41 protein-coding genes, 2 tRNA genes and 1 pseudogene (1 of these 44 running past the window's edge) are annotated in these 57,671 nt (G+C 69.2%); 11 read left to right on the top strand and 33 right to left on the bottom strand.

Translation table 11 applies throughout. The annotated features are described in order from the left end of the window. A protein-coding gene (gene galE, locus ABZ434_RS28820) for a UDP-glucose 4-epimerase GalE (protein WP_359142684.1) crosses the window boundary here: on the bottom strand, positions 1-917 show its 5' portion. Its footprint begins 55 nt before the window's first position; the window shows 917 of its 972 coding nt (coding positions 1-917); the start codon lies at positions 915-917; the stop codon falls past the left edge of the window. Positions 918-1,224: 307 nt separating this feature from the next. Here galE and ABZ434_RS28815 point away from each other — a divergent pair, with 307 nt between their 5' ends. Together ABZ434_RS28815 and ABZ434_RS28810 are read left to right on the top strand one after the other, a co-directional pair. After that, the gene (locus ABZ434_RS28815) at positions 1,225-3,456 is read left to right on the top strand and encodes a bifunctional glycosyltransferase family 2 protein/CDP-glycerol:glycerophosphate glycerophosphotransferase (RefSeq protein ID WP_359142682.1); all 2,232 of its coding nucleotides are present in this window, start codon (positions 1,225-1,227) and stop codon (positions 3,454-3,456) included. Between the two features lie 22 nt (positions 3,457-3,478). Further along, a complete protein-coding gene (locus ABZ434_RS28810) occupies positions 3,479-7,063 on the top strand; it encodes a CDP-glycerol glycerophosphotransferase family protein (protein ID WP_359142680.1) in 3,585 nt (1,194 codons plus the stop codon). A 73-nt stretch (positions 7,064-7,136) separates the two neighbouring features. Here the strand turns inward: ABZ434_RS28810 and ABZ434_RS28805 are convergent, their stop codons facing one another. From ABZ434_RS28805 to ABZ434_RS28705, 21 genes are all read right to left on the bottom strand, one after another. Next, positions 7,137-9,170 carry a glycosyltransferase family 4 protein gene (locus ABZ434_RS28805; protein ID WP_359142678.1) on the bottom strand — a complete coding sequence of 678 codons (2,034 nt, stop codon included), beginning with the start codon at positions 9,168-9,170 and terminating at the stop codon, positions 7,137-7,139. A 340-nt stretch (positions 9,171-9,510) separates the two neighbouring features. Then, positions 9,511-10,950, bottom strand: a complete 1,440-nt coding sequence (gene obgE / locus ABZ434_RS28800; RefSeq protein WP_359142676.1) for a GTPase ObgE — start codon at positions 10,948-10,950, stop codon at positions 9,511-9,513. Positions 10,951-11,091: 141 nt separating this feature from the next. Continuing rightward, positions 11,092-11,349 (bottom strand): 50S ribosomal protein L27, encoded by a 258-nt coding sequence (gene rpmA, locus ABZ434_RS28795; protein WP_018103204.1) that lies wholly within the window; start codon positions 11,347-11,349, stop codon positions 11,092-11,094. 14 nt (positions 11,350-11,363) lie between these two features. Beyond that, a complete protein-coding gene (gene rplU / locus ABZ434_RS28790) occupies positions 11,364-11,684 on the bottom strand; it encodes a 50S ribosomal protein L21 (RefSeq protein WP_018551604.1) in 321 nt (106 codons plus the stop codon). Positions 11,685-11,892: 208 nt separating this feature from the next. After that, positions 11,893-12,954: an iron-containing alcohol dehydrogenase family protein gene (locus ABZ434_RS28785; protein WP_359142674.1), complete on the bottom strand. Its 1,062-nt coding sequence runs from the start codon at positions 12,952-12,954 to the stop codon at positions 11,893-11,895. Beyond that, positions 12,942-13,694 carry a phosphocholine cytidylyltransferase family protein gene (locus tag ABZ434_RS28780; RefSeq protein WP_359142673.1) on the bottom strand — a complete coding sequence of 251 codons (753 nt, stop codon included), beginning with the start codon at positions 13,692-13,694 and terminating at the stop codon, positions 12,942-12,944. Before ABZ434_RS28780 ends, ABZ434_RS28785 begins: the two co-directional genes overlap by 13 nt. 63 nt (positions 13,695-13,757) lie before the next feature. Then, complete coding sequence (gene galU / locus ABZ434_RS28775; protein ID WP_359142671.1) at positions 13,758-14,648, bottom strand: UTP--glucose-1-phosphate uridylyltransferase GalU; 891 nt, start codon at positions 14,646-14,648, stop codon at positions 13,758-13,760. A gap of 164 nt (positions 14,649-14,812) precedes the next feature. Next, positions 14,813-18,844 carry an Rne/Rng family ribonuclease gene (locus ABZ434_RS28770; RefSeq protein WP_359142669.1) on the bottom strand — a complete coding sequence of 1,344 codons (4,032 nt, stop codon included), beginning with the start codon at positions 18,842-18,844 and terminating at the stop codon, positions 14,813-14,815. A 232-nt stretch (positions 18,845-19,076) separates the two neighbouring features. Further along, positions 19,077-19,859, bottom strand: a complete 783-nt coding sequence (locus tag ABZ434_RS28765; RefSeq protein WP_359142667.1) for a TIGR03936 family radical SAM-associated protein — start codon at positions 19,857-19,859, stop codon at positions 19,077-19,079. Positions 19,860-19,982: 123 nt separating this feature from the next. Next, on the bottom strand, positions 19,983-21,173 hold the full coding sequence (locus ABZ434_RS28760) for a hypothetical protein (RefSeq protein ID WP_359142665.1): 1,191 nt from the start codon (positions 21,171-21,173) through the stop codon (positions 19,983-19,985). Between the two features lie 105 nt (positions 21,174-21,278). Further along, positions 21,279-23,204: a TIGR03960 family B12-binding radical SAM protein gene (locus ABZ434_RS28755; RefSeq protein WP_359142663.1), complete on the bottom strand. Its 1,926-nt coding sequence runs from the start codon at positions 23,202-23,204 to the stop codon at positions 21,279-21,281. A 50-nt stretch (positions 23,205-23,254) separates the two neighbouring features. Further along, positions 23,255-24,775 (bottom strand): CYTH and CHAD domain-containing protein, encoded by a 1,521-nt coding sequence (locus ABZ434_RS28750; protein WP_359142661.1) that lies wholly within the window; start codon positions 24,773-24,775, stop codon positions 23,255-23,257. Positions 24,776-24,826: 51 nt separating this feature from the next. Continuing rightward, positions 24,827-26,017 (bottom strand): rod shape-determining protein RodA, encoded by a 1,191-nt coding sequence (gene rodA / locus ABZ434_RS28745; protein ID WP_359142659.1) that lies wholly within the window; start codon positions 26,015-26,017, stop codon positions 24,827-24,829. Next, a complete protein-coding gene (mrdA, locus tag ABZ434_RS28740) occupies positions 26,017-28,182 on the bottom strand; it encodes a penicillin-binding protein 2 (protein ID WP_359142657.1) in 2,166 nt (721 codons plus the stop codon). Before mrdA ends, rodA begins: the two co-directional genes overlap by 1 nt. A gap of 58 nt (positions 28,183-28,240) precedes the next feature. After that, on the bottom strand, positions 28,241-28,906 hold the full coding sequence (gene mreD / locus ABZ434_RS28735; protein WP_359142655.1) for a rod shape-determining protein MreD: 666 nt from the start codon (positions 28,904-28,906) through the stop codon (positions 28,241-28,243). A gap of 11 nt (positions 28,907-28,917) precedes the next feature. After that, positions 28,918-29,970 (bottom strand): rod shape-determining protein MreC, encoded by a 1,053-nt coding sequence (mreC, locus tag ABZ434_RS28730; RefSeq protein ID WP_359142653.1) that lies wholly within the window; start codon positions 29,968-29,970, stop codon positions 28,918-28,920. 99 nt (positions 29,971-30,069) lie between these two features. Beyond that, positions 30,070-31,089, bottom strand: a complete 1,020-nt coding sequence (locus tag ABZ434_RS28725) for a rod shape-determining protein (RefSeq protein WP_148018678.1) — start codon at positions 31,087-31,089, stop codon at positions 30,070-30,072. A 290-nt stretch (positions 31,090-31,379) separates the two neighbouring features. Next, positions 31,380-31,793, bottom strand: a complete 414-nt coding sequence (ndk, locus tag ABZ434_RS28720; protein WP_359142651.1) for a nucleoside-diphosphate kinase — start codon at positions 31,791-31,793, stop codon at positions 31,380-31,382. Between the two features lie 86 nt (positions 31,794-31,879). Next, positions 31,880-32,236: a DUF4233 domain-containing protein gene (locus ABZ434_RS28715; protein ID WP_359142649.1), complete on the bottom strand. Its 357-nt coding sequence runs from the start codon at positions 32,234-32,236 to the stop codon at positions 31,880-31,882. A gap of 5 nt (positions 32,237-32,241) precedes the next feature. Continuing rightward, positions 32,242-33,765 carry a folylpolyglutamate synthase/dihydrofolate synthase family protein gene (locus ABZ434_RS28710; RefSeq protein ID WP_359142647.1) on the bottom strand — a complete coding sequence of 508 codons (1,524 nt, stop codon included), beginning with the start codon at positions 33,763-33,765 and terminating at the stop codon, positions 32,242-32,244. A gap of 144 nt (positions 33,766-33,909) precedes the next feature. Then, positions 33,910-36,531 (bottom strand): valine--tRNA ligase, encoded by a 2,622-nt coding sequence (locus ABZ434_RS28705; RefSeq protein ID WP_359142645.1) that lies wholly within the window; start codon positions 36,529-36,531, stop codon positions 33,910-33,912. Positions 36,532-36,671: 140 nt separating this feature from the next. On the opposite strand from ABZ434_RS28705, the gene ABZ434_RS28700 reads away from it, so the two are divergent. After that, positions 36,672-37,670, top strand: a complete 999-nt coding sequence (locus ABZ434_RS28700) for a hypothetical protein (protein WP_359142643.1) — start codon at positions 36,672-36,674, stop codon at positions 37,668-37,670. A gap of 1,436 nt (positions 37,671-39,106) precedes the next feature. Here ABZ434_RS28700 and clpX read toward each other — a convergent pair. The 5 genes from clpX to ABZ434_RS28675 form a co-directional block, all read right to left on the bottom strand. Continuing rightward, positions 39,107-40,405, bottom strand: coding sequence for an ATP-dependent Clp protease ATP-binding subunit ClpX (gene clpX / locus ABZ434_RS28695; RefSeq protein ID WP_359142641.1), 1,299 nt, complete (start codon positions 40,403-40,405; stop codon positions 39,107-39,109). 157 nt (positions 40,406-40,562) lie between these two features. Beyond that, on the bottom strand, positions 40,563-41,246 hold the full coding sequence (locus tag ABZ434_RS28690; protein ID WP_356323499.1) for an ATP-dependent Clp protease proteolytic subunit: 684 nt from the start codon (positions 41,244-41,246) through the stop codon (positions 40,563-40,565). Positions 41,247-41,325: 79 nt separating this feature from the next. Beyond that, complete coding sequence (locus ABZ434_RS28685; protein WP_018551584.1) at positions 41,326-41,931, bottom strand: ATP-dependent Clp protease proteolytic subunit; 606 nt, start codon at positions 41,929-41,931, stop codon at positions 41,326-41,328. A gap of 265 nt (positions 41,932-42,196) precedes the next feature. Beyond that, the gene (tig, locus tag ABZ434_RS28680; protein ID WP_359142638.1) at positions 42,197-43,591 is read right to left on the bottom strand and encodes a trigger factor; all 1,395 of its coding nucleotides are present in this window, start codon (positions 43,589-43,591) and stop codon (positions 42,197-42,199) included. Between the two features lie 151 nt (positions 43,592-43,742). Further along, positions 43,743-43,819: transfer RNA gene (locus ABZ434_RS28675), tRNA-Pro, on the bottom strand. Between the two features lie 165 nt (positions 43,820-43,984). Here ABZ434_RS28675 and ABZ434_RS28670 point away from each other — a divergent pair. Next, positions 43,985-44,058: transfer RNA gene (locus tag ABZ434_RS28670), tRNA-Gly, on the top strand. Positions 44,059-44,304: 246 nt separating this feature from the next. Here the strand turns inward: ABZ434_RS28670 and ABZ434_RS28665 are convergent. After that, a complete protein-coding gene (locus tag ABZ434_RS28665) occupies positions 44,305-44,499 on the bottom strand; it encodes a hypothetical protein (protein WP_326662244.1) in 195 nt (64 codons plus the stop codon). A 489-nt stretch (positions 44,500-44,988) separates the two neighbouring features. Between ABZ434_RS28665 and ABZ434_RS28660 the strand changes: the two genes are divergently transcribed. Next, positions 44,989-46,140: an acyltransferase family protein gene (locus ABZ434_RS28660; RefSeq protein WP_359142636.1), complete on the top strand. Its 1,152-nt coding sequence runs from the start codon at positions 44,989-44,991 to the stop codon at positions 46,138-46,140. A 143-nt stretch (positions 46,141-46,283) separates the two neighbouring features. Here the strand turns inward: ABZ434_RS28660 and ABZ434_RS28655 are convergent, their stop codons facing one another. Continuing rightward, positions 46,284-46,769, bottom strand: a complete 486-nt coding sequence (locus tag ABZ434_RS28655; protein WP_359142634.1) for an HD domain-containing protein — start codon at positions 46,767-46,769, stop codon at positions 46,284-46,286. Positions 46,770-46,973: 204 nt separating this feature from the next. On the opposite strand from ABZ434_RS28655, the gene ABZ434_RS28650 reads away from it, so the two are divergent. Then, positions 46,974-48,137, top strand: a complete 1,164-nt coding sequence (locus ABZ434_RS28650) for a cation:proton antiporter (RefSeq protein WP_359142714.1) — start codon at positions 46,974-46,976, stop codon at positions 48,135-48,137. 57 nt (positions 48,138-48,194) lie between these two features. On the opposite strand, the gene ABZ434_RS28645 is transcribed toward ABZ434_RS28650, so the two are convergent. Continuing rightward, on the bottom strand, positions 48,195-49,340 hold the full coding sequence (locus tag ABZ434_RS28645; RefSeq protein ID WP_359142632.1) for a PP2C family protein-serine/threonine phosphatase: 1,146 nt from the start codon (positions 49,338-49,340) through the stop codon (positions 48,195-48,197). A 105-nt stretch (positions 49,341-49,445) separates the two neighbouring features. On the opposite strand from ABZ434_RS28645, the gene ABZ434_RS28640 reads away from it, so the two are divergent. Continuing rightward, the gene (locus tag ABZ434_RS28640; RefSeq protein WP_359142630.1) at positions 49,446-50,678 is read left to right on the top strand and encodes a GNAT family N-acetyltransferase; all 1,233 of its coding nucleotides are present in this window, start codon (positions 49,446-49,448) and stop codon (positions 50,676-50,678) included. Between the two features lie 148 nt (positions 50,679-50,826). Here the strand turns inward: ABZ434_RS28640 and ABZ434_RS28635 are convergent, their stop codons facing one another. Both ABZ434_RS28635 and ABZ434_RS28630 read right to left on the bottom strand, forming a co-directional pair. After that, positions 50,827-51,636, bottom strand: a complete 810-nt coding sequence (locus ABZ434_RS28635; protein ID WP_359142628.1) for a DNA-formamidopyrimidine glycosylase family protein — start codon at positions 51,634-51,636, stop codon at positions 50,827-50,829. Positions 51,637-51,720: 84 nt separating this feature from the next. Then, complete coding sequence (locus ABZ434_RS28630) at positions 51,721-52,209, bottom strand: ribose-5-phosphate isomerase (protein WP_359142626.1); 489 nt, start codon at positions 52,207-52,209, stop codon at positions 51,721-51,723. Between the two features lie 230 nt (positions 52,210-52,439). Here ABZ434_RS28630 and ABZ434_RS28625 point away from each other — a divergent pair, with 230 nt between their 5' ends. Next, a complete protein-coding gene (locus ABZ434_RS28625; RefSeq protein ID WP_359142625.1) occupies positions 52,440-53,900 on the top strand; it encodes an amino acid permease in 1,461 nt (486 codons plus the stop codon). An 87-nt stretch (positions 53,901-53,987) separates the two neighbouring features. Next, positions 53,988-54,206 (top strand): annotated as a pseudogene (locus ABZ434_RS28620) (FAD-binding protein); the annotation flags it as partial. 1 nt (position 54,207) lies between these two features. Here ABZ434_RS28620 and ABZ434_RS28615 read toward each other — a convergent pair. After that, a complete protein-coding gene (locus ABZ434_RS28615) occupies positions 54,208-54,804 on the bottom strand; it encodes a biotin transporter BioY (RefSeq protein ID WP_359142623.1) in 597 nt (198 codons plus the stop codon). Positions 54,805-55,194: 390 nt separating this feature from the next. On the opposite strand from ABZ434_RS28615, the gene ABZ434_RS28610 reads away from it, so the two are divergent. Together ABZ434_RS28610 and ABZ434_RS28605 are read left to right on the top strand one after the other, a co-directional pair. Beyond that, entirely contained in the window at positions 55,195-56,616 is a 1,422-nt protein-coding gene (locus ABZ434_RS28610; protein WP_359142621.1) for an amino acid permease, read from the top strand. A 186-nt stretch (positions 56,617-56,802) separates the two neighbouring features. Next, positions 56,803-57,444, top strand: coding sequence for a superoxide dismutase (locus ABZ434_RS28605; RefSeq protein WP_359142619.1), 642 nt, complete (start codon positions 56,803-56,805; stop codon positions 57,442-57,444). Positions 57,445-57,671 lie beyond the last annotated feature (227 nt).

The following is a 57,671-nucleotide window of genomic DNA, read 5'->3' as shown; positions in this document are numbered from 1 at the left end:
CCGTACCGGGCCGACCAGCCCAGCTCCGCGCGGATCCGGTCCGCCCCCGCGACCACGCGTGCCGGGTCACCGGCGCGGCGGGCGGTCACCTCGGGGGCGATGTCCTGGTGACCGGTCGCCTTGAGGATGCGGTCGACCATCTCCCGCACGGAGCTGCCCTCGCCCCGGCCGATGTTCAGCGTGAGGTCCGTACCGGGCTCGGCTCCCTCCAGCCGGCGTGCGGCCGCGAGGTGTGCGGAGGCGATGTCCTCCACATGGATGTAGTCGCGGATGCAGGTGCCGTCGGGCGTCGCGTAGTCGTCGCCGAAGATCCGCGGGCCCGCACCGGCCTCGAGTCGCTCGAAGACCATCGGGATGAGGTTGAACACGCCGGCGTCCGCGAGCTCGGGCGAGGCCGCACCGGCGACGTTGAAGTAGCGCAGGGACGCGCAGCGCAGTCCGTGGGCCCGGGCGGCGGCGTGGATCAGCCATTCACCGACGAGCTTGGTCTCCCCGTAGGGGCTCATCGGCGCGCAGGGGGTGTCCTCCGTGACGAGGTCCACGTCGGGCATGCCGTAGACGGCGGCCGACGAGGAGAACACCAGCCGGTCGATTCCCGCCGCGACCATGCTCTCCAGCAGCACCTCCAGGCCGGTCACGTTCTCCCGGTAGTAGTGGAGGGGGCGCTCGACGGACTCGCCGACCTGCTTCTTGCCTGCGACATGCACCACACCCGTCACGGTGTGGTCACGGATCGCCGCGTCCAGGGCCTGCCGGTCCAGCACACTGCCGGTGATCAGGGGCACACCGTCGGGCACGCTCCCCGCGTTCCCCGTGGAGAGGTCGTCGTACACGACCACCCGCAGTCCGCCGGCGAGCATCGCCCGCACGACGTGCGCACCTATGTATCCGGCCCCGCCCGTAACCATCCAGGTCATTCTGTGCGTCTCTCCCTCTGCGCGTGGTCCTGCCGACAGGTTCACCCTACGTGCACGGAAAATCGAATCAGACAAACAGGACTCAACCGTATTATCGTGCGATATGAAGCCGTGGAGGGATGACAGCCGGAGAACACCACGGGCGAAGCCGGACAGCCCCGGATGAAGCCGGGGCAAACACAAGGCCACGGCGGGCGGATGTCAATCAATTACGCTGTTCAGGTGCTCAGGCGCTCCCCCATGATTCCGCGGTGCGAATCGGTGCCTCCGCACAGACCCTGCAGACAGCTCTCTGGACTGGTGAAGGATGCCTCGACTGACACTCATCGTGCCTGCGTACAACGTGCAGGGGTATGTTCGGGAGTGCCTCGACTCCGTCCTGCAGCAGGACTTCACCGACTTCGAGGTCGTCGCCGTGGACGACTGCTCGCCGGACGCCTCCGGCGCCATCCTTGACGAGTACGCGGAGCGCGACAGTCGGGTTCGGGTGCTCCACCTGAGCGAGAACGTGGGGCTCGGCCACGCCCGTAACGCCGGGATGAAACAGGCGACCGGCGACTATCTGCTCTTCCTCGACAGTGACGACACCCTGACGCCCGGATCGCTCAGCGGCATCGTCGGGCGTCTCGACGCGACCGACGACCCCGACATCCTGATCTTCGACTACGCGCGCAGCTACTGGGACGGCCGACTGCTGCCCAACCAGCGCGCGGACCTCCTCGGCACGGCCGGGCCCGCGGTCTTCCCCCTGTCGGAGCGGCCCGGGCTGCTCGACCTGCTGCAGATCGTCTGGAACAAGGCCTACCGCCGCGATTTCGTCGAAGCGCACGGATTCCGGTTCCCGTCCGGGTACTACGAGGACGCCCCCTGGACGTACACCTCCCTGGTCTCGGCGGAAAGCATCGCGGTGCTCGACCGCATCTGCGTGCTCTACCGGCAGCGACGCGAGGGCGGAAACATACTTCGCACCGTCAGCCGCAAACACTTCGACGTATTCGACCAGTACGACCGCGTATTCACCTATCTGGACGAGCATCCGGAATTCAATTCCTGGCGCCCTGCGCTGTTCCGCAAAATGGTCGACCACTACCTCACGGTGATGGAGAAGCCGGGCCGCCTCCCCAAGGACGCGCGGTCCGAATTCTTTCACCGCGCGGCTGCCGACTACAGCCGACGAATGCCGGAAGGGTTCGAGCGTCCGGGTGGCGGCCGCGGTTACAAGTACGCGCTGCTCGGCATGGATTCCTATTCGGCGCTGAACAGCGTCACGCGGGCCAACCGGGTGCGCAACCGGACACGGGCGCGCAACAGTGAGCGCATCGGCCGGGCCAAGCGCGCCGCGATGCGGATGATCTACCAGTCCCAGCTGCGGCTGCCGGTGGACGAGAACCTCGCGGTCTTCTCCGCCTACTGGAGCCGGGGCTACTCGTGCAACCCCGCGGCCATCGACGCCGAGCTGGCCCGGCTGGCCCCCCACATCCGCCGGGTCTGGGCGGTGCGCGCGGAGCACGTGAGCCGGGTGCCCAAGGGCGTCGAGGTGGCCGTCGTCGGCTCCCGGGAGTACTGGACGGCACTGGCCCGCGGCAAGTACTTCATCAACAACGTGAACTTCGCGGACGCCCTGGTCAAGCGCGAGGGCCAGATCCACCTGCAGACCCATCACGGCACCCCGCTGAAGACGATGGGCCTCGACCAGGCCAACTACCCCGCCTCCACGAACATGGACATGGAGGACCTGCTCCGGCGCTGCGACCGCTGGGACTACAGCATCTCCTCCAACCGCTTCTCCACCTCGGTGTGGGAGCGGGTCTATCCGTGTTCCTACACCTCGCTGGAGACCGGATACCCGCGCAACGACGTACTGATCAACTCCGGTGCCCGTGAGGTCGCTCAGGCCCGCCGCGAACTCGGAGCGCCGGACGGCTCCAAGGTCTTCCTGTACATGCCGACCCACCGTGAGTACCAGAAGGAGTTCGCCCCGCGGATCGACCTGGCGAAGCTGGCCGAGGAACTGGGCCCGGACGTCACCCTCCTGGTGCGGGGCCACTACTTCTACAAGCCCACCGGCCGGCTCGCGGAACTCCAGGCCAGCGGCCGGGTGATCGACGTCTCCGCGCACCAGTGCGTGGAGCAGCTCTACCTGGCGGCCGACGCGCTGATCACCGACTACTCGTCGGCGATGTTCGACTACGCCAACCTCGACCGGCCGATCGTGATCTTCGCCGACGACTGGGACACGTACAAGGTCGTCAGGGGCAGCTACTTCGACCTGATGGCCGAACCTCCCGGCGTCGTCGCCACCACCCAGGCGCAGCTCACCGAGGTCCTCCGCTCCGACGAATGGCGGAGCGAGGAGTCCGCGGCCTTCCGGGCCGCGTTCCGTGAGCGCTTCTGCGACTTCGACGACGGCCATGCGGCCGAGCGCGTCGTCCGTACCGTCTTCCTGAACGAGGAAGACGTCCTTCCCGTCGTCCCGCTTGCCGCACGCAAGCCGGCACCATCCCCTGCCCAGGCGCTCGAACTGGTCGAGCGGGTCTGACCCGAAAGGAATGCCGAAAAACATGACCCCCCGGCTCAGTGTCATCGTGCCCGTGTACAACGTCGAGGCGTATCTCGAAGCCTGCCTCGACTCGGTGGCGGCGCAGACCTTCACCGACCTCGAAGTCGTCATGGTCGACGACGGCTCCACCGACGGCTCGGCAGCGATAGCCGGCGCCTTCGCCGAGCGCGACCCGCGCTTCCGGCTGGTGACGAAGGAGAACGGCGGCCTCGGCTCGGCCCGTAACGCGGGTCTGGCCAACATGGCACCGGAGAGCGAGTACTTCGCCTTCCTCGACAGCGACGACGTCATCCCGCCGGACGGCTACCGCATGATGGTCGCCAGCCTCGACGACACCGGCTCCGACTTCGCCACCGGCAATGTGTTCCACGTCAAGGGCGAGCGGTCCTGGCAGGTGCCGCTCATGAAGATGCTGGCCGGCGAGGCCCGCAAGCGCACCCACATCTCCGAGTACCCCAAGCTCGTCGCGGACCGCATCTCCTGCAACAAGGTCTGGCGCCGCACCTTCTGGGAGAAGAACGCCTTCACCTTCCCCGAGGGTGTGCTCTACGAGGACAGCGCCGTGGTGCTGCGCGCGCACTACCTGGCCGACGCCATCGACCTGATCGGCGAGCCGGTCTACTACTGGCGGCTTCGCGAGGGCGAGTCCGCCCCGTCGATCACCCAGCGCCGCACGGACCCGCAGGGTGTCCGCGACCGGGTCGCCGCCTGTGAGTCCGTGGCCCAGTTCCTCGCCGCCCGCCCCGGCGCCAAGTGGGCCCAGTTCAAGCGGGAGTACGACGCCCGCGTACTCCGGGACGACCTGCGCATCTTCCTCAATGTCGTGCCGGACGGCGACGAGGCGTACCGCGAGGCCTTCCACGTGGCCGCCAACCGCTACCTCGACCAGGTCGAGCCGCGGGTCCTGGACGAGCTGCCCGCCGTGCTGCGCGTGCAGTACGCGCTGGTGCGCCGCGGCGCGATCGCCGAGCTGATCGACCTCCTCGCCGACCAGCGGCGCCGTGAGCCGGTCGAGGTCAGCGGTTTCCTGCGCAAGTACGCCGGGTTCAAGGCGCTGGACCGCAGCGGTGTCTCGCTCTCCCGCAAGACCCTGCGCATCGACAAGGACCTGGAGCTCAGGACCCCGCTGGTCGGTGTGGAGTGGCAGAAGGGCAAGCTGCTGCTGACCGGCGACGCCTGGATAGACAAGATCGACATCCCGAACCGGCGCAGCACCGCCAAGTTCATCCAGATCAAGAAGGGCGGCTCACGCCGTCGCCTGATATTCCCCGCGAAGAACGTCTACCGTCCGGGCCGCACGTCCGACACCTGGCAGAAGCGCTACAACTACGACTGGTCCGGCTGGGAGTTCTCCTTCGACCCCGCCAAGCTCCGCCACAACGGGCAGTGGGAGGAGGGCATCTGGCACATCGGCGTGATCGTCACGAGCTCGGGTCTGCTGCGCCGCCGGGGTATCCAGTCGAACGGCGGCAGCGCCGCCAACTTCCCGCCCTACCAGTGGCTCGACAAGAACTTCCGGATGCTTCCGAGCGTCGAGGGAGCCGCCCTCAAGCTGCGCATCGAGCGGGTCAACGCGCTGGTGACCGGCCGGGAACTGGAGGGCGACCTGATCGTGATCCGGGGCGAGATCCGTACGGCAGTGGCGAGCGACGAGTCCGTCACCCTTCAGGTCTCCAACCAGTCCAGCGGTGAGATCCGGCGCTACCCGGCCACCGTCGACGCCGAGCAGAACGGCACCCACGCCTTCCGCGTCGAGGTGCCGCTCGCCGACGTCGCCCTGGTCACCGCCGAGAGCACCGAAGGTCACGCCCAGCCGCGGGTCCGTAACTGGTCCACGGCCCTGATGGTCTCCGGTCCCGACGAGAACGCGGAACCGCGCCGGCTGAGCCCCGTCGTCCAGGAGGGTCTCGAGGACGCCCGCTTCCAGCTGCCCGCGAACATGGGCCGGCAGGCGGGCCGCCACGAGCTGGCGGTCATCGCCGGGCACAACGGCTACCTCAAGTTCCGCGGCCAGACCGAGCGTGCCGTGATGACGCGGGTGAGCGAGCGGGACGGCAAGCTCGTCCTGTCCGGTCACGCCCCGGTGCACCTGGTCGGTTCCGAGCTGCTGCTGAAGGCCAAGGGCAGGTTCGACGAGCGTCTGGTCCCGATCAGCTGGACCGCGGACGGCTCGTACGAGACGGCCTTCGACCCGTCGACGCTGGGCGGTGGCGCCCAGGGCACCATCCCGCTCAAGGCCGGCCGGTGGAACTTCTTCCTCCGCCAGGCCGACGGTCCGGACGTCGAGTTCGTCATCGACCGGCTCGCCTCCGATCAGTTCCCGCTGCACACCACGCTGAAGGGCCGCCGGTACTGGCTCGAGGCCCGCTGGCACGACTTCCCTCAGCTCAACTGCCGCTCGGAGCTGGCCGATGTGGAGCGCGGCCCGTTCCGCCAGGCCCAGCTTCGCCGTGACGTGTACGAGGCCAAGTGCCTGGAACCGCTGCGTGACCAGGTGTTCTACCTGAGCTACAACGGCAAGCAGTACTCGGACAGCCCGCGCGCCATGCACGAGGAGCTGGTACGCCGGGGTGCCGACCTCAAGCACCTGTGGGCGGTCCGGGACGGTCAGGTGGAGCTGCCGCCGACGGCCGAGAAGGTCCGGATGTGGGGCACCGAGTGGTTCGACGCGCTGGCCTCCAGCAAGTACATCGTGACCAACGCGCACCTTCCCGAGTGGGTCGTCCGGCGTCCCGGACAGGTCATCGTCCAGACCTGGCACGGCACGATGCTGAAGAAGATCGGCCATGACATCGACACGCTCCACTTCGACAAGGAGTACCAGAAGCGTCTGGAACTCGAAGCGAAGAACTGGAGCATGCTCGTCTCCTCCAACCGTTTCAGCACGCCGATCCTGAAGCGGGCCTTCTCCTACGACGGAGAGATCCTGGAGGCCGGTTACCCGCGCAACGACTACCTGTACTCCGACGAGCGGGTCAAGCTCGCCGAGGAGATCAGGAAGCGGATCGGACTGCCCGAGGGCAAGAAGGTCGTTCTGTACGCACCGACGTGGCGCGACGACCAGTCGCACCGGGCCGGTCAGTACTCCTTCGACCTGCGCCTCGACCTGGAGGACGCCCGCCGCCGCCTCGGCGACGACCACGTCCTGCTGATCCGGCGTCACTCCAACGTCGTCGACCAGGTGCCGGGCGCCGGCAACGGGTTCGTCTGGGACGTCTCCGAGTACCCGGACATCGCCGATCTGTATCTCGCGTCCGACATCATGATCACCGACTACTCGTCCGTGATGTTCGACTACGCGCACCTCAAGCGGCCGATGCTCTTCTTCACGTACGACCTGGAGCACTACCGCGACACCCTGCGCGGGTTCTACTTCGACTTCGAGAAGGACTCGCCCGGCCCGCTGGTCCGTACGTCCTCCGACCTGATCGACTCGATCCGCGACATCGACGCCGTGTGGCCCGAGTACAGCGAGCGCTTCGATCGCTTCCACCACCTGTTCTGCGACCTGGACGACGGCCGGGCATCGCAGCGCGTCGTGGACCGCATGATCGAGCAGGCGACGGAACTCACCGAGGAGAAGTAGCCGCCCACGCCGAAGGGGGCGGGCCCGGAGATCAGTTCTCCGGGCCCGCCCCCTTCGTGCTGTCCGCGCCGCTCTACGGCTCGACGTCCACCGTCTTGAAGGCGAGCTGCGACAGAGCCGTGTAGTACGGCCGGATCTCGATCTTCGAGACCGGTCGCGGCGCCGGCTTGCCGCCGTTCAGCGTCCGGGTCACCCGGCGTCCCACCTTCGCCAGCAGCGTCCTGCTGGGCTCGGGCAGGATCCGGATCACCGGCCGCGGGAAGGTGAACACCCCTATGGGGGCCAGGACATCGGTGGCGAGCTTGCCGACCTGGACGCGGTCCGCGCCCGGGGCCGGGCGCAGCCACACATCCCAGATCTGCTCGGGGCCCTCGTGCTCGGCCACCAGCGTGGCGCAGTCGACGGGGGCGGTGATCCGGTGGCCTTCGAGCGCCGCTGCCGGGAACGACAGCACCCGGTCCTTGTCCTTGCGGTGCACGGCCTCCAGGACCGCTCCCGGGCCCAGGGCCACGCCCCAGGCAGAGGCTTCCACGTCGATGGTTCCGGTGTCGACCGCGAGTGCGTCGATCTCCACGTGGGCGTTCCGCACCACGCTGCGGATCCGCAGCCGGTCCATCTCGCCCCGGTGCGGGAGCAGCAGCTCCAGTGCGGGGGCGCCGTTCTCCCGGGGCAGCGGGACGTTGAGCAGATCGCGTACGTCGCAGCCGTAGCCGTCCACCGTGAGGGGGACCTCGTTGCCGTCCGGGGTGCACACGGACAGCTCCCAGGTTCCCTCGGGCAGCCCGCCGTGCCAGGGCACGACCGTGCTTCCGTCGGGGTCGATCACGAACCGCTCCTCGGCCGGGTTGCGCCCGACCCGGCGGCAGGCGATCTCGGCGCCGTGGGCTTCCGCGGGCAGCGCGCCGACCTCGATGCGGACCGAGCCCTGCGGGTCCACCTGTGCGGTGGCGGTCCTGGGCAGCGCCCGCCGGGCGGACGCGTCGTGCAGGATCGCCTCGAAGCGCGCGCAGCTGGCCGGTTCGTGGAAGCGCACGGCGTTGCGCACCGCCGCCTCGCCCATGCGCTTGCGGCGCTCGTCGTCCTCGACAAGTTCGAGGATGGCGTCGGCCATGGCGGCGGTGTCGCCGCGCGGGACGATGAGCCCGTCCTCGCCATGGGTGATGATGTTGCGCGGGCCGTGGTCGGCGTCGGTGCTGACGACGGGCAGCCCGGCGGCCATCGCCTCGACGATCACGTTGCCGAACGCCTCCCGCTTCGAGGGGAGTACGAAGATCGAGCCCTTGCTGAACTCCGGCGCGACCGGGGCGGCCGGTCCCATCAGCGTCACGGTGTTGTGCAGGCCGAGCTTCTCGATCTGCTTGCGCAGACTGGCCTTCTCGGTGCCTCCGCCGTAGATCCGGAGCCGCCAGTCGGGACGCTTGGCGACCACGGTGGCGAAGGCGTCGACGACCGCCGCGAAGTTCTTGTTCTCCTTGAGGAGGCCCGCCGCGATGATCACCTTGTTGGTGCTCTTGGACTGCACGGGAGCGGCGGGAACGCAGTTCGGCATGACGGCCAGGCGGTTGCGCACCCCGGGCACCTGCTTGCCGATGCTCACGACCTCTTCCGGCGTGAGCGCGGTGAGTGCGTCCAGCGAGTGGTACGCCTTGAACAGCCGGCCCTGGTAGTACTTCGCGTAGATCGAGGGCATCGAATGCTCCTGCGTGACCCGCAGGTAGTCACCCTCGGCGTACGACAGCATGATCGTGTTCCGCGGGCTGGAGCTCACCACCACGTCGGAGTCCGTGGTCGCGAGGAATTCGAGCAGCCGCAGCTCGGCCAGCCTGCTGACGACCGGCTTCTTCTCGGCCGGGTCGACGGGGTAGACCTTGGGGAAGACCTCGATCAGCGGATCGTCCAGATCCGATGTCGGCGAGTGCTTGCGCAGATCGGTCAGAGCACGCACGGAAACCCGCGGGTCGAGCGGGAAGTAGGACTCGTCCCGTACCTTGCGGAGCGCGATGATCTCTACCTCGTGCCGGGCGGCGAGCGCACCCGCCAGATTCTGCGTCGCGCTGACCACTCCGCCCATGTGGCAGAGGTCGCGCACCAGAAATGAAATCTTCACTTGCGTCTTTCGGCTGGGCCGCTGTTCGCGGCAATCCCCGGGCGGCCTCGCGTGAATGTCTCCACGCTCCCCCTGCCCCCTCGACTGTGCGAGGGCAGGCCCTGTCCTCGCACAAGAGAGACGGACAGCGGGGGCACAGGGTTGTGCACGGAGTGAAAGTTTATCGAATTTTTGAACATAGCGTACCGGGCACGAAGATCGCATCCGGAATGCCCGCACATGCGCACACACATAAGCGACGAGAGACCCGAAACCGGATGGAGCAGGACTCGCCTGCGGCAAAGGGGCGTGTCCCCGTGCCGGTCTCCCGGCACGGGGACACGCCCCTTGCACATCCGTCCTACGCGAACGGATCGAACTCCTGGTACTCCTTGCTGACGTCGTCGCGCTCCGTCTCACGGTCCCGACGACGCTGCGCGGCCGGACGCGGCTCCTCCAGACGGTGGTCCTCGCCGCGGCGGCCGAGCATCTCCGCACCGGCCGTCACCGTCGGCTCCCAGTCGAAGACGACGGCGTTGTCCTCGGCGCCGATGGCCACGCCGTCGCCGGCCTTGGCACCGGCCTTGCGCAGTTCGTCCTCGACGCCCAGCCGGTTCAGCCGGTCCGCCAGGTATCCGACGGCCTCGTCGTTGTTGAAGTCGGTCTGACGCACCCAGCGCTCCGGCTTCTCGCCGCGCACCCGGTAGATGCCGTCGTCCTCCAGCTTCACCGTGAAGCCGGCATCGTCCACGGCCTTGGGCCGGATGACGATACGGGTGGCCTCCTCCACCGGCTTGGCCGCACGCGCCTCGGCGATGACGCCGGCCAGCGCGAACGACAGCTCCTTGAGGCCGGTACGGGCGACCGCCGACGCCTCGAAGACGCGGTAGCCGCGGGCCTCCAGCTCAGGACGGATCATGTCCGCGAGGTCCTGGCCGTCCGGGATGTCGATCTTGTTCAGGACGACGATGCGGGGCCGGTCGTCCAGCCCCCCGTAGAGCTTGAGCTCCTCCTCGATCATGTCGAGGTCGGAGACCGGGTCACGGTCGGACTCGAGGGTCGCCGTGTCCAGCACGTGCACGAGCACCGAGCAGCGCTCGACGTGCCGCAGGAACTCCAGGCCGAGGCCCTTGCCCTGGCTGGCGCCCGGGATCAGGCCCGGTACGTCGGCGATGGTGTAGACGGTGCTGCCCGCGGTGACCACGCCCAGGTTCGGGACGAGGGTCGTGAACGGGTAGTCGGCGATCTTCGGCTTGGCGGCCGACAGGACCGAGATCAGCGAGGACTTGCCCGCGCTCGGATAGCCGACGAGCGCGACGTCGGCGACGGTCTTCAGCTCCAGGACGACGTCCCGGGCCTCACCGGGCTCACCGAGCAGCGCGAAGCCGGGGGCCTTGCGCCGGGCGGAGGCCAGCGCGCCGTTGCCGAGGCCACCGCGGCCGCCCTGGCCGGCGATGAACATCGTGCCGTGGCCGACGAGGTCGGCCAGTACGTTGCCCTCGCTGTCGAGGACGACGGTGCCGTCCGGCACGGGCAGGACCAGGTCCTGGCCCTCCTTGCCGGTGCGGTTGTCGCCTGCGCCGGGCTGGCCGTTGGTGGCCTTGCGGTGGGGGTGGTGGTGGTAGTCGAGGAGCGTGGTGACCGCCTGATCGACGATCAGGGTCACGTCGCCGCCACGGCCGCCGTTGCCGCCGTCCGGGCCGCCGAGCGGCTTGAACTTCTCACGGTGAACGGAGGCACAGCCGTGGCCTCCGTTACCCGCGGCGACATGCAGTTCGACGCGGTCCACGAAGGTGGTCATGGGTGAAACCTCCAGTTACATACATGCAGAAATGTCTCGCTCGTGCGCCCCTGTAGGAGCAACACGCGAAAGGCGGACCCACTTCCCGTAACAGGAAGTGAGGTCCGCCTCCACGTCATACCGCTCGACGAGCGCCGAAAATCAGCCGGCGATCGGAACGATGTTCACGACCTTGCGGCCACGGTGCGTGCCGAACTCGACCGCACCGGCGGCGAGGGCGAACAGCGTGTCGTCGCCGCCACGGCCGACGCCCGTGCCCGGGTGGAAGTGGGTGCCGCGCTGGCGGACCAGGATCTCACCGGCGTTGACGGCCTGACCGCCGAAGCGCTTCACGCCGAGCCGCTGAGCATTGGAATCGCGCCCGTTCCGGGTGGACGATGCGCCCTTCTTGTGTGCCATGTCTCCTCAGTCCCTTACTTCGCAGCCGCGGGGATACCGGTGACCTTGATCGCCGTGTACTGCTGGCGGTGACCCTGGCGACGGCGGTAGCCGGTCTTGTTCTTGTAGCGAAGGATGTCGATCTTCGCGCCCTTGTGGTGGTCCACAATCTCGGCCTGGACCTTGATGCCGTCAAGCACCCACGGGTCGCTGGTCACGGCGTCGCCGTCGACAACGAGCAGGGTAGAGAGCTCTACCGTGTCGCCAACCTTGGCGGTGGGAATCTTGTCAACCTCAACGATGTCGCCGACAGCAACCTTGTGCTGGCGACCACCGCTGCGCACGATGGCGTACACGCGGATCTCACTCTCACTCGAAGCGGAAACCTCTGATGCCAGCCGCTCACACGGGTCCGGGGACCCGTGATGATCCGGATTGGACGAGCGGCCTCTCCCGTACGAGCGGGAGGTCAGTGCTCAGAGGTGTGGCGAACAAACGCCGACGGTCAAGATTACGGGGACCTGTACAGCCCGGTCAAACCGGCTCCATTTCCGGGGTCCGGCCTCAGGCCCCGGTGGCTCTGACGTAGTCGGCGTAGGCATCGCGGATCGCATCCGGGGACAGGCCCAGATGCTCCAGGATCGTGTAGCGGCCCGGCCTGGTCCGGGGGGCGAAGTCGACCACCTGGACGAACTCGTCCGCGCTGAACCCGATCTCCTCCGCCGTGACCGGCAGGCCGTGGCGCCGCAGCGCCTCGGCCATCCGCACGGACTCCTGGTGCGCGCCCCGCAGGTGCATCGCGAACGCCGCGCCCAGACCGCACTGCTCACCATGGCTCGCCGAGCGCTTGGGGAAGAGCAGGTCGAAGGCGTGGTTGATCTCGTGGCAGGCGCCGGAGGCGGGACGGCTGTCCCCCGCCACCGACATCGAGATGCCGGTCAGCACCAGCCCCTCGGCCAGCACCTGGAGGAAGCCGTCGTCCCCCAGGGCCCCGGGGTGGCGCAGCACGGCCTCGCCGGCCTGCCGGGCCATCGCGGCGGCCAGGCCGTCGATGTCCTCCCCGTTGACGCGGTGGGCGAGCTCCCAGTCCGCGACGGCGGAGATGTTCGAGAGCGCGTCACCGATGCCGGACCGCACGAAGCGGACCGGGGCCTCACGGATGATGTCGAGGTCGATGACGACGGCGATCGGATTCGGGACACCGTACGAGCCGCGGCCCGCGTCGTTGTCCAGCGTGGCCACCGGTGAGCACAGACCGTCGTGGGAGAGGTTCGTCGCCACGGCGACCAGCGGCAGCCCGACGCGCGACGCGGCGAACTTCGCACAGTCGATGATCTTGCCGCCGCCGAGCCCGACGACGGCGTCGTACCTGCCGGACTTCATGGCCTCCGCGAGCTTGACGGCATCATCCAGCGTGCCGCCGCCCACCTCGAACCAGGAAGCGCCCGGCAGGCTGTCCGAGAGCCGCTCGCGCAGCGCCCGGCCCGAACCCCCGCTGATCGCTATCGCCAGCTTGCCCGAGCCGGAGATCCGCTGATCGGCGAGCACACCCGCCAGATCGGCCAGAGCGCCGGCCCGGATGTCGACGACGACCGGCGCGGGTATCAGCCGGGTCAGTACTGGCACGCGATGGTCCTGCCCTTGGCCAGGTCCTCGTGGTTGTCGATCTCGACCCACTTGACGTCGCCGATCGGCTCCACGTCGACCTTGAATCCGCGGTTGACGAGCTCCTGGTAGCCGTCCTCGTAGTAGAGGTCCGGGTCGCGCTCGAACGTCGTCTTCAGGGCGTCGGCCAGCTCCTCGGCCGCGTCGCCCTCGATGAGGGTGACACCGATGTACTCACCGGTGGCCTCGGCCGGGTCCATCAGCTTGGTGATCCGCTGGACGCCCTTCGCCGGGTCGACGACGACCTTCATCTCCTCGTCGGCGAGCTGCTTCACCGTGTCGAGGGCGAGGATGATCTTCTTGCCATCGCCGCGGGCGGCGAGCAGCGTCTTCTCGACGGAGACGGGGTGCACGGTGTCGCCGTTGGCGAGGATCACGCCGTCCTTCAGGGCGTCACGGCCGCACCAGAGGGAGTAGGCGTTGTTCCACTCCTCGGCCTTGTCGTTGTCGATCAGCGTGAGGGTGACGCCGTACTTCGCCTCGAGAGCGGCCTTGCGCTCGTACAGGGCCTCCTTGCGGTAGCCCACGATGATCGCGACGTCGGTCAGGCCGACCTCGGCGAAGTTGCCGAGCGTCAGGTCGACGACGGTCAGGCTCTCCTCGTTCCCCTCGGGGCCGACCGGCACCAGGGCCTTGGGAAGCGTGTCGGTGTAGGGGCGCAGACGTCGGCCTGCGCCGGCCGCCAGAATCATGCCGATCATGAGGGTTCTCCTTGGTCCTTGGTGCGGTACGGGTGTCTCGGATGGGTGTGCGGGGGCGCTCGCTCAGAGCTCGGTGGCGACGAAGTCGCGCAGCCAGGCACGGAAGTCCGGCCCCAGGTCCTCGCGCTCGGAGGCGAGCCGGACGATGGCCCGCAGGTAGTCGCCCCGGTCACCGGTGTCGTAGCGGCGGCCGCGGAAGACGACACCGTGCACGGGACCGCCGAGCTTCTCGTCGGCGGCCAGCTGCTGCAGCGCGTCGGTCAGCTGGATCTCGCCGCCCCGGCCCGGCTCGGTGTCCCGCAGCACTCCGAAGACGGCCGGGTCCAGGACATAGCGTCCGATGACCGCCAGATTGCTGGGGGCGTCGCCGGTCTCCGGCTTCTCGACCAGTCCGGTGACCCGGACGACGTCGTCCTCCGGCGTGGACTCCACCGCGGCGCATCCGTACAGGTGGACCTGCTCGGGCGCGACCTCCATCAGCGCGACGACGCTGCCGCCCTCACGCTCCTGGATCTCGGCCATGCGGGCCAGCAGCGGATCACGCGGGTCGATCAGGTCGTCGCCGAGCAGAACCGCGAAGGGCTCGGCACCGACATGCGGTTCCGCGCACAGGACGGCGTGGCCGAGGCCCCTCGGGTCGCCCTGCCGGACGTAGTGCATGGTCGCCAGATCGCTGGACTCCTGGACCCGGACCAGCCGTTCGTCGTCGCCCTTGCGGGTCAGCGCCGACTCCAGCTCGTAGTTCCGGTCGAAGTGGTCCTCCAGGGCACGCTTGTTGCGCCCGGTGATCATCAGTACGTCGTTCAGCCCGGCGGCGGCGGCCTCCTCCACGACGTACTGGATCGCCGGCTTGTCGACGACCGGCAGCATCTCCTTGGGAGTCGCCTTCGTCGCCGGCAGGAACCGGGTACCGAGCCCGGCGGCAGGTATGACGGCCTTCTGGATCTTGTGCATGTACTGAGAGCTTCCGTGTCAGGGTGCAGGGGCGGCCGGGCGCCGGAACGCAGCCGGCCGGCCCCGTGGAGGGACCGGCCCGACTGCGTCGCGCGCGGTGCCGAGGGCTGTTCCGAGCCGGCCGCGACGCCGCGGGCCGGCCCGGAACAGCCCCCTTGGGTGGGTCAGACCTCGTCGGCCGAAGCCGTGACGGCGGTCGACGGCTGTTCGGCCGCCACCGTCTTCTTCGCCGCCTTCTTGGCCGTCGTCTTCTTCGCGACGGTCTTCTTGGCCGCCGTCTTCTTGACGGCCGCCTTCTTGGCCGTGGCCTTCTTCGCGGTCTTGCGGGCCGCCTTCTTGGCCGGCGCCGGTTCGGCGTCGGCGTCGGACTCCGGCTCGCCGCCCGTCACCACGACGACCGCGGCGTCCTCGGCACCTGCGGGGGAACCCGCGGGCGCGGTGACCTTACGGGTCACCCGACGCCGGGCACGCGGCGGTGCGGCCGGCTCCTCGGCAGGGGCCTCGGCGTGCGGCGCCTCGACGACCGGGTCCTCCGCCGCGACCGGGTCGGCGTGGGACACCGGCTCCTCCGCGACGGCGGCCGGGACCGGCTCGACGACCGGGACCGGCTCGGCAGCCTGGGCCGGCGAACCCGCCGGGGCGGTCGCCTTGCGCGTCGCCCGACGGCGCGTACGGCCCTGGGGCGCCTCGACCGGAGCCTCGGCGACCGGCTCCGCTGCCACGACCGGCTCCGGCTCCACCACGGGCTCCGGCGTCACGACCGGCTCGGCCACCGGGGCCGGGGCGGAAGCGGACCTCGGGGCACCGGCGGGGGCCGTCGCCTTACGCGTCGCCCGACGACGGCCACGGCCGCGCCCGGCTGCCGCCTCGGCCTCGGCCGGACTGCTGTACAGCTCCTCGTCCGGGACGAACTCCGGCTCGGGAAGCGCGAGCGGAGCGGCGACCTCCGCGGCCACCTCCGCCTCCGTCTCGACCTCGGTGTCCGTCTCGGAGACGTGCTCGTGGTCGTGCTCATGGTCCTGACCCGAGCCGCCGCGGCGCTTCTTGGAACGCTTGCCGCCGCCGCCACCACCGATCGAGGTGGGCTGCTCCATGTGCACGATCACGCCGCGCCCGTTGCAGTGGACACAGGTCTCGGAGAAGGACTCCAGCAGACCCTGGCCGACCCGCTTACGGGTCATCTGGACCAGGCCCAGCGAGGTGACCTCGGCGACCTGGTGCTTCGTACGGTCGCGCCCCAGGCACTCCAGCAGACGCCGCAGCACCAGGTCCCTGTTGGACTCCAGCACCATGTCGATGAAGTCGACGACGACGATGCCACCGAGGTCGCGCAGCCGCAGCTGACGCACGATCTCCTCGGCCGCCTCCAGGTTGTTCTTGGTGACGGTCTCCTCGAGGTTGCCGCCCTGACCGGTGAACTTGCCGGTGTTGACGTCGACGACGACCATCGCCTCGGTCTTGTCGATCACCAGCGAGCCGCCGCTCGGCAGGTAGACCTTGCGGTCCAGCGCCTTCATGAGCTGCTCGTCGATCCGGTACGTCGCGAAGATGTCGACCTCCGAGGTCCAGCGCGACAGCCGGTCCGTCAGGTCGGGCGCCACGTGCGAGACGTAGCCGTGGATGGTGTCCCACGCATCGTCACCGCTGACGATGACCTTGGAGAAGTCCTCGTTGAAGATGTCGCGGACGACCCGGACGGTCATGTCCGGCTCGCCGTAGAGAAGCGTCGGCGCGTTGGAGCTGCCGCTGCTCTTCGACTTCTTCTGGATGTCCTCCCACTGCTGCTGCAGCCGCTCGACGTCGCGGCGCAGCTCGTCCTCGCTCGCGCCCTCGGCCGCGGTACGCACGATGACGCCCGCGTCCTCGGGGACGATCTTCTTGAGGATGGTCTTGAGGCGGGCACGCTCGGTGTCGGGCAGCTTGCGGCTGATCCCCGTCATCGAGCCCTCGGGCACGTAGACCAGGTAGCGGCCGGGCAGCGAGACCTGGCTGGTCAGACGGGCGCCCTTGTGGCCGATCGGGTCCTTCGTCACCTGGACGAGGACGGACTGACCGGACTTGAGCGCGGTCTCGATGCGGCGCGGCCCGTGGGCCATGCCGAGCGCCTCGAAGTTGACCTCACCGGCGTACAGGACGGCGTTGCGGCCCTTGCCGATGTCGACGAAGGCGGCCTCCATGGACGGCAGGACGTTCTGGACCTTGCCCAGGTAGACGTTGCCGACGTAGCTGGTGGCCTGCTCCTTGTTGACGTAGTGCTCGACGAGCACGTCGTCCTCGAGGACGCCGATCTGGGTGCGCTCGCCGTTCTGGCGGACGACCATGACACGCTCGACGGCCTCACGACGGGCGAGGAACTCCGCCTCGGTGATGATCGGCACCCGGCGGCGGCCCTGCTCGCGGCCTTCGCGGCGGCGCTGCTTCTTCGCCTCCATGCGGGTCGAGCCCTTGATGGACTGGACCTCGTCGAAGCCGGTGCCGGGCTCGCGCTCTTCCTTCTTGCGCGGCTCACGGACCTTGACGACCGTGCGCTCCGGGTCGTCCGTGCCGTTCTCGGCGTCGGACGAGGAGTCACCGCTGCGGCGCCGACGGCGGCGGCGCCGACGGCTGCTGCTCGACCCGGAGGCACCGGAGTCGTTGTCGTCGTGCTCGTCGTCGCCCTCGTCCTCGGACTCCTGAGCACCCTCGTGCTCGTCCTCGGAACGCTCGGGGGCGTCGTCCACGTGCTGCTCGGCGGCGTCGTCCTCGGCGGACTCGCCACGACGGCGGCGACGGCCACCGCGACGGCGCCGGCGCGACGGGCGGTCGCCGTACTCGTCGGTCTCCTCCCCGTCCTCCTCGGCCTCGTTCTCGCTCGAGGGCTCCTGCTCCTCCTCGGCCTGCTCCTGGACCGGAGCGGCGGCCGGGGCGGGCGCGGCGGGCTCGGCCTCCGCTGCCTCACCGCGGCGACGGCGACGGCGGCGCGAACCGCCCTGCGGCGCGGCCTCGGCGGCGGCCTGCTCGGCGGGGGCGGTCTGCTCCTCCACCGTCACGATCTCGTCCTCGGGCTCCTCGTCGTGCGCGACGGAGGGCTGGGCGGCGGCCGCGGCGGCAGCGGTCTCCGGGGTCTGGAACATCGGCTCGGCGAAGACCGGCGCCTGGAACACGGCGACGGCGGGCCGTGTGGCCCGGCGGCTCTTGCGCGCGGGCTCCTCGACCTTGCCGGTGAATTCGGGCCGGCCCGCTGCGGCGGTGGCGCGGCGGCGCTGACGGCCGCGCGGGGCGGCCTCCTCGACCTCGGCGGTCTCGGCGGCCAGTTCCTCCACGGCCGCCTCGGGCAGGCTCTCGCCCGTCTGGATCTCGGCGCGCTCCTCGGCGGCCTCCGTGACCTGCGGAGAACCTGCGGGCGACGTGGCCTTGCGGGAGGCGCGACGGCGCCCACGCGGGGCCTCGACGGGCTCCGCAGCCTCTTCCGCGGCCGGCTCGGCAGCCTCGGCGACCGGCTCGGCGGCGGCTTCGGCCCGGGCGGCCTGCGGTGCGCCGGCGGGGGCGGAGGCCCTGCGCCGGGTACGGCCACGCGGCGCCTCGGCGACGGGCTCGGCCACGGCGGCTTCGGCCGCGACGGCCTCCTCCACGATCTCGGCCACCTCGGCGGCCTGCGGGGCACCGGCGGGGGACGTCGCCTTGCGGGACGCACGACGACGCGCACGCGGCGCCTCGACCGGCTCGGCGGCCTCCGTCTCGACCGGCTCGGCAGCCGCGACGACCGGCTCCACGACCTCCACGGTCTCGGCGGCCTGCGGCGCACCGGCGGGGGACGTCGCCTTACGGGACGCACGACGACGCGCACGCGGCGCCTCGACCGGCTCCGCGGCCTCCGCCTCGACCGGCTCGGCAGCCGCGACGACCGGCTCCACGACCTCCACGGTCTCGGCGGCCTGCGGCGCACCGGCGGAGGACGTCGCCTTGCGGACGGCGCGACGGCGCGCACGGACCGGCGGCGCGGCCTCGGCCTCGGGGGTGTTCTCGGTACTGGTCTCCGACACTCCGGCGTCAACGGCCGGTATGGCCGAAGCCTCGGCTCCGACCTGTGCGCCCGCCGTCGGCGGGCCCGCCGGGCGGGATGCCGCGCGGCGCCTGCGGCGCGGCGGCAGCTTGTCCCCGGGGGTGTTGCTGTCTTCTGCGTTCCCGGCCGTGCCGGGTTCGGTGGACTGAGGCATGCGGGCGGTTCTCCCGTCGGGCTCCCGGGCGCCGCGTCTGATTCCGGTCCGGCACGGTCCGCATGAAGTACGCGGTACCGCCGTCCGGGGCGCGGGCGCCGCACGGGGGCTGAATGTCTGGCTCGCCGGTTCCCTACGCGGTGTGCGTACGGCCTGGCGAAAGTCTTATGGGTCAGCGCGCGGCCCGGCCCAGGTGGCTCCCGAGTCCGAGGGCTGCGCTACAACGACCGCCTTACGCGGAACCTGCACCTTCAGGCGCCGTCGCGACGGCGGTCCCGGTGGCCGTGGGTACCACGGCCGGGGCTGCCTCGCGGTCGGGCGCGAGCGGGTCGGTCACCGTGCCGGACTCCTCGTCGAAGAGCCCCTGCGCCAGCCTGGTCACCGCTGCGGGGACCGGCGGCGCCAGGTCGGCCACAACGCGGAGACCGGACAGGACGTCGTCAGGCCGAACGGCAGGTGTCACGTGCCGAACAACCAGCCGCAGTATCGCACAGGCCTTGTCCCCGGGCCTATCAGGCTGATGATCAAGAGCCTGCAGGTCGACGACGGCGGACCGGGCGTCGAAGCTCCGCATGCCGTTCTTCGTACGGCGCTCGACCTCGACGGTCTCGGCCGCGTTGAAGGCGGCGACGGCCTTCTCCGCGTCCTCCACCGCCACCCCGTTCAGCCGCATCTCCCAGATGGAGGCGGTGAGCCGGTCGGCGAGACCCGAGGTGCGGGCCTCGACGGCGTCGGTGATGTCGAGGCCGTCCGGCAGTGAGTCGTTGAGGAGCTCGCGCAGCGTGCCCGGATCACGGACCTCGGTGAGCGCGATCTCCAGGAACTCGGCCTCGCTGCCCGTGCCGGTGGGTGCGGCGTTGGCGTACGAGACCTTGGGGTGCGGGGTGAAGCCCGCCGAGTACGCCATGGGCACCTCGGAGCGGCGCAGCGCCCGCTCGAAGGCACGCTGGAAGTCTCGATGACTGGTGAACCGGAGGCGGCCGCGCTTGGTGTAGCGCAGTCGGATGCGCTGCACTGCCGGTGCGGGCGGCGGGCCTTCGGGCTGTCGCTTGCCCAGTGGTTCTTCTCCTCGGTGCGGAGCGGACGCGGTGGCACGCCGCCCTCGAAATGCGGGTGGCCCGGGGGTGTCCGGTCCGGCTCACCCCTGCTGGTAGGAATTCTCCTTCAGCAGGGAGATCTCTGGTTCGGGCGCCGCGCTGGGCACAGTCGTTGTACTACCCAGAGTACGCGCAAGGACGCTTCCTGGTTCCCGGGGCTCCGGTTCACGGGTCCCTCCGACCAGAGCCCGCCACGCGTCGCGCCGGGCCTGCCGGACGGTCTCGCGTGCCGTGCGCAGGGTCTGCCGCGCCGTCCGGCCCACCGCCAGAGCGGCCCGCCCGGCCGGTGCGAGTACCGCGTCGCGCAAGAAGTGCCCGACCGGGGTGCACACCGTCCGGTACGCCCAGGTCGCCGGCGCGCCGATCAGATGCCACGCCAGCCGGGCCAGGATCCGGCCGACGGCCCGCGAGATCATTCCGGCGACCCGCCAGGCAACGCCGAACGCGGCAACGATCTCCCGGCCGACGGGGGTCAGGATCCGCCGGTACACCCAGGCGAGCGGTGTGACGAGCAGCACCGTGACCAGCCACCGTACGGCGGCCCACAGGCCTCGGCCGCATGCCGCGACACCACGGACCAGCAGATCGAGGAACCAGGCGATGCCATGGCCCAGCGGGGTGAGCAGTTCGCGGTACGTCCACACGAGCGGCAGCACGAGCAGGTGCTCCACCAGCCAGGCGGCGGCCGTCCCCAGCGGCTCGAGGACGTACCGCCACAGCAGGACGGCCGGCATCACGAGCAGGACGGTGAGCAGCCACCCGGCAGCAGCGGCGATTCCGCGTCCGGCCGGGAGCAGGAGCGCCTGCCCCACCCATCGCAGCCCGCGCCCGAGCGGGGTGAGGACCTGTTCGTGGAACCAGCGGAGCGGCACCACGATCCCGTACCGCACCCCGGGCACCACCACGTACCGCCACAGCGCGACCCACGGCCACACGAACACCGCCATGGCCAGCCACCGCAGCCCCCGCCCGAGGGGGATGAGCACCTGTGCGTACAGCCAACGGGCCGGAATCACGACCAGCGCCTCGAAGCCCCACGCCAGCGCCCTCCCCAGCGGGCGCAGCAGGATCCGGTCGGCGGCACGGGCGCCGGCGACCAGGGCGTCCCAGGCCATCCGCACCGGCAGGACCAGGACGAGGACGACGATCCTCACCGGAATCCTGACGAGCGTGGTGAGGCAGCCGTCACCGCTCTCGTACCTCGCGGGCGCCTGGTGCTTTCCGTATTCCATGCACCTCATGACGCGAAGGTCCGGCCAGGGGTTTCCCCGACCGGACCTTCGTCACCGAGATGTCACCCGTCAGGAACCCGGCGGCGTCACTTCACTGACGGTTCCTCACTTCACGACCGTCAACGGCAGGAGCTTCTTCCCTGTCGGGCCGATCTGAATGCTCGTGTCCATCTGAGGACACACCCCGCAGTCGAAGCACGGCGTCCAGCGGCAGTCCTCGACCTCGGTCTCGTCGAGCGAGTCCTGCCAGTCCTCCCAGAGCCAGTCCTTGTCGAGACCGGAGTCCAGGTGGTCCCAGGGCAGGACCTCCTCGTACGTGCGCTCGCGGGTGGTGTACCAGTCGACGTCCACACCGAACGCGGGCAGTGCCTTCTCGGCGCTCTTCATCCACAGGTCGTAGCTGAAGTACTCGCGCCAGCCGTCGAAGCGGCCGCCCGCCTCGTAGACGGCGCGGATGACGGAGCCGACACGGCGGTCGCCGCGGGAGAGCAGGCCCTCGACGATGCCGGGCTTGCCGTCGTGGTAGCGGAAGCCGATCGAGCGGCCGTACTTCTTGTCGCCGCGGATCTTGTCGCGGAGCTTCGTCAGCCGGGCGTCGGTCTCCTCGGCGCTGAGCTGCGGGGCCCACTGGAAGGGGGTGTGCGGCTTGGGGACGAAGCCGCCGATGGAGACGGTGCAGCGGATGTCGTTCTGCCCGGAGACCTCGCGGCCCTTGGCGATGACGTTGACCGCCATGTCGCCGATCTGCAGGACGTCGTCGTCGGTCTCGGTGGGCAGGCCGCACATGAAGTACAGCTTCACCTGACGCCAGCCGTTGCCGTAGGCCGTGGAGACCGTGCGGATCAGGTCCTCCTCCGAGACCATCTTGTTGATGACCTTGCGCATGCGCTCGGAGCCGCCCTCGGGGGCGAAGGTGAGGCCGGAGCGGCGCCCGTTGCGGGTCAGCTCGTTGGCCAGGTCCACGTTGAACGCGTCGACGCGGGTGGAGGGCAGCGAGAGGCCGATCTTGTCCTCGGTGTACCGGTCGGCGAGCCCCTTGGCGATCTCACCGATCTCGGTGTGGTCCGCGGAGGAGAGGGAGAGCAGCCCGACCTCCTCGAAGCCGGTCGCCTTGAGGCCCTTCTCCACCATGTCGCCGATGCCGGTGATGCTTCGCTCCCGCACGGGGCGCGTGATCATGCCGGCCTGGCAGAAACGGCAGCCGCGGGTGCAGCCGCGGAAGATCTCCACGGACATCCGCTCGTGCACGGTCTCGGCGAGCGGGACGAGGGGCTGCTTCGGGTAGGGCCACTCGTCGAGGTCCATGACGGTGTGCTTGGACACGCGCCACGGCACGCCCGACCTGTTCGGCACGACGCGGCCGATGCGGCCGTCCGGAAGGTACTCGACGTCGTAGAAGCCGGGGACGTAGACGCCGCCGGTCCTCGCGAGACGGAAGAGCACCTCCTCGCGGCCGCCGGGGCGGCCCTCGGCCTTCCAGGCGCGGACGATCTCGGTGATCTCCAGGACCGCCTGCTCGCCGTCGCCGATGACCGCGCAGTCGATGAACTCCGCGATCGGCTCGGGGTTGAACGCGGCGTGGCCGCCCGCGAGCACGATCGGGTCGTCGAGCCCGCGGTCCTTGGCGGCTAGCGGGATGCCGGCCAGGTCCAGGGCGGTGAGCATGTTGGTGTAGCCGAGCTCGGTGGAGAAGCTCAGCCCGAAGACGTCGAACGCCTTGACCGGGCGGTGGCCGTCCACGGTGAACTGCGGGACCTGGTGCTCGCGCATCAGCGCTTCGAGGTCCGGCCAGACGCTGTACGTGCGCTCCGCGAGGACGCCCTGGCGCTCGTTGAGCACCTCGTAAAGGATCATGACGCCCTGGTTGGGGAGCCCGACCTCGTAGGCGTCCGGGTACATGAGGGCCCAGCGGACGTCGCATTCGTCCCACGGCTTGACGGTGGAGTTCAGCTCACCGCCGACGTACTGGATGGGCTTCTGCACATGCGGGAGCAGAGCTTCGAGCTGTGGGAAGACCGAATCGACAGACATCGCGAACTTTCGAGAGCTGGCAGGGGTGACCATCCAGCGTACCGCGCTGCTCAGCTTCCGGACGCCGTCCGGATCTTCGCCCGGGAGGCCCGTGCCCACGCCCCGGGCAATTCCCGCTCGCGCGCCGCGGCCTTCGCCTCCTCCCGGCCGTACAGCAGTCCCCAGGTGAACGAGGACTCCCCCGCCGCGTGGGCCTGGACGGCGAGGGTGCGCAGGGCGTCACGGGCTACGACGCTGTCCTGGTGGTCGCCGAGGACGCTCTGGACGGCCTTCAGCCGCTTGGCGGACTTCCTGGCGGGCTTGCCGAGGGCGGGGCGGGCCGCCTCCGCCGCGTACCGTGCGCGTTTCGCCGCCTTGCGGGCGTGGTGCAGGGCGAGGTCGCGGTCCTGGCCCGGCGGGTGTTCCTGGGCGTGCGCGAGCCGGGTGGCGAGGCGTGCCTGGTCCTTGTGCACGGCGCGGGCGAGCGTCTCGCCGGGCGGGCCGGAGGCCGCGGGCAGCAGGGGCGGGTCGGCGAGGAGCTCCTGAAGGCTTTCCAGCAGGGCGAGGTAGCGGGCGCCGTCCAGTACGGCGTGGGTACGGAGGCGGGAGCCGCTGCGGCGGGCCGTGGACCAGATCCGCAGCCGGGCGTTGACCGGGCCGAGGACCAGGGTGCGGGGCAGCGCGTCGAGCCGGGTGCGCAGGCGGGCGTCGAGTACCTCCTGGTCGCGGTCGACGCCGAGTTCCGCCGCGAGCCACTTCAGCTCCTGGCCGATGGGTCCGGTGGCCGTGCGGTCGAGGACCTTGCGGTACGTGCGGAGGGCGCTGCGGAGCCTGCGGGTGGCGACCCGCATCCCGTGCACGGAGTCGGGCAGGCCCCGGCGTACGGCCGGATCGAGGGAGACGATCGCGGTGATCTGTTCGCGTACGTAGGCGAGGACGTGGTCGCCCGCGGTGCGCGGTGCCGGGACGGTCTCCTTCTGCCGCTCCTTCTTCGGGGATGTCTCGGCCAGCGCGCGGGACAGTTTGGAAGGGGACGCGGAGGGCCTCATCCCCGCCTTGCGCAGCCGCCGCTCGACGGCGTCGAGGAACGCGGGGTCGCCGTCGTCGGCGAGTTCGACCTCGATCTCGGTCCAGGCGGTGGCGCGGCTGCCGCCGTGCAGCCGCTCGGCCCGGACCTCGTCGACGCTCAGTTCGGCGAGCGGTGCGCCGTCCGGGCCGTTCAGCACGTGGACGTCGCGGGCGGAGCGGAGCCGGACCACGGGGACGAGGGCGGTGTCGCGGACCCGGGAGCGGACGAGGCCCGCCAGGTCCGGGGGCAGGGTGTCGGAGAGCGGGGCCCGGATCTCGTCGCGGATGCCGGAGGCGACCGGGAACTTGAGGTGCCAGCCGGCTTCGTCGCCACCGGTGCGCCGGCGAAGGGTGAGGTGGTCCGCGGCGAGCCGGAGGTCTTCGGTGTCGTAGTAGACGGCGTCGAGTTCCATGACGCCCTGGTGGTCCACGGCGGCGACTCCGGCCACCCGTGTCAGGTCGGGCAGCCGGGTCTCGCCGGTCGGTTCGTATTTCCGCTCGATCTCGCGCTTCGTGTCCGCCATGAATCGAATCTAGACGTCTTGTGCGCAGCTGGGCAGTGGCCCCGCAACAGCTCAGGCCGTTATCGGCCGCTGCACCCTGATGGACTGGAGCAGTCCGATGGCCACCCAGACGGCGAACATCGAGGAGCCTCCGTAGGAGACGAACGGCAGTGGCAGCCCGGCGACGGGCATGATGCCGAGCGTCATGCCGATGTTCTCGAACGACTGGAAGGCGAACCAGGCGATGATTCCGGCGGCGACGACCGTGCCGTAGAGCTCGGTGGTCTCACGGGCGATCCGGCAGGCGCGCCAGAGGACGACTCCGAGCAGGACCAGGATCAGCCCTGCCCCGAGGAAGCCGAGTTCCTCACCGGCGACGGTGAAGACGAAGTCGGTCTGCTGCTCGGGGACGAACTGGCCGGTGGTCTGGGTGCCCTGGAAGAGGCCGGTGCCGGAGAGTCCCCCGGAGCCGATCGCGATCCGGGCCTGGTTGGTGTTGTAGCCGACGCCGGCCGGGTCCAGGGCGGGGTTGGCGAAGGCGGCGAACCGGGCGATCTGGTAGTCGTCGAGCAGCCCGAGCTGCCAGATGGCGACAGCACCCGCGGCGCCCGCGCCGAGGAGTCCGAAGACCCAGCGGTTGGAGGCGCCGGAGGCCAGGAGGACGCCGAGCACGATGACGGCCATGACCATCACGGAGCCGAGGTCCGGCATTCCCATGACGACGGCCATCGGGAGTGCGGCCAGGCCGAGGGCCTTGGCGACGGTCCGGTGGTCGGGGTGCAGCTGGTCGCCCGCGTCGACGCGGGCGGCGAGCAGCATCGCCATGCCGAGGATGATGGTGATCTTGGTGAATTCCGAGGGCTGGAGCGAGAAGCCGCCCGGCAGGAGGATCCAGGCGTGGGCGCCGTTGACGGTGGCGCCGAGCGGGGTCAGGACCGCCATCACGAGGACGACGGACAGCCCGTACAGGATCGGCACCGCACCGCGCAGGGTCCGGTGGCCGAGCCAGATCGTGCCGACCATCAGGGCGAAGCCGATGCCGGTGTTGAGGGCGTGACGGAAGAGGAAGTAGTACGGGTCGCCGTGGGTGAGCGAGTCACGTCCGCGGGTCGCCGACCAGACGAGCAGCGAGCCGATGAAGGAGAGCGCGATCGCCGAGCCGAGCAGCGGCCAGTCGAGGCGGCGCACGACGGAGTCGCGGGCGGTGAGCCTGCCCCAGGCGGAGCGCTCGGGAGCGTACCGCTGGACGGAGAAGCCTGCCATCAGTCACGCCTCCCCAGCACCGCGGCGAGCGTCTGCTCGGCCGGCGGCTTCTGCGATTCGGGGTCGTAGGGCTTGATCCTTGGGGCGTCGATGGTGCCGTCCGTCTGGATCTTCGGCAGGGCCTTCTGCGGTGTCGGCAGCAGTGCCTTCTTGAGGTCCTGCTTGCCCGCGGCGTCGAGGCCGTAGAGCGCGTTGTAGATGTTGCGGACGGCGGGTCCCGAGGCACCGGAACCCGTACCGCCCTGGGAGATCGTCATGACGATCGAGTAGTCCTTGGTGTACGTGGCGAACCAGGAGGTCGTCTGCTTGCCGTAGACCTCGGCCGTGCCCGTCTTGGCGTGCATCGGGATCTTGTCCTGCGGCCAGCCGCCGAATCGCCAGGCGGCGGAGCCGCGGGTCGCGACACCCGCGAGGGCTTCGTCTATCTCGTTGCGCGTCTTCTTGGTGAAGGGGAGCTTGCCGTGCGACTTCGGCTCGATCTCCTGGACGGTCCTGCCGTCGCCGCTGACGATCGCCTTGCCGACGGTGGGGTCGTAGAGGGTGCCGCCGTTGGAGATCGCCGCGTAGATGGTGGCCATCTGGATCGGGGTGACGAGGGTGTCGCCCTGGCCGATCGAGTAGTTGACGGAGTCACCGGCGCGCATCCTGTCGCCTTCGAGGCAGTTCTCGTACGCGATCTGCTCGACGTACGTGCCGCCCTTCTTGCCCTGCTTGCACCAGGCATCGTGGTTGGCCTTGGCGAAGTTCTTCTTCCACTCGCGGTCCGGGACGCGGCCGCTGACCTCGTTGGGGAGGTCGATGCCGGTCTCCTTGCCGAGGCCGAACTGGTGGGCGGTCTTGTAGAACCAGTCGTTGGGGTTCTTCTTGGGGTTGTTCCCGCCGTCCTTCTGCCACTCCTTGTGCGCGAGGCCGTAGTACACGGTGTCGCAGGAGACTTCGAGGGCGCGGCCGATGGTGATGCTGCCGTAGCCCTGGGACTCGAAGTTCTTGAAGGTCTGGCCGCCGATGGAGTACGAGCTGGGGCAGGGGTAGTTGCCGTCGAAGGGGTATCCGGCGTTGACGGCGGCAGTGGAGGAGATGACCTTGAAGATGGATCCGGGGGCGGCCTGGCCCTGGATGGCCCGGTTCAGCAGCGGGAAGTTGGAGTTCTTGCCGGTGAGCTTGGCGTAGTCCTTGCCGGAGATCCCGCCGACCCAGGCGTTGGGGTCGTAGTTGGGCAGGGAGGCCATGGAGACGACCCGGCCGGTCTTGGCCTCCATGACGACGACGGCGCCGGAGTCGGCCTTGTAGTTCTCGCCGGTGTTCTTGTCGAACTCGGTCCGGGCCGTCTTCATGGCCTGGTTGAGCTCGTACTCGGCGACGGCCTGGACCCGTGCGTCGATGGAGGTGACGACGCTGGCGCCGGCCTCCGCCTCGTCGTTCTTGGCCTGGCCGATGACCCGGCCGAGGTTGTCGACCTCGTAGCGGGTGACGCCCGCCTTGCCGCGCAGTTCCTTGTCGTACGTGCGCTCGAGGCCGGAGCGGCCGACCTGGTCGGAGCGGAGGTAGGGCGAGTCGGTGTCCTGTGCCTTGGTGATCTCGTCGTCGGTGACGGGCGAGAGGTAGCCGAGGACCTGGGCGGTGTTGGCCTTGCCCGGTGCGGCGTAGCGGCGGACGGCGGTGGGCTCGGCGGTGATGCCGGGGAAGTCCTCGGCGCGTTCGCGGATCTGGAGGGCCTGCTGAGTGGTGGCCTCGTCGGTGACGGGGATCGGCTGATAGGGCGAGCCGTTCCAGCAGGGCTGCGGGGTCTTGGCGTCGCAGAGTCGGACCTTGGCGAGGACGTCCTTGGGCTTCATGTCCAGGACGCCGGCCAGCCGGGTGAGAACGCCCTTGCCGTCGTCGTCCATCTTCAGCAGTTCGGTGCGACTGGCGGAGACCACGAGGCGGGTCTCGTTGTCGGCGAGGGGTACGCCGCGGGCGTCGAGGATGGAGCCGCGGGCGGCGGGCTGGACGACCTGCTGGACGTGGTTGTTCTTCGCCTCGTCGGAGTACTCCTGGCCGTTGCGGATCTGGAGGTACCAGAGGCGGCCGCCGAGGGTGAGGAGCAGCGAGAAGACGAGGACCTGGATGACGATGAGGCGGATCTGGACCCGCTGGGTCCGGCCCGTCTCCGGGATGTTGGTCACGGGGCGCCCCCGGTGGTGGTCGGGCCGGTGGTACGGGGGTCGCCCCCGCAGGAGTGCCTCACAGTCGCTTGACTCCCTTGATCCGTCCTGCGCGGGCGGCCCTGTTGCGGGCGGCCTTGACGCGCAGTCCGCCACGCTGGCTTCCGATGCGCAGTCCGGTGCCCGCGGCGAGCCAGCCGGCTGCGGCGTCGCCGCGGCCGGAGGAGGACTCGGTCAGCGGGTCGTTCACCGTCCGTCTGGCGACGGCCATGATCAGCGGGACGGTGAACGGCGCGAGGAGCAGGTCGTAGACGGCCGCGGTGAACAGGAGACTGCCCAGGCCCACATGGCGGGCCGCCGTGTCGCCGACGAGGGCGCCGACGCCCGCGTACAGCAGGGTCGATCCGATCGCCGCCGCGACGACCACGGCCATCGGGAGGAAGGCGGACTTGAGCTGCCCGTTCTCGGGCCTGGCCAGTCCGGCGAGGTAGCCGATGACACAGAGCACCAGGGCGTAGCGTCCGGCGGCGTGGTCGGCCGGGGGTGCCAGGTCCGCGAGCAGGCCCGCGCCGAAGCCGATGAGGGCTCCGCTGACGTGCCCGTACACGAAGGCCAGTCCGAGGACGACCATGAGCAGCAGATCGGGTACGGCGCCGGGGAGCTGGAGCCGGGCGAGTACGGATACCTGGACGACGAGGGCGATCACGACCAGAACGATGGAGAGCAGAGTCCGGTTGACGCGCATGGGGATCAGCTCTACCTCTGTTCGTTTACCGCGTTGTCGGCGTTCGGTGTGGCGTTCCCGCTCGGGTCGGGGTTCGGGCTGCCGCTGGGGCTCGCGCTCTGGTGGATGTTCCCGACGACGTTGCCGTTGGTGTCGACGATGTCGCCGTTGGGCGAGATGGTGACGGTGACGGTCGGGGTGGGCTTCGGTTTGGCCGGTTTGACGGCCTTCTTCGGCAGGACGGCGTCGCGCGGGTCCTCGCGGGGTGCCTGGACGACGATGCCGACGATGTCGAGCTTGGTGAAGCCGACGAACGGCCGGACGTAGACCGTACGGGTGAGGTCGCCGCCGGACGGGTCGACCCGGACGACCTCGCCGACCGGGACGCCGGGCACGAACGGCTTGTCCTTGCTGGAGCCGAACGTGACGAGGCGGTCGCCCTTCTTGACCTTGGCCTTGCCGTTCAGGAACTGGACTGACAGCGGGCGCGAGCCCTGGCCGGTGGCGAAGCCGAGTTCGTCGGTGGACTCCATCCGGGTGCCGACGGTGAAGTCGGGGTCGTTGGCCAGGAGCACCGTGGCGGTGTCCGGGCCGACGGTGGTGACGCGGCCGACGAGTCCGTCGCCGTTGAGGACGGTCATGTCGCGCTTGAGGCCGTCCTTGGACCCGGCGTCGATGGTGACCGTCCAGGAGAAGCCCTGGGCCGCTCCTATGGCGATGACTTCGGCGGCCTTGATGCCGTACTGGCCGGCCTCCGACTTCTTGAGCATCTTGTCGAGCTCACGGACCCGGCTGCGGTTGCGGTCGTCGCTGCCCAGCCTCGCCTTGAGCGCGGCGTTCTCCTGCTCCAGCGCGGCGATCTTGTCGTGGCGGGTGCCGGAGGCGCGTACGGCCCCTATGGCGTTGCCCACCGGATCGACCGCTGCCGCCACGCCGTTCTCCACCGGCCCGAAGACGGTGGCGGCGGCCTGCCGGGCGCCGTCCACCGGTGACTCCTCGCCGCCGCGGATGTCCACCGTGATCAGTGCGAATGCGATGGCGATCAGCAGCACCAGGAGCAGCCGGCTCTCTCGTGTGTCCCTCACGTGCGGCGGCCGTGCCTTCCTCGTAGGAATGTTCGTGCCTGTATATCAACGATCCTCCGTGCGGAGCGGCAGCGTCCGCACGGAGGTCCGCCTGAGTTTCTACCGTCGGGGCTGGGCGTCCAGCACCTGCTGGAGCGCCTCGAACTCCTCGACGCACTTGCCGGATCCGAGGGCTACGGAGTCCAGCGGGTCCTCGGCGATGTGGATCGGCATGCCGGTCTCGTGGCGCAGCCGCTCGTCCAGGCCGCGCAGCAGAGCGCCGCCGCCGGTGAGGACGATGCCGCGGTCCATGACGTCGCCGGAGAGCTCCGGCGGGCACTTGTCCAGCGTCGTCTTGACCGCGTCGACGATCGCGTTGACCGGCTCCTCGATCGCCTTGCGGACCTCGGCCGCGGAGATGACCACGGTCTTGGGCAGGCCCGAGACGAGGTCGCGGCCGCGGATCTCGGTGTGCTCGTCCTTCTCCAGGTCGAACGCCGAACCGATGGTGATCTTGATCTGTTCGGCGGTGCGCTCGCCCAGCAGGAGCGAGTACTCCTTCTTGATGTGCTGGATGATCGCGTTGTCCAGTTCGTCACCGGCGACCCGGATCGACTGGGCGGTGACGATTCCGCCGAGCGAGATGACCGCGACCTCGGTGGTGCCGCCACCGATGTCGACGACCATGTTGCCGGTGGCCTCGTGGACCGGGAGCCCGGAGCCGATGGCCGCCGCCATGGGCTCCTCGATGATGTGCACCTGGCGGGCGCCGGCCTGCGTCGACGCCTCGATCACGGCGCGTCGCTCGACCCCGGTGATGCCGGAGGGCACGCAGACGACGACACGCGGGCGGGCCAGGTAGCGGCGCTTGTGGATCTTCAGGATGAAGTAGCGGAGCATCCGCTCCGTGATCTCGAAGTCGGCGATCACGCCGTCCTTCAGGGGCCGTACGGCAACGATGTTGCCCGGTGTACGGCCGATCATCTTCTTGGCCTCGGATCCGACCGCGAGGATGCCGCCGGTGTTGGTGTTGATGGCCACGACGGACGGCTCGTTCAGAACGATGCCGCGCCCCCTGACGTACACCAGCGTGTTGGCAGTCCCGAGGTCGATAGCCATGTCACGGCCGATGAACGACATTGAGTTCCCCTTGTTCCCCATGAGGATGCGTCGGGCCTTCCCAAGCGAAAGCGATGGCTTGTTTTGGTAGGCGAGATGAGCGCTGCGGGCGTGGAAGCTTCCATCGTAGTGCCGGACACGCCGACACAGCGCGAGGGTCCTTCGCCATGCTGAGCAGAACGGGTGGCCGTTCCACTCATGGTGACGTTACGTCGGGGGGATGCGTTCCCGCGATCGGGGGCCCTATGCCGAGAGGCGACCGAATTACTTCGGTCGCCCCAGGTCATGAGCGCTGTTCGGCTGATCGGAGGTCAGGAAAGGCCCGGAAAGAACAGCTTCATTTCTCGCTCTGCGGACTCCTCCGAGTCCGAGGCGTGGATGAGGTTCTCCCGGGTGATCGTGCCGAAGTCACCACGGATCGATCCGGGCGCGGCGGCGATCGGGTCGGTGGGACCGGCCAGGGCGCGGACGCCCTCGATGATCCGCTCGCCCTCGGCGACCAGGGCGACGATCGGGCCGGACTGCATGAACTCGACGAGCGGCTCGTAGAACGGCCGGCCGACGTGCTCAGCGTAGTGCTGCTCCAGCGTGGCGCGGTCGAGGGTGCGGAGCTCCAGCGCCGTGATCTTCCAGCCGGCCTTGCGCTCGATGCGGCCGACGATTTCGCCGACCAGACCGCGACGGACGGCGTCGGGCTTGAGAAGAACGAGGGTGCGCTGGGTCATGTGCGGCTCCTTGCAGGCATACGGGTGCGGTGAAGCGAGATTACAGGGGTACGGTGACGGGCCGGCGGCCGGGCTCGGCCGCTCCCTCAGCCGCCGGCAGGCGCCTGCGCCGCCTCCTGTGCGGCCCACCGGGCCTTCACCTCGTCGATCTTGCGTCCGTAGTGCACGGAGGCCCACCACAGGCCGCCGAAGACGACGCCCAGGATGAACATCATCGGGACGACGAAGCCACTGGCGACCAGCGCGATCTGGAGCGCCCAGCCGAGCTGTATGCCCCCCGGACGGGTGAGCATCCCGCAGAGCAGCACGGAGAGCAGCATGCCGATGCCGCAGACCGTCCAGACCGTGGCGGAGGTCAGGTCGTCGGACTTCATCGCGACGAGTCCTGCGAACCCGATCACGAAGAACTCACCGATCAGCGTCGATGCACAGAGCGTACGCACTTCGGTCAGCCCCTTCCCAGAAGCAGCCGGGCCTCGCCGACCGTGATCACGGATCCGGTCACCAGCACCCCGGCGCCCGCGTATTCGTCCTCTTCCTCGGCGAGGGTGATCGCCGCCTCCAGCGCGTCGTCGAGCCGGGGTTCGACCTGGACGCGGTCGTTGCCGAAGACCTCGACGGCGACCGCCGCGAGCTCGTCGGCGTCCATGGCGCGTGCGCTGGAGTTCTGTGTGACGACGACCTCGGCGAAGATCGGCTCGAAGGCTTCCAGGAGCCCCCGCACGTCCTTGTCGCCACTGGCTCCCACCACACCGATCAGCCGCGAGAAGCCGAACGCCTCGGAGAGCCCTTCGGCGGTCGCCAGGGCGCCTGCCGGGTTGTGCGCGGCGTCCAGGACGACGGTCGGGCTGGAGCGGACCACTTCGAGGCGGCCGGGCGAGATCACCGAGGCGAAGGCCTTGCGGATGATGTCGGCGTCGAGCGAGCCGGTCTGCTCGGCGCCGATACCGAAGAACGCCTCGACCGCGCAGAGCGCCACCACCGCGTTGCGCGCCTGGTGGGCGCCGTACAGCGGAAGGAAGATGCTGTCGTACTCCCCGCCGAGTCCGCGCAGCGTCAGCAGCTGGCCGCCGACCGCGATCTCCCGGGAGACGACACCGAACTCCATGCCCTCGCGGGCCACGGTGGCGTCGACCTCGACGGCCTTCTTCAGCATCACCTGGGCGGCGTCGACGGGCTGCTGGGCGAGGATGACCGTGGCGCCCTGCTTGATGATCCCGGACTTCTCCACGGCGATCTCGCCGGGCGTGGAGCCCAGCCGGTCGGTGTGGTCCAGCGAGATGGGGGTGACGACGGCGACCGTGGAGTCGATCACGTTGGTCGCGTCCCAGCTGCCGCCCATGCCGACCTCGACGACGGCGACGTCGACGGGCGCGTCGGCGAAGGCCGCGTACGCCATGCCGGTGAGGACCTCGAAGAAGGAGAGCCGGTAGGGCTGCTGCGCGTCGACCATTTCGACGTACGGCTTGATGTCCTGGTACGTCTCGACGAACCGCTCGGGGTCCATCGGGGAGCCGTCCAGGCTGATCCGCTCGGTGATCGACTGGACGTGCGGCGAGGTGTAGCGGCCGGTACGCAGGTCGAATGCGCCGAGCAGGGCCTCGATCATGCGAGCCGTGCTCGTCTTGCCGTTGGTCCCGGTGATGTGGATGGAGGGGTAGGCGCGCTGCGGCTCGCCGAGCACGTCCATCAGCGCCGCGATGCGCGCCACGGACGGCTCGAGCTTGGTCTCGCCCCAGCGGCCGGCGAGCTCCTGCTCCACCGCGCGCAGCGCCTTGTCCACCTCCGGATCAGTGGGGCGGGCGGGGACCTCGTCGCCCGTGGGCGGTCCCGAAGCGGCGCGCAGCGTACGGCTGCCGGCCTCGATCACCGCCAGGTCGGGGTCGCGCTGGGTCGCTTCGTCGACGATCTCCGCGAAGGTCTCGTCGGAGTCGGACGCGTCGTGCCGGTCGGAAGGGCGGGGCTCACTCACGGGGCCCAGTCTACGGATGGGCACGGACATCGTGCGCAGCGCCCGGCGGCCGGTGGCTGCGGAGGTGCCTCCGTACACCCGTCGGCCGCGGGTACGAGGGAGCCCCCGCCCCCTCCGGGAGGGGACGGGGGCCTCGGGGCGGTGTCAGCCCTGCGGCAGGGCCGCCAGCTGGCCGGCGATCCGCTCGATGTCGGCCTCGGCCTTGGTCAGCCGGCCGCGGATCTTGTCGACCACGTTGTCCGGGGCCTTGGCCAGGAACGCCTCGTTGCCGAGCTTGCCGGTGGCCTGCGCCTTCTCCTTCTGCGCGGCCTCCAGGTCCTTCGTGAGGCGCTTGCGCTCGGCGTCGAGGTCGATCGTGCCGGACAGGTCGAGCGCGACGGTGGCACCCGCGACCGGCAGCGACGCGGTGGCGTGGAAGCCGTCCCCGGCCGGCTGCAGGCGCAGCAGCTGACGCATGGCCGCCTCGTGCGGGGCGAGCGCCGTGCCGGTCAGGGTCAGCTCGGCGGGGACCTTCTGGCCGGGCTGGAGACCCTGGTCGTTGCGGAAGCGGCGGACCTCGGTGACGACCTGCTGGACGAGCTCGATCTCCTTCTCGGCCGCGTCGTCACGGAAGCCGCTGTCCTTCGGCCAGTCGGCGATGACGACGGACTCGCGGCCGGTGAGCGCGGTCCAGAGGGTCTCCGTGACGAACGGGACGACCGGGTGCAGCAGTCGCAGCATCACGTCGAGGACCTCGCCCAGGACGCGGCCCGAGACCTCGGCGGGGCGGCCGCCGCCGAAGAACGTGGTCTTGGACAGCTCGACGTACCAGTCGAAGACCTCGTCCCAGGCGAAGTGCCGGAGCGCCTCGCTGAGCTTGGAGAACTGGTAGTCGTCGTAGTACGCGTCGACTTCGGCGACCGTCTTGTTGAGGCGGGAGAGGATCCAGCGGTCGGTCACCGACATCTCGTCGGCGGACGGCAGTTCGCCCTCGATCGTCGCGCCGTTCATCAGCGCGAAGCGGGTGGCGTTCCAGATCTTGTTGGAGAACTTGGCGGAACCCTGGACCCACTCCTCGCCGATCGGGACGTCGGTGCCGGGGTTGGCGCCGCGCGCGAGGGTGAAACGGAGCGCGTCGGAGCCGTACTTGTCCATCCAGTCCAGCGGGTTGACCACGTTGCCGAAGGACTTCGACATCTTCTTGCCGTGCTCGTCGCGGACCATGCCGTGCAGGACGATCGTCTCGAACGGCGGGACGCCGTCGTTGACGTACAGGCCGAACATCATCATCCGGGCGACCCAGAAGAAGAGGATGTCGTAGCCGGTGACCAGGACGGAGTTCGGGTAGAACTTCGCGAGGCTGTCGGTCTGTTCGGGCCAGCCGAGCGTGGAGAACGGCCACAGGCCGGAGGAGAACCAGGTGTCCAGGACATCGCTGTCCTGGGTCCAGCCCTCGCCGGTGGGCGGCTCGTCGTCCGGGCCGACGCAGACGACCTCGCCGTTCGGGCCGTACCAGACGGGGATGCGGTGGCCCCACCAGAGCTGCCGCGAGATGCACCAGTCGTGGAGGTTGTCGACCCAGTCGAAGTACCGCTTCTCCATCTCCTGCGGGTGGATCTTGACCTTGCCGTCGCGGACGGCGTCACCGGCCGCCTTGGCGAGCGGGGCGACCTTGACCCACCACTGGAGGGAGAGGCGCGGCTCGATGGTGGTCTTGCAGCGCGAGCAGTGGCCGACGGAGTGGACGTACGGCCGCTTCTCGGCGACGATCCGGCCCTCGGCGCGCAGGGCGGCGACGATGGCGGAGCGGGCCTCCAGGCGGTCCAGGCCCTGGAAGGGGCCGGGGGCCGTGATGACGGCGCGTTCGTCGAGGACCGTGAGGAACGGCAGGTCGTGGCGCTTGCCGATCTCGAAGTCGTTCGGGTCGTGCGCCGGGGTCACCTTGACGGCGCCGGTGCCGAACTCGGGGTCGACGTGGTGGTCGGCGACGACCGGGATCGTACGGTCGGTCAGCGGCAGCTTGATCTGCTTGCCGACCAGGTGCTTGTAGCGCTCGTCGTCGGGGTGGACGGCGACGGCGGTGTCACCGAGCATCGTCTCGGCGCGGGTGGTGGCGACGACGATGGTCTCGTCGCCCTCGCCGTACTGCATGGAGACGAGCTCGCCGTCGTCCTCCTGGTACTCGACCTCGATGTCGGAGATCGCGGTGAGGCAGCGCGGGCACCAGTTGATGATGCGCTCGGCGCGGTAGATCAGCTCGTCGTCGTACATCTGCTTGAAGACGGTCTGGACGGCACTGGACAGGCCCTCGTCCATGGTGAAGCGCTCGCGGGACCAGGCGACGCCCTCGCCCAGGCGGCGCATCTGGCCGGAGATCTGGCCGCCGGACTCGTTCTTCCACTGCCAGACGCGCTCGACGAAGGCCTCGCGGCCCAGGTCGTGGCGGGACTTGCCCTCCTTGCCGAGCTCGCGCTCGACGACGTTCTGGGTGGCGATGCCGGCGTGGTCCATGCCCGGCTGGTAGAGCGCCTCGAACCCCTGCATGCGCTTGCGGCGGACGAGGGCGTCGATCAGCGTGTGCTCGAAGGCGTGTCCCAGGTGCAGGGATCCGGTGACGTTGGGCGGCGGGATGACGATGGAGTACGGCGGCTTGTCGCTGTTCTCGTCCGCCTCGAAGTAACCGCGTTCCACCCAGCGCTCGTACAGCTTCCCCTCTACCTCGGCCGGTGTGTACTGGGTCGGCAGTTCGGGGGTGCTGGCTGGCTGCTGCGCTGCGTTCTCGGTCACGCCCCATAGTTTAGGGCCGTCACAAGCGTGCACTGAAACCGGTTTGTTCAGTAACGGTCTCCCTCCCGGTGCCCCGCGTCCGCCGCCCGTCCGTCAGGATGTTCGGAACGCATAAGCATCACGAACAGGGGACACCGCAGATGAGCTACAACCAGCCGGGCCCGTACGGTGGCCAGCCGCCGCAGGGCCAGCCCGGACCGTACGGCCAGCAGCCGGGCCCCTACGGCGGTCAGCCGCCGCAGGGCCCGCCGCAGGGGCAGCCCGGTTATGGCTACCCGCAGCAGGCCCCCCAGGGCGTCCCGCCCCAGCAGCAGCCCCCGCAGCCGGGCTACGGCTACCCCCAGGCCCAGCAGCCCGGCCCGTACGGCCAGCAGCCCCCCACGCCCCCGTACGGCGGCCAGCCGGCCTACGGCGGCCAGCCCCCGTTCCCGCCGGCCCAGCAGCCGAAGAAGAAGACCGGCCTGATCGTGGGCGGCGTCATCGTGGCGCTGGCGGTCATCGCGGGCGGCGTGTACTTGCTTACGTCGAGTGGCGGCGACAACAGTGATGTCGCGGACTCCACGAAGGGGTACAAGCTGAACCTGGCCGCCTCAGTGGGCGACTACAAGAAGAGGGTTACGGACACGTCCACGGATGAGATGACGACCGAGGACAAGTCCGAAGCCAAAGCCCTGGGCATCAAGGACGCCCACAAGGACCAGGGTCAGTACGCGAGCGGCGACATCGAGACGAACCCGCTCACGACGAAGATGCTCATGGTTTACGGCAACTGGGGCGACGTCACCGACCCGGCGAAGGCCCTCGACGGCATGTTCGCGCAGGCCAGGAAGGGAATGGCCGAGGACGAAGAGGACAAGGCCTCTCTCGTCGGCAGCCCCGAGGACGTCACGCCGGCAGGCTTCAAAGGCGCGCTGATGAAGTGCCAGAACATGAAAATGATCAACGCGAAGGCTGACGGCACCGCGGCGAACGGCCCCAAGGAAATGATCATGCCCGTCTGCATCTGGGCCGACTACAGCACTGTCGGCGCAGTCGTCGGCTTCGACGTCGGCGGGGCCATGACCAACAAGCCCATGACGCAGGACGAGGTAGCGGGCCTCACCGCCAAGCTCTACAACACCTCTCGCGCCAAGATCTGATCCACGCATCGCGAAGGGGCGCCCCGCCAGCCGAACTGGTGGGGCGCCCCTTCGCGTATGCACTGAACCGCGATTACGCGGACTTCTTGTGCCGACCGTCGTCGCCCTACCCCGTCACCCGTTTCGCAGCCGGCATGGCGAATTCCCCCTGGCCTGCCGCTCAGCAACCGTACCGGCCGAACCAAATGGACCCTTCACCAACACCTTGGGAGAACCCCATCAGCCCACCCCCAGTTCAAATGCAATGAACCAGGGTCTCACCCACCCCCACACTTGCTGGTCAGAACCTAATGACGTTCAGCGGTTTTGCGAAGAGATCAGGTACCTCGAGAAGGTGGACGATGCGATGGAAAGCGAGGCCGCGAATGACCGATACCAAAAGCAGTTCGGGCGGCCAGCCGACCAAGTCGCCTCCGCACTCGAGCCGACTTAAAACACATCCGCTACGTCACGCACGTGAACATGGCATCCCCGACAATAGGGAACAATGCGCCACGAACAACACGGCTGGCCTTAGAGTGAGGCACCACGAGCAGGAGACTCAGTACGAGTAGCAGGCCGCCTGAGCATGACTGCTCTTAACCTTCAGAACGCTAACCAGCTGCGCCTTGCAGGCCAGCCTCTGAGCATTGGCCACTACATTTAGGCTATTCCTATCGGCGTTTGCATTCTTACAGGCGGCCTTGACTTTCGGCCCTACTATGTATCCGTCATTGTGCAGCGATATCTCGCAGCGCTGAGGACTGGCATTCGCCACCCCTGCCGCTACCACAGGGAGGGAAACAGCAGCCGCTACCACACTGCCGGCAACGACCAGTCGCCGAACATTGAGAAATCTCATCAGAGTGCCTCTCTCGAAGAATCTGTACCTGAATGAGAAAAGCACACAGAAGTCTCCCCAACTGGCCGACACTGCCAAATTGGCTCGATACCACCCTATCCATCGATCACAAAGACCCAAATTCGACGCTCGCGAATAAGGAAATGACACCAAATTGGGTTTCGCAGTGTCTCCCGGAGGGCCAAGTGCCTCAGCGACCGAGCCGAAGGGAAGTAGATCCCTTCTGGCATCCGCGAGTTCACGCATCCAGCGCAGCGGGACGGCGGCCGGGGCCGAGTCAGAAGACGATCCCCCAGAGCAACGGATATGCCGGACATCAGTGGCTTCCAAAGCATTGACCCCCGTTACCCGCTCATAGCGGGGCATGGAGCCGGGCAGCAGCGGAACCAGCCGTCATTGGCTGATGGAACACACCACTTGAAGCCGCGCACGGCCGCACCATCGCCGTGGCTTCTGATCTCACCGGTACAGGCTCCAGGGCCGTCTCATCGACCCACGCCCCTGTGCCCAAAACAGTGCTGGCCCCACAGCCTGAGCTGTGGAGCCAGCGAAAACTACTTCACGTGCCTTCGAAGAAGGTCCACTCGTCCAACGGCTACGCCGACTTCTCGTGCCGCCCCTCGTCGCCCTTGCCGATCGTCCGCGGCTCGCGCGGGACCAGGGTCGGGTTGACGTTGTTGCGGACCACGTCCGAGGTGATGACGACCCGGGCGACGTCCTTGCGGGACGGCACCTCGTACATCACCGACTGGAGGACCTCCTCCATGATGGCGCGCAGGCCTCGCGCGCCGGTCTGGCGCAGGATCGCCTGGTCGGCGATGGCCTCCAGCGCCTCGCGCTCGAACTCCAGCTCCACGCCGTCGAGTTCGAACAGCCGCTGGTACTGCTTCACCAGGGCGTTGCGCGGCTCGATCAGGATCTGGAGCAGCGCTTCGCGGTCCAGGTTGTGGACCGAGGTGAGGACCGGGAGGCGGCCGATGAACTCGGGGATCATCCCGAACTTCACCAGGTCCTCCGGCATGACCTCCTGGAACTGGTCGCTCGCCTGGATCTCCAGCTTGGATCGGATCGTCGCGCCGAAGCCGATGCCCTTGGCGCCGGCCCGGGACTCGATGATCTTCTCCAGGCCCGAGAACGCCCCGCCCACGATGAACAGCACGTTCGTCGTGTCGATCTGGATGAACTCCTGGTGCGGGTGCTTCCGGCCGCCCTGCGGCGGCACGGAGGCGGTGGTGCCCTCGAGGATCTTGAGGAGGGCCTGCTGGACGCCCTCGCCGGAGACATCGCGGGTGATCGACGGGTTCTCGCTCTTGCGGGCGACCTTGTCGATCTCGTCGATGTAGATGATCCCGGTCTCGGCCTTCTTGACGTCGTAGTCCGCGGCCTGGATCAGCTTCAGCAGGATGTTCTCGACGTCCTCACCGACATAGCCGGCCTCCGTCAGCGCCGTCGCGTCGGCGATGGCGAACGGGACGTTGAGCATGCGGGCCAGTGTCTGCGCGAGGAGCGTCTTGCCCGAGCCCGTGGGGCCCAGCAGCAGGATGTTGGACTTGGCGAGTTCGATCGCGTCGTCGCGGTTCGCACCGCCGCCGTTCTCCCCGGCCTGGACCCGCTTGTAGTGGTTGTACACAGCGACCGAGAGGGCCTTCTTCGCGGGCTCCTGCCCGACGACGTACCCCTCGAGGAACTCGTAGATCTCGCGGGGCTTGGGAAGTTCCTCCCAGCGGACCTCGCTCGTCTCCGCGAGCTCCTCCTCGATGATCTCGTTGCAGAGATCGATGCACTCGTCGCAGATGTACACACCGGGTCCCGCGATGAGCTTCTTCACCTGCTTCTGGCTCTTTCCGCAGAACGAGCACTTGAGCAGGTCGCCGCCATCACCGATGCGTGCCACGAGGTGCTTCCCCTTCGCCTGGGAGACGCCTGGTTCAGCGGCTCCTGGTGCCTCTATCCGACGGTACCTTGCCTGGGCCCCCGTTCGGGCCCCCCTTGGCACGGTTCACACGGCCGAGGCCGGGTGATCCTGCCGTACCAAGGGGTAAAGGCCGACGTCAGGCGGCCGCTCCGGCCGCGCTCTTACGGGTCGAGACGATCTGGTCGACCAGTCCGTAGGCGAGGGCGTCCTCGGCCGTAAGGATCTTGTCGCGCTCGATGTCGTCGCGGATCTTGTCGATCGGCGTGGTGGAGTGCTTGGCCAGCATCTCCTCCAGCTGGGTCCGCATGCGCAGGATCTCGTTGGCCGCGATCTCCAGGTCGGAGAGCTGCTCGCGGCCGGTCTGCGAGGACGGCTGGTGGATCAGGACACGGGCGTTGGGCAGCGCCATGCGCTTGCCCGGCGTGCCCGCGGCGAGCAGCACCGCGGCGGCGGAGGCCGCCTGGCCCATGCAGACCGTCTGGATGTCCGGCTTCACGAACTGCATCGTGTCGTAGATGGCGGTGAGCGCCGTGAACGAGCCGCCGGGGCTGTTGATGTAGATGGAGATGTCCCGGTCCGGGTCCATCGACTCCAGGCACAGCAGCTGCGCCATGACGTCGTTGGCGGACGCGTCGTCGATCTGCACGCCGAGGAAGATCACGCGCTCCTCGAAGAGCTTCGCGTACGGGTCGTACTCGCGCACGCCCTGCGAGGTGCGCTCCACGAAGCGCGGGACGATGTAGCGGTTGTCCACCTGCGGGCCGGTGTAGAGGCCGCTCGCGGAGGCGCCGGAGAAGTTGTTCATGTGGGTGTTCACCATCCTGGTGGCGTTCTGTGGGCTGGGTTTCTCGGCGTACGAGAGATGCGGTGCGGTGCGACGCGATCCGGTGGGAACCGGATCAGGCGCCGGTGCCGCCGCCGCCCGGAACGCCCGATGCGATCGTGATGATCTCGTCGATGAGGCCGTAGTCCTTGGCCTCCTCCGCGGTGTACCAGCGGTCGCGGTCGCCGTCGCGGATGATCGTCTCCACGGTCTGGCCGGAGTGGCGGGCGGTGATCTCCGCCATCCGCTGCTTGGTGCGCAGCAGGTACTGGGCCTGGATCTTGATGTCCGAGGCCGTACCGCCGATGCCGGCCGAGCCCTGGTGCATGAGGATGTCGGTGTTCGGGAGCGCGAAGCGCTTGCCCGCGGTGCCGCCGGTGAGCAGGAACTGGCCCATCGAGGCCGCCATGCCCATACCGATGGTGACCACGTCGTTGGGGATGTACTGCATGGTGTCGTAGACCGCCATGCCGGCCGTCACCGAACCACCGGGGCTGTTGATGTAGAGGTAGATGTCCTTGTCCGGCTCCGCGGCAAGGAGAAGCAGCTGTGCGGTGATCTTGTTGGCGATGTCATCGTCGACCTGCTGACCGAGGAAGATGATGCGTTCGCCGAGCAGTCGGCTGTAGACCTGGTCACCGAGGCCTCCACCGAGGGACGGCTCTCCGGCGGCGTAGGGCATCAGATTCGTCACGTATCCACCTGCTCGTCTCTGACGGCTCCGGCCGTCTCAGCGTCTTCGTACCGGGTGGGCCGGGACTCCCCGACCCTTCCTCTTCAAGGACCCTAACGCGCAGGTGGGACAACGCCATCCCGCTTCCGCAACTGTTCGCTGGGAGCGCAAGGTCCGCAGTCCGCACAAGGGTTGTGGGGGACGTCCGCAGATACGACGACGGGCTCCGGACGCGGTGGCGTCCGGAGCCCGTCGTACGGGTTCAGCGCGAGGCTCAGGCCTCGGTCTTCTCCTCGGCGGCGTCGGCGGTGCCCTCGGCGGCCTCGACCACCTCGGTTGCCTCCTCCGCTGCCTCTTCGTCGTCCTCCAGCTCGACGACCTCACCGTTGGTGTCGACGACCTTGGCGGCCTCGACGACCACGGCCAGCGCCTTGCCGCGGGCGACCTCGCCGACGAGCATCGGCACCTGGCCGCCCTCGACGACGGCCTGGGCGAACTGGTCCGGGCTCATGCCGGAGGAAGCGGCACGCCGCATGAGGTGCTCGGTGAGCTCCTCCTGGTTGACGTTCAGCTTCTCCTTGTTGACGAGCTCGTCAAGGATGAACTGGGTCTTGATGCCCTTGACGGCCTGCTCGGACGTCTCGGCCTCGAACTCCTCGAGGGTCTTGCCCTGGATCTCCAGGTACTTCTCGAGGTCGAGACCCATCTGGCCGAGCTGGTGGTGCTCCAGGTTGTGCTTGCGGGTCTGGACCTCGTCCGCGAGCAGCTTCTCCGGGATCGGGACCTCGGCGAGCTTCAGCAGCTCCTCGAGGACGCGCTCCTGGGCCTGGGTGGCCTGCTCGTACTGCTTGGTCTCCTCCAGGCGCTTGCGGCTGTCCGCCTTCAGCTCGTCCAGCGTGTCGAACTCGCTGGCCATCTGGGCGAACTCGTCGTCCAGCTCGGGGAGCTCGCGGGCGGCGACGGCGGTGACCTTGACGGTGACCTCGGCGTCCTTGCCCTCGGCGGAGCCGCCCTTCAGCTGGGAGGTGAAGGTGGCCTCGCCACCCGCCTCCAGACCGGTGACGGCCTCGTCGATGCCTTCGAGGAGCTCGCCGGAACCGATGGTGTACGAGACACCGTCGGCCACGCCGTCCTCGAGGACCTCGCCCTCGACCTTGGCCTGCAGGTCGATCGTCACGACATCGCCCGCGGCGGCGGCGCGCTCGACCGGGTTGGTCGACGCGAAGCGCTCGCGCAGCTGCTCCACGGCCTTCTCGACGTCCTCGTCGCTGACCTCGAGGGCGTCGACGGTGACCTCGATGCCGGAGTAGTCCGGGATCTCGATCTCGGGGCGTACGTCAACCTCGGCGGTGAAGGACAGCAGCTCGCCGTCCTTCAGCTCCGTGATGTCGACCTCCGGCTGGCCGAGGACGTTGAGCTCGCCCTCGTTGACGGCCTCGGTGTAGAACTTCGGGAGCGCGTCGTTGACGGCCTCCTCCAGCACTGCGCCACGGCCGAACCGCTGGTCGATGACCCGGTTGGGGATCTTGCCCTTGCGGAACCCCTTCACCGTGACCTGCTGGTTGATCTTCTTGTACGCCGCGTCGAGGCTGTCCTTGAGCTCCTCGAAGGGCACCTCAATGCTGAGCCGAACCCGGGTCGGGTTCAGGGTCTCCACGGCGCTCTTCACGGTTCGGTCTCCTTGGTGGCTGACTTCTTGGGGTTCTGCTCCACCGCACAGGAGGCGGCTTCGCGGACCGAGCCCGGTACATCAGACACACGGGCACGCATTTTGCATAGTAACGGCAAGGGGGAGAACTCCCACAATGCGATCTTGCCGGTGGTCGGGGTGGCCGGATTCGAACCGACGACCTTCCGCTCCCAAAGCGGACGCGCTACCAAGCTGCGCCACACCCCGTCGGTGCGACACGTAGGGTACATGCAGACGGGCGGTGCACCGGACGCTTTACGCGGGTCTCGCCGGACTCGGCGCCGCGCGTCGCAATCGGGTGTGCGGGCAGGGCCCGCGACCCGCTACGATGCTTCTCGTGCCGCGGTCCCCGTGACCTGCGGTGCACTGCATGCGGGCGTAGCTCAATGGTAGAGCCCTAGTCTTCCAAACTAGCTACGCGGGTTCGATTCCCGTCGCCCGCTCCATGCCTCGGGCCCGGCCCGGCGGATCCCCTCGGGGATGTCCGCCGGACCGGGCCCTTCGCGTTGCCGCGCCGTGTTGACCGAGCCTGTTCACCGGGTCGCGTTCACGGGAGCACGTTCGCCCGGGCGATGTTGCCGCACCGTGTTGACCGAGCCCTGTTCACCGGGTCGCCTCGACGGAAGCACGTTCGCCCGGGGCGATCGCTACGCCCCGGGTCGGAGCTGACGGAAGCCGGTCCGCCGGCGGCTTCAGAAGCTGATCTCGTTGATGCTCTGCGCTATCGAGTCCATGAACCTCTGGATCGACGGCGCCATGCCGGTCGATGCCAGGAAGAAGCCGAAGAGCACCGCGACGATCGCGGGTCCGGCCTTGATGGAGCCACCTCGGATCAGGACCACCAGGATGATCGCCAAAAGAAGCACCACAGACAGCGAAATGGCCACGACTGCTCACACCCTCGGTCGGTCCGCCTTGCCGGCCCGGAGGCGTGCGGCCTCGCACTCCTCCGTTGCCGTCCATCGTGCCACCAACTGCCCTGTGGTCGCTGCCAGGTGACGAATCGACCTGGCGATATCGCGCCATCTTGCGCCCCCTGCGCCCCCCGTGCGCCGGTCACTTGACGGCCCCCGGCCGGCTGTCGGCCGCGCAGCCCGGGCCCGGCACCGAAGCGCTCAACAGCGGGAACGGCTCCACCGCAAAGCAATTGCAACGGTGATCGTTTCTGTATCCACACAGTTTATTCACAGGCATTACCGGCGCCTGGGCGAGATGTAATTCACTCCGCCCAACAGCCTCCCGATATGCACCATTTAAGGAGGATTAACCAGTTCATAACGGACAGATTTTGATGGTTTGGCATTTGATCGGATGGGCACACGCGATATTCGACGGCGGTTTTACGAATTGCGATCGAGACGTCTAGGGTGCCTGAGATGTTCCACGCTCCGAACGTATTTCAGAGGGCCACGCTCCCACCGGCGACCCGGGAGTCGGAGCCCAGACGTCCAGCACCGGCGGCGACGGACCGCGGACCCGCTCCGGTCACGGCCCGGCCTGCGCAGACGGCTGCCACGACGAAGAAGCGTGACGCCTACTTCGACAATGCCAAGTACCTGGCCATCGTGCTCGTCGCGGTGGCCCACTCGTGGGTGCCGGTCATGGAGGGGAGCAGGGCCGCGCGTGCGCTGTACATGGTGACGTACACCTTCCACATGCCGGCTTTCATCATCATCTCCGGCTACTTCTCACGCTCGTTCGACATGAGCCCGGCCAAGGTGAAGCGCCTGGTCACCGGGGTCGCCGTGCCCTACGTGGTGTTCGAGACGGCCTACTCGCTGTTCCGGCGGTACGTGGACGACCCCGACGCCCCGATCAGCCTGACCGAGCCCTGGTACCTCACCTGGTTCCTGGCCGCTCTGTTCATCTGGCGGCTCACCACACCGCTGTGGCGCAATTTGCGTCACCCGCTGGCGGTCTCGCTCGTCATCGCCTCACTCGCTTCGCTCGCCCCCAGCATCGGCGACGACCTGGACCTGCCGCGCGTACTGCAGTTCCTGCCGTTCTTCGTGCTCGGGCTCCAACTCAGGCCCGAGCATTTTCAGTTGGTCCGCCGCCGCGAGGTGCGGCTGCTGGCTCTCCCGCTGTTCGCCGTCGCGGTGCTCTTCGCCTACTGGGCGGCGCCCCGCATGGAACTGGGCTGGTTCCTGCGCAATTCGACCGCCCAGGACATGGGTAACCCCTGGTGGTCCGGCGTGGTGATGACGCTCGCGCTCTTCGGCTGCGCGACGCTCCTCACCGCCGCCTTCCTATCCCTGGTCCCCCGGCGCCACATGTGGTTCACGGTGCTCGGAGCCGGAACGATCTGTGGCTACCTGCTGCACGGGTTCATGGTGAAGGGCGCCGACTACGGCGGTGTCTTCGACCACAACCAGTGGCTGGTCTCGCCGACCGGCCTGGTGCTGGTCAGCGTCGTCGCCTCGGCCGGGGTGACGCTGATGTGCACGCCGCCGGTACGGCGCGTCCTGCGCTGTGTCACCGAACCGGACATGAACTGGGCCTTCCGGCGGGACTCCACGAAGGCCTGAGAGCAGGACGCCACCGCCGCACACCTGGACACGCCGGAGCCCGGCCCCGACTCGGGGCCGGGCTCCGTCGTGCTCGGGCCCGGGCTCCGTCGTGCTCGGGCCCGGACTCCCACGTGCTCGGGCCCGGGCTCCGACGTGTTGGCTCAATCCCGTTGCTCGACGGGCGATTGCGGGGCAGTGAGCCCGAGCAGCCCTCGTACCAGCGCATATTTCTCGCTCAGCCGGGTACGGGTGGCCGGATCCAGCGCCGCGAGCCGGGCCGGATCCGCGTTGTGAGCGAGATCGGCTTCCTTGATCAACAGGGCGCCGGGCGTGGCCAGGATGCGCCGGGTGTACGCCGGCAGGCCCTCGCCGGCCCGTTTGGTGACGGCGAGCACCATGTCCTTGACCTGCTGCGGCAGCGCGGCACCTGCCAGCCACCGCTCCGACAGCGCGTCGTCCTCCACCGCGTCGTGCAGCCATGCCGCGGCGATCTGTTCGTCGCTGCCGCCCCGGGCCCGCACCCCCTCGGCAACGGCCGCGAGGTGTTCGCCGTACGGCTTGCCCGCCTTGTCCCTCTGCGTGGCGTGGGCCTCGCGGGCGATGGCCTCGACTTCGGCCAGGGTCAGCTGCGTTCGTGATGCGGTCATGGCCCGAGCCTAGGAGGGACGGACCGCTGGTGCCCGCGCCCGAGAGCGGTCGGACCGCCGATGCCCGCTCCTCGACGGACGACCGCCGGGGCAGCCATAGTTGCAGCGTCAATCGTTCGGTAAACTAATTACTGACGATTTCTTGACGCTCTCTTGACCCAACGAAGGACCAAGCTCATCGGACACGCAGACACGCTCATCGCCATGGGCGGCGCCTTCCTCGCCGCCGCAGTCCTCGCCCGCGTCGGCAGCCGCATCGGACTGCCGACCATCCCTCTGTTCATCCTGGCCGGGATCCTGCTCGGCCCCCACACCCCCGGCATCGTCCTCGTGGCCGACCCGCACGACCTGGAGATGCTCTCCGCACTCGGTCTGGTGCTGCTGCTCTTCTACCTCGGCCTGGAGTTCCACCTCGACGACCTCAAAGCGGGCGGCCGCAAGATGGCGGTCGCGGGCGGGGCCTATCTCGCCCTGAACGTCGGCGCCGGACTCGGCTTCGGCTTCGCGCTGGGCTGGGGCACATCGGAGGCCCTGGTCCTCGCCGGTGTGCTCGGCATCTCGTCGTCGGCCATCGTCACCAAGGTCCTGGTGGACCTCGGCCGCATCGGCAACCCTGAGACCAAGCCGATCCTCGGCATCATCGTCGTCGAGGACGTGTTCCTCGCCCTGTACCTGGCGGCCCTCCAGCCCATCCTCTCGGGCGCCGACAGCCTCGCGGCGGCCGCGGTCGACGGTGGCAAGGCCTTCGGATTCCTGCTGCTCCTCGCGCTGGCCGCCCGGTTCGGCACCAAGGTCATCGGCAAGCTCATCAACACCCGGGACGACGAACTCCTCGTCATCTCCTTCCTCGGCGCCGCCGTCCTGGTGGCCGGGATCTCGGAGTGGTTCGGGGTCGCGGACGCCATCGGCGCCTTCATGGTGGGCCTGATGCTCGGCAGCACGACCTCGGGGGAACGCATCCTGAAGCTGGTCCATCCGCTGCGCGACGCGTTCGGGGCGATCTTCTTCTTCGCGTTCGGCCTCTCCATCAATCCGGGCGATCTGCCGACCGTGCTGTGGCCGGTGCTGGCCGCCGTGGCGGTGACCCTCGCCATGAACGTCGTCGCGGGCCTCGCCGCCGCCAAGGTCTACGCGTTCGGCCCGCAGGCCACGGCGAACATCTCCACGACCCTGGTGGCGCGCGGCGAGTTCGCCCTGATCCTCGCCACGATGGCGGCGGGCGCGGGGCTGGACGAACGGCTCTCCCCGTTCATCGCGGGCTACGTGCTCGTCCTCGCGGTCCTGGCCCCCCTGGCCGCCGGGCGCTCGCACTGGCTGGCCCGGTTGCTGCCCGGCGGGCGCGAATCGGTTCCGCTCCCGATCCGGTGACGGACCGGCTTGCGTTGACGCGCGTCCGGTACGAACCGATTGCGTACGGTTCCGGAATCAGGAGCGGCGTGACAGCAGCAACAGTGCCCGGTCGTCATTGACGTCCTTGGCGCAGGCCTCGATGAGGTGCCAGGCCGCGCCCTCGAATCCCGTGGTGACGTAGCGGTCGGCCTCGCCCGTCAGCCGGTCGATGCCCTCCGCGATGTCACGGTCGGAGGCCTCCACCAGACCGTCGGTGAACAGCATCAGGACGTCACCGGGGGCCAGGTGACCCTTCACGGCGTCGAACTCCGCCCCGTCGTACACCCCGAGCAGCGGGCCCTCCGCCGCCATCTCCTCCCACTGGCCGCTTCCGGCGTGGAGCTGGAGGGCCGGCGGGTGGCCCGCCGAGAGGAGTTCGTAGTCGCCCGACTCCAGGTCCAGCACCAGATGGATCGAGGTGGCGAAGCCCTCGTCCCAGTCCTGACGCAGCAGGTAGCCGTTGGCCGCGGGCAGGAAGCCGTGCGGTGGCAGCGATCCGAGGAGCCCGCCGAAGGCGCCGGACAGCAGCAGCGCCCGGGAGCCGGCGTCCATGCCCTTGCCGGAGACATCGGTGAGCACGACCTCCAGGGTGCGGCCGCCGTTGGTGCGGGCCGCGACGACGAAGTCCCCGGAGAAGGACTGGCCGCCTGCCGGGCGCAGCGACATCTCGCGGTGCCAGCCCTGCGGGAGGCGGGGCAGCGCGCTCTGCACCCGGATGCGTTCGCGCAGGTCGAAGAGCATGGTGCCGCCACGCCGCCACGGCACGCCGACCCGGGCGCGGAACTGGGCGAGGATCAGTCCCAGGAACCCGCAGGCCGCGACCGTCAGCACGGTGCCGGGGGTGACCCGCGCGGGGCCGTCCTCGTACGGGCCGAGCCAGACGGCCTCCACGATCAGGGCCGCGGCGGCGGTCGCGTACAGGCCGAGGAGGCTGGCGGGCCGCAGCAGCAGGCCGCCCGCGACGATGGGCAGGACGAGCACGGTCGGCGAGCACCACACCGGGTTCAGCAGGGTGCCGCAGGTGATCGCCGGAATGGTCAGCAGCAGCGCGGCCAGGGCGATCCAGTCCGAGCCGTCCCCGCGGAAGTAGTCGACTCCGGAGCGGCGCAGCGTGGTGCGTACCCGGTGCGCCGATTTCCGCAATCGGGCCGGATAGGTCTCTGCTCCTGCGCGTCGGGCCATTGCGGGGACCTTATCCACCCGGCGGGCTCCGGTGCAGGGGGACCCCTGTGACAATGCGTTCGAAAACGGCTCGCCCGACTGTCGAAGTCCTGGTAGGCATGGCATATGTCTACAGAGCTCCGTGTATTGCAACCGTCCGAGTGGAACGAGTGGTTCGAGGGTCTGGAGCTCGCGTTCGGCGGGGCCCCGGAGGCTCCCGAGCTACGCGAGCTGTATCAGGCACTCACCGAGTGCGAGCGGTCGATCGGGATCTGGGACGGCGGCGGCGTGGTCGCGACGGCGGGGGCGTTCAGCTTCCGGATGGCCGTGCCCGGCGGGGCCCTGGTGCCGGCGGCCGGGGTCACGATGGTGAGCGTCGCGTCCACGCACCGCAGGCGCGGTCTGCTGACCTCGATGATGCGCCGCCAGCTCGACGACGTGCGGGCGCTGGGTGAGCCGATCGCCGTGCTGACGGCTTCGGAGCCCGCGATCTACGGCCGCTTCGGGTACGGGGCGGCGACCCGACAGATGTCCGTGTCGATCGACACGGACCGGGTGCGGCTGAGTGTGCCGGAGGGCACCGGCGGGGTCCGGCTGCGGTACGCGAAGAAGGACGAGGCGGTCGCGGCGTGCGAGAGCGTGTACGCGCGCCTGGTGGCGGGGCGTCCCGGCACCCCGGCCCACGGTCCCGGCTGGGAGCGCAAGCCGCTGGTCGATCCTGCGAGTTCACGCGAGGGCGGCTCCGCGCTGCAGTGCCTGCTGGCGGAACGGGACGGTGAGCTCGTCGGCTACACGAACTACCACATCAAGCCCGACTGGGACAATGCGGGCCCAAAGGGGCGCATTGTGGTGAACGATCTCGCGGCACTGGACCCGGCGGCGTACGCGGCGCTCTGGCAGTTCCTGTTCGAGATCGACCTCACGTCGACGGTGGAGGCACGGAACCGGCCGACGGACGACGCGGTACTGCACCTGGTGTCGGACGTACGGCGGTGCGACATCCGGGTGCGGGACTCGCTGCATGTGCGGCTGGTGGACGTGGGCGCCGCCCTGGAGGCGCGGACCTACCGGGGGCCGCTGGACGTGGTGTTCGAGGTCGAGGACGCGTTCTGCCCCTGGAATGCCGGGCGTTGGCGGCTGACGGTGGACGCCAAGGGCGGCGCGTCGTGCAAGCGCACCGAAGACGCGGCGGATCTGGCGCTGTCGGTACGGGAGCTGGGCTCCGCGTATCTGGGCGGCGAGGCGCTGGGCGCGCTGGCCCTGGCAGGGCGGGTACGGGAGTTGCGGGCCGGGGCGGTGGCGGAGGCGTCGTCGGCGTTCCTGTCCGACGTGGCACCGTGGCTGCCGCGAGGGTTCTAGAGGGGTACGGGTTGGTCCGGCGACGGGACTCGTCCTTGTTCCGCCGGACGAACCGGATCTTCCCGGACGGGCCGGCATGGCTGCTCGCGCCCTCCGGGCGGGTGCCGGGGGCCCGAGATCGAGCCCGCGATCGAGGCGGCCGGTGCGGTCAGCGGGACTGGCAGCCCGGGCACCAGAACAGGTTCCGGGCGGCCAGGTCCGCCGTACGGATCTCCGTGCCGCAGATGTGGCAGGCCTGACGGGCGCGCCGGTAGACGTACACCTCACCGCCGTGGTCGTCCACGCGGGGCGGGCGGCCCATGGCCTCGGGCAGGTGCTCGGGGCGCACGGTGTCGATGCGGTTGTTCCGTACGCCCTCGCGCATCAGCGCGCCCAGGTCCGACCAGATCGCGTCCCACTCTCGGCGGGTGAGGTCCTTGCCGGCGCGGTACGGATCGATGCCGTGCCGGAACAGCACCTCCGCGCGGTACACGTTGCCCACGCCCGCGACGACCTTCTGGTCCATGAGCAGGGCCGCCACGGTGATCCGGCTGCGGGAGATCCGCTGCCAGGCCCGCTCGCCGTCGTCGCCGGGGCGCAGCGGGTCGGGGCCCAGCCGGTCGTGTATCGCGCGCTTCTCGGCATCGGTGATCAGGGCGCAGGTGGTGGGGCCGCGCAGGTCCGCGTGGTGCGCGTCGTTCAGGAGGCGTAGCCGGACCGTGTCGGTGGGCGGCGGGGCCGGGACCGTACCGAATCCGAGCTTGCCGAACAGGCCGAGGTGGATGTGGACCCAGCCGGTGTCCTCGAAGCCGAGGAAGAGGTGTTTGCCGTGGGCGTCCGCCCCGTCGATCACCCGGCCGTCGAGCAGGGCGGCGCTGTCGGAGAACTTTCCCTGCGGGCTGCTCACCCGCGCGGGACGTCCGGCGAAGCGGTCCCGGTGGTCGTCCGCGAGGCGGTGGATGGTGTGTCCCTCGGGCACGGCTGCGGTTCTCCTCGCTGAGGCGCGGGCGGACATGGCTGTGCCGCCGGGGGTACCGGCGGCACGGTTCAGGATATGGGGTGGTCAGCCCTGCTGCGGGTGGTGGGCCGGGATCGGGGGGAGCTCGCCGGTGTTCTCGTACGTGGTGAGCATCTCGATGCGGCGGGTGTGCCGCTCCTCGCCCGAGTACGGGGTCGTCAGGAAGATCTCGACGAACTTGGTGGACTCCTCGGCCGTGTGCATCCGGCCGCCGATGGAGATCACGTTGGCGTTGTTGTGCTCGCGGCCCAGGGCGGCGGTCTGCTCGCTCCAGGCGAGTGCGGCGCGGACGCCCTTGACCTTGTTCGCGGCCATCTGCTCGCCGTTGCCGGAGCCACCGATCACGATACCGAGGCTGTCCGGGTCCGCGGCCGTCTTCTCGGCGGCGCGCAGGCAGAACGGCGGGTAGTCGTCCTGGGCGTCGTAGATGTGGGGACCGCAGTCGACGACTTCGTGGCCCTGTGCATCGAGCCACTCGACGAGGTGGTTCTTGAGTTCGTAACCGGCATGGTCGGATCCGAGGTACACGCGCATGGGAGGAGTGTGGCACGAGCGACGCCGGGTAACCGACGACGGGGTGCGGTGGGGCCCCGATGTGCGGGCCCTGTGTGTGCGACGCCACTGAGGCAACGATCCGGTCAACTAATCGGAGGAGGGGGTTCCGCTTTCGGGGTTCACCGGGCTTCAATGCATCGCTCGCCGCTCCACCACCGTGGTGCGGCGAGTCACGCACCGAGTGATCCGAAAACGTAAGGATTCGATCCATGACGTCGCAGACGACTCTGGCAGGGCCGGGCCACCAGCCCGACGGGCCGGACCGTTCGGACCGGACGGAGTCCCGGAACGGGCTCCAGGCCGGTCTCAAGAACCGTCACCTCTCGATGATCGCCATCGGCGGTGTGATCGGCGCGGGCCTGTTCGTGGGCTCCGGGGCCGGCATCGCCGCCGCCGGACCGGCCATCCTGCTGTCGTACGCATTGGTCGGCCTGATGGTCGTCTTCGTGATGCGGATGCTCGGCGAGATGGCTGCCGCCCGCCCCGCCTCCGGCTCCTTCTCCACCTACGCCGACCAGGCGCTGGGCCGCTGGGCCGGCTTCTCGATCGGCTGGCTGTACTGGTTCTTCTGGGTCGTGGTGCTCGCCGTCGAGGCCACGGCGGGTGCCAAGATCCTGGAGGGCTGGGTCCCGGGCGTGCCGCAGTGGGGCTGGGCACTGATCGTGATGCTGGTCCTGACCGCGACGAATCTGGTGTCCGTGGGTTCCTACGGTGAGTTCGAGTTCTGGTTCGCCGGAATCAAGGTGGTGGCGATCGGCGCGTTCGTGATCGTCGGACTGCTCGCCGTCTTCGGGGTGCTGCCGGGATCGGACCACGCCGGATCCGGACTCGCCCACCTCACCGACACCGGCGGCTTCTTCCCCGAAGGTCCGGGCGCCATCCTCACCGGGGTGCTGATGGTCGTCTTCTCCTTCATGGGCAGCGAGATCGTGACCCTGGCGGCAGGCGAGTCGGAGAACCCGCAGCGCGCCGTGCAGAAGGCCACCAACAGCGTCATCTGGCGTATCGCCGTCTTCTACCTCGGCTCGATCTTCGTCGTGCTGACGCTGCTGCCGTGGAACGACCCGTCGATCCTCGACAAGGGCAGTTACGTCGCGGCGCTCGATGTCATCGGCATCCCGCACGCCGGTCAGGTGATGGACGTCATCGTGCTGACGGCCGTGCTGTCCTGCCTGAACTCCGGCCTCTACACGGCCTCCCGGATGGCGTTCTCGCTCGGCGGCCGCGGTGACGCGCCCAAGGCCTTCGCCCGGACCAACAAGCGGGGCGTACCGCAGGCGGCGATCCTGTCCTCCGTCGTCTTCGGCTTCGTCGCGGTCTTCTTCAACTACCAGTGGCCCGACACCGTCTTCGCGTTCCTGCTGAACTCCTCCGGCGCGGTCGCCCTGTTCGTCTGGCTGGTCATCTGCTTCACCCAGCTGCGGATGCGCGGCATCATCCTGCGCGAGTCGCCCGAGAAGCTGGTGGTACGGATGTGGCTCTTCCCGTACCTGACCTGGGCGACCATCGCGATGATCTCGTTCGTGCTGGTCTACATGCTCACGGACGACGCCGGGCGCGAGCAGGTGCTGCTCTCGCTGCTGGTCGCGGTGCTGGTGGTGGCCGTGTCGCTGGTCCGTGAGGCGCGCCGGCGCCGGAGCGACGCCCCGGCCGGGACCATCGGCAGCTGACACGTCCCTGCCCGACGGCCTTCGTCAGGTGTCCGGGGGAGGCTCTCCGTCGTCAGCGCATCGAGCGTACGGCGGAGAGCCTCCCCCCTGCTGTCACCGCTCGACGGTACGGACGTGGCGTCCGTCCGGGCGCTGTACGCGGAGCTGGGCGCAGTCCTGGGGCCGCCGCTCGTCGGCCGTTCGCTGCACCACCCCTTCGGCGGCGGGGACCGTGCCCAGGGCATCCACACCCCGGGGACGCGGAAGAGGCTCGCCGGTCTGGTGTCGCGTGACGACCCGGCGAGCCTCTTCGGAGGGACCTACGGCATCAGCCGCGACGGCCGACGAGCTTCCAGGACGCGGGCAGCGCGCCCATCGCGAGCGCCGCCTTCAGCGCGTCGCCGAGCAGGAACGGCGTCAGACCGGCCGCGATCGCGGCGCTTGCCGACATACCGGTGGACAGTGCCAGGTAGGGCACGCCGACCGCGTAGATGATCGCCGAGCCGAGCACCATCGTGCCCGCGGTGCGCAGCACGGAGCGGTCACCGCCGCGGCGGGCCAGGCCGCCGACGACGGTGGCGGCGAGCAGCATGCCGAGCACGTAGCCGAAGGAGGCACCGCCCGCGCCGGAGCTGCCGGCCGAGAACCACGGCATGCCGGCCATACCCACGAGCGCGTACACGGCGAGCGCGAGGAAGCCGCGACGGGCGCCGAGCGCGGTGCCGACCAGGAGCGCGGCGAAGGTCTGACCGGTGACCGGGACCGGGGAGCCCGGGACCGGGACGGCGATCTGGGCCGCTATGCCGGTCAGCGCGGCGCCGCCGAGCACCAGGGCGGTGTCCACGGCGTAGCGGTGCCGGGCGGCGGGCAGCAGATCGGCGAGAACCGCTCCGGTACGGACGGGGGCGGCGGCAGCAGTGCTCATCGGGACTCCGCGGGGTGAGGGCAGGTGGGGACAGACTGGGGCTGACGTTAGCCGACGGAGTATGGCTGGATCACCATCAGCGGCCCACAAAGGGACGGTTGAGGGATTGGTGGGGTTCACACAAAGGGCGGCATGCAATCACGTCGGGGCGTGATGCTCGTCACGGAGGTGGGAGCGGATGCCACAGCCACCGGCCGGGAAAGGTCTCGACGTCGGGACTGTGAATTCCCTCTAAAACGACGGTTCATGGCCGCACCCGCCCCCACGCGGCCCGGTGTGCGTGGCGTGTGAGCCTGGTGACCGTATAGCGGACAGCTGTTCCCCGTGAACGGCGCGCGTGTTCAGACTGTGTACCCGTCCCCCGTCTCGCCGACCGAACAGAGCTCGTCCATGCCTCGGACCTCCGTGCCTCCCCCCACAGGCTCCCCGGCCGTCGCCTCCGACACCGGAAGCGACTCGGCCCTCACCCACGGACTCAAGCAGCGCCACCTGTCGATGATCGCGCTCGGCGGGGTCATCGGCGCCGGGCTGTTCGTCGGTTCCGGCGCGGGAATCGCCGCCGCCGGGCCCTCGATCGTCATCGCCTACGCGGTCTCGGGGCTGCTGGTCATGCTCGTGATGCGCATGCTCGGCGAGATGTCGGCGGCCAATCCGGCCTCCGGGTCGTTCTCCGTCCACGCCGAGCGGGCGATCGGGCCCTGGGCGGGCTTCACGGCGGGATGGGCGTTCTGGGTGCTGCTCTGTGTCGCCGTCGGCCTGGAGGGCATCGGCGCCGCGCAGATCATCAGCGGCTGGCTGCCCGGGACCCCGGAATGGGCCTGGGTGGCGTTGTTCATGGTGGTGTTCCTGGGGACGAACCTGGCCTCGGTGACGAAGTTCGGCGAGTTCGAGTTCTGGTTCGCGGCGCTCAAGGTCGCGGCGATCACGCTGTTCCTGGTGCTGGGCGTGCTGGCGATCCTCGGCGTGCTCCCGGGCACGGACGCCCCCGGGACGGCCAACCTCAGCGGTGAGGGCGGCTTCATGCCGAACGGCTCCGAGGGACTGGTCATCGGGCTGCTGGCCTCCGTCTTCGCGTACGGCGGCCTGGAGACGGTCACCATCGCCGCGGCGGAGTCCGAGAATCCGGTGCAGGGTGTCGCGAAGGCCGTGCGGACGGCGATGTGGCGGATCGCACTGTTCTACGTCGGCTCGATGGCGGTCATCGTCACCCTGGTCCCGTGGGACGACGCGAAGGTGGTGGAGGTGGGCCCGTTCTACGCGGCCCTGGATCACCTCGGCATCAGCGGCGCGGCGGAGATCATGAACGTGGTCATCCTGGTGGCGCTGCTCTCGGCGATGAACGCGAACATCTACGGCGCCTCCCGCATGGCCTGCTCGCTGGTCGCCCGCGGCCAGGGTCCGAAGCGGCTCGGCAGGGTCACCTCCGGCGTACCGCGCACCGCGGTCCTGGTCTCGTCCGTGTTCGGCTTCCTGTGCGTGCTGCTGAGTTACTGGCGCCCGGACGACGTGTTCCCGTGGCTGCTCAACATGATCGGCGCGGTGATCCTCGTCGTCTGGATCTTCATCGCGGTCTCCCAGCTGATCCTGCGCGCCCGGCTGGAACGCGAGGCGCCCGAGAAGCTGGTGGTGCGGATGTGGCTCTTCCCGGGTCTGACCGTGGTGGCGCTCCTCGCCATGGCCGGCATCTTCTTCCTGATGCTCCGCCAGCCCGACACCCGTGACCAGCTGCTGGCGACGGGTGCGCTGACGGCGGTCCTGATCGCCATCGGTGTCGTACGGCAGCGGCGCGCCACAGGCACGACGGACAGCTAGTCCCGGTACACGAAAACGCCGGGCGGGCCCGATCACTCGGGCCCGCCCGGCGTTTTCGCGCGCCCGGAGCGCTTGCGGGGCCGTGGTCCTACGCCGAAGGGCTGATCCCCCCGCCCACTCCTGCTGTTAGCCTGCTCTTGCATATAGGTTGCAATAACAACTGTTCAGCAGCTGGAGGGTTCGATCATGGCCACGTACACGCTCCCGGAACTCCCGTACGACTACGCGGCGCTCGAACCGGTCATCAATCCGCAGATCATCGAGCTCCACCACGACAAGCACCACGCCGCGTACGTGAAGGGTGCGAACGACACCCTGGAGCAGCTGGAGGAGGCACGGGACAAGGAGGCCTGGGGAGCGATCAACGGGCTCCAGAAGAACCTCGCGTTCCATCTCTCCGGCCACATCCTGCACTCGATCTACTGGCACAACATGACCGGCGACGGCGGCGGCGAGCCCCTGGCCGCGGACGGCGTCGGCGACCTCGCGGACGCGATCACCGACTCGTTCGGCTCCTTCGCAGGCTTCAAGTCCCAGCTGACGAAGGCCGCGGCCACCACGCAGGGCTCCGGCTGGGGCGTCCTCGCGTACGAGCCGCTCAGCGGCCGGCTGATCGTCGAGCAGGTCTACGACCACCAGGGCAACGTGGGCCAGGGCTCGGTCCCGGTCCTGGTCTTCGACGCGTGGGAGCACGCCTTCTACCTGCAGTACAAGAACCAGAAGGTCGACTTCATCGAGGCGATGTGGCGCGTCGTCAACTGGCAGGACGTGGCGAAGCGCTACGCGGCCGCCAAGGAGCGCGCGGACGTGCTGCTGCTCGCGCCCTGAACCCGGCGCACCGAAACGCCCTGCCTCGTGATCGTCTTCTCAACCTTCACCGGGCAGGCGGATGAAGGAAGGCCCCCGCGAGGACGTGACTCGCGGGGGCCTTCTGTGCCGCGGCGAAGCCGCGTCCTCACTGATGCTCCTATAGACGTCAAGCTGCAGGAGCAAGGTCGTTTTGGGTGACTTGTTCTGTTGGTGTGACGGTCAGAGCGCGGTAGACCTCGCGGGCG

The sequence above is a fragment of the Streptomyces sp. NPDC005761 genome (assembly GCF_040630635.1).
In the GTDB taxonomy this organism is placed as follows: Bacteria; Actinomycetota; Actinomycetes; order Streptomycetales; family Streptomycetaceae; genus Streptomyces.
The sequence above is the reverse complement of the archived record's forward strand: the minus strand, read 5'-3'. Positions and strand labels throughout refer to the sequence as shown.

Coding starts and splice junctions, on each gene's coding strand:
- ABZ434_RS28815 (WP_359142682.1), top strand. CDS start 1,225: ATGCCTCGACTGACACTCATCGTGCCTGCGTACAACGTGCAGGGGTAT.
- ABZ434_RS28810 (WP_359142680.1), top strand. CDS start 3,479: ATGACCCCCCGGCTCAGTGTCATCGTGCCCGTGTACAACGTCGAGGCG.
- obgE (WP_359142676.1), bottom strand. CDS start 10,950: ATGACCACCTTCGTGGACCGCGTCGAACTGCATGTCGCCGCGGGTAAC.
- rpmA (WP_018103204.1), bottom strand. CDS start 11,349: ATGGCACACAAGAAGGGCGCATCGTCCACCCGGAACGGGCGCGATTCC.
- ABZ434_RS28780 (WP_359142673.1), bottom strand. CDS start 13,694: ATGATCGGCATGATTCTGGCGGCCGGCGCAGGCCGACGTCTGCGCCCC.
- galU (WP_359142671.1), bottom strand. CDS start 14,648: ATGCACAAGATCCAGAAGGCCGTCATACCTGCCGCCGGGCTCGGTACC.
- ABZ434_RS28770 (WP_359142669.1), bottom strand. CDS start 18,844: ATGCCTCAGTCCACCGAACCCGGCACGGCCGGGAACGCAGAAGACAGC.
- ABZ434_RS28760 (WP_359142665.1), bottom strand. CDS start 21,173: ATGGAATACGGAAAGCACCAGGCGCCCGCGAGGTACGAGAGCGGTGAC.
- ABZ434_RS28755 (WP_359142663.1), bottom strand. CDS start 23,204: ATGTCTGTCGATTCGGTCTTCCCACAGCTCGAAGCTCTGCTCCCGCAT.
- ABZ434_RS28750 (WP_359142661.1), bottom strand. CDS start 24,775: ATGGCGGACACGAAGCGCGAGATCGAGCGGAAATACGAACCGACCGGC.
- rodA (WP_359142659.1), bottom strand. CDS start 26,017: ATGGCAGGCTTCTCCGTCCAGCGGTACGCTCCCGAGCGCTCCGCCTGG.
- mreD (WP_359142655.1), bottom strand. CDS start 28,906: ATGCGCGTCAACCGGACTCTGCTCTCCATCGTTCTGGTCGTGATCGCC.
- ABZ434_RS28725 (WP_148018678.1), bottom strand. CDS start 31,089: ATGTCGTTCATCGGCCGTGACATGGCTATCGACCTCGGGACTGCCAAC.
- ndk (WP_359142651.1), bottom strand. CDS start 31,793: ATGACCCAGCGCACCCTCGTTCTTCTCAAGCCCGACGCCGTCCGTCGC.
- ABZ434_RS28700 (WP_359142643.1), top strand. CDS start 36,672: ATGAGCTACAACCAGCCGGGCCCGTACGGTGGCCAGCCGCCGCAGGGC.
- ABZ434_RS28690 (WP_356323499.1), bottom strand. CDS start 41,246: ATGGTGAACACCCACATGAACAACTTCTCCGGCGCCTCCGCGAGCGGC.
- ABZ434_RS28685 (WP_018551584.1), bottom strand. CDS start 41,931: ATGCCCTACGCCGCCGGAGAGCCGTCCCTCGGTGGAGGCCTCGGTGAC.
- ABZ434_RS28660 (WP_359142636.1), top strand. CDS start 44,989: ATGTTCCACGCTCCGAACGTATTTCAGAGGGCCACGCTCCCACCGGCG.
- ABZ434_RS28655 (WP_359142634.1), bottom strand. CDS start 46,769: ATGACCGCATCACGAACGCAGCTGACCCTGGCCGAAGTCGAGGCCATC.
- ABZ434_RS28650 (WP_359142714.1), top strand. CDS start 46,974: ATGGGCGGCGCCTTCCTCGCCGCCGCAGTCCTCGCCCGCGTCGGCAGC.
- ABZ434_RS28645 (WP_359142632.1), bottom strand. CDS start 49,340: ATGGCCCGACGCGCAGGAGCAGAGACCTATCCGGCCCGATTGCGGAAA.
- ABZ434_RS28640 (WP_359142630.1), top strand. CDS start 49,446: ATGTCTACAGAGCTCCGTGTATTGCAACCGTCCGAGTGGAACGAGTGG.
- ABZ434_RS28630 (WP_359142626.1), bottom strand. CDS start 52,209: ATGCGCGTGTACCTCGGATCCGACCATGCCGGTTACGAACTCAAGAAC.
- ABZ434_RS28625 (WP_359142625.1), top strand. CDS start 52,440: ATGACGTCGCAGACGACTCTGGCAGGGCCGGGCCACCAGCCCGACGGG.
- ABZ434_RS28615 (WP_359142623.1), bottom strand. CDS start 54,804: ATGAGCACTGCTGCCGCCGCCCCCGTCCGTACCGGAGCGGTTCTCGCC.
- ABZ434_RS28610 (WP_359142621.1), top strand. CDS start 55,195: ATGCCTCGGACCTCCGTGCCTCCCCCCACAGGCTCCCCGGCCGTCGCC.
- ABZ434_RS28605 (WP_359142619.1), top strand. CDS start 56,803: ATGGCCACGTACACGCTCCCGGAACTCCCGTACGACTACGCGGCGCTC.